The sequence below is a fragment of the Bacteroides sp. FSHCM14E1 genome (assembly GCF_019633785.1).
Lineage (GTDB): Bacteria > Bacteroidota > Bacteroidia > Bacteroidales > Bacteroidaceae > Bacteroides > Bacteroides hominis.
Genome location: NZ_JADKYL010000001.1, coordinates 576,714 through 634,384, shown reverse-complemented (window position 1 = coordinate 634,384; position 57,671 = coordinate 576,714). Strand labels below are relative to the sequence as shown.

Sequence of the window (57,671 nt, the reverse complement as noted above, 5' to 3'; positions counted from 1 at the left end):
CACCGACCCGTGTGGGCATCAGCTTGATTTATATGCTAAAATGAAAAGTTTTATGAAAGAGAAGATACGATCGACCCGTTTAAGAATATGCTTTCGGAAGGCTTTGGCGTCAGCCTGTTGCCTGGCGGCCTTTGCCCTGTGTTCCGGCATGCCGTCTGCCCGTGCGGCGGGGCCGTCCGGAGGAGTGGCCCTTACTGCTGTCCGAATGCAGCGTGCGGGTGGACAGGTATATGTCTCGTTTGCCATAAAGATAGCCCCCCGCGCAGTGCGTGCCCGTCACCGCTGGGTGATTACCCCTTGTCTGGGCAACGCCTCGGATAGTGTGTTGCTCAGCCCGTTTGTGGTGACGGGGCGCATCATGGCACGCAGGGCGAGGCAACAACGTCTCTTGAAAGGCAGTGCCGGTGAGGCGGGTCATCGGCTGACCGCCCGTAATGGAGATACCTTCTTGTATACCGATACGCTGCGCTATGCTCCGTGGATGGAGAGTGGTTTGAACCTGCGGCTCGACATCGACCGGGAAGGTTGCTGCCGGGTACAGACGGTGGGGAGCGTCGTTTCCTCCGGTGCTTTTCCGGTGGCTTTGCCCTATCGTCCCTCGGTTTGTGAGGTTGCTTCGCAGGTGAGCCGGTCGGTAGCGGAACATGCGGCTGACTATCCGTTCTTGTGTGAGGCGGGCAGCCGTCCCCTGCGTGAAAGCGGCATCGGTATTCGTTTCCGTGCGGCGTCGGCAGTGGTGGATACACTATACTCGGCCAATGCCGGAAACCTGCGCCGGATAACGGAAGCCATCGGATTGCTGCGTGCGGACAGTTGCGCATTCCTGCAAGGTATCTCGATCACCGGATATGCTTCGCCCGAAGGAGCGACGGAGCTGAACCGGAAGTTGTCGGCGAAACGTGCCGAGGCTTTGCGACATGCTCTCTCGGGCCGTATGAACCTGCCTGTATCGTTGTTTGAACTGAATGCCGGGGGAGTAGACTGGGGCAGGCTGGCCGAACTGGTAAATGAAAGCGACATGACGTATAAAGAGGAGGTGCTTGCCATTCTCCGCAGCCATCCGGAGGAAGAACGGAACGACAGGCTGAAAGCTCTGGCGGGAGGGCGTCCGTACCGTTCGGTGCTGGATGTGCTCTATCCGCAGTTGCGCGATGCCTGCTACATCCGTGTGGAGTATGCCAACCGTCCTGACAGTGTGGCGGATACGGTGAACCGTGCGATAGCTGCCATTCGGGTGCGGGATTATGAAGAAGCATTCCGGCTGCTGAAAACAGTAGAGGCGGACGAACGTTCGTGGAACGCACGGGGAGTATGCCATCTGTTGTGCGGAGACGACAAAGAGGCCGGGATATGGCTGCACAGAGCGGCGAAAGCCGGAAACCGGGAGGCGGAAGAGAACCTTAAAAAGATGAATGCGGAACAACGGGCCGCGACAACCGGTATAACGCAATAAGTGTATCACATAATATAAAAAGAAATGAAAAGACTAAAGTACATGAGTATGATGGGGTTGGCTGCTTTGCTGCTGACAACCTGGTCCGCCTGTTCCGACGATACGGACATCCCGGGCGGAGAGAATCCGGAAGAAGCGAGAGCTTATACCACAGTGACCATTGCCGTGCCGAACGGCGTGGCGGAAACAAGAGCCGGTACGACGGCAGATACTGACGATAACACTACTGAAGCCGGTTCGGAGGATGAATACAAAGTGAAGACCGCCAACCTGTATTTGTTTCCAGGAGGAGCGAGTAGTAGCTTTGGTAGCGCTAAGTTGAAAGAGATTATTTCCATCAACCAGTTTACACAAATGACAGCCAGCACTGCCGACGCTAAAACGATTGTATGGACCAGTAAGAAAACAGCCTTGACACCGGGAGACTATCGTATTTACATTGTGGTGAACGGTACGGTCAATGGAGTGACTGACGGCAGCAAGAATAGCTTGACCGAAGCCGATTTCCTTGCAAAGACAACGGCTGACGCTACGGGCGTGATAGCTGCTGTGCCGGAGGCCGGACTGGTGATGGCGAGCCGTTCTCCCAACAATGATAAAACGAATACTCTTCCTTATATTGCCCAGACGATCACCAAAGATCCGGAACAAACCATTGCGGCAACGGTAGAGCGTATGATGGGAAAGATTACGGTGATGGCGGGAGGAGCCAATGTGGCTTCTGCCGCTAATGTGTATACCAGCTTTTCTACCACAGTGACTGCTATCGGCAATATTACGAATATCACCCTGACAGGCTATTATGTAGTCAACGCACGGAAAGAGGGGTATTATTTCCGTCATGTGGATAAAGAAAGCACTGCAACGAATCCTTTGGGCGAGGCAAATTATGGTAACTCAACCACTTCATTGCCGTATGTGGTAGATCCGAAAACGTATAGTAAAACTTATTCCGGCACACCTGCTGCTTTAGCCGGTAGCTATGCCGACTGGTATCTGCAAGGATCAGGCGCATTCGGCTTGTTGTCTTTCGGTTCTTTTGGGGGAACTTATACGGCTATGCCGGGTTATTCTTCCGCTGCGGCAGAAACCAAAGTCGCCGCTTACTGCCATGAAAACACGATGCTGAAGGATAAACAGAAGAACGGATATACAACCGGTATCGTATTTAAAGCGGAAATAGCTCCGAGTAAAATGATGCAAAAAAAGGCTGGTAGTGGTGGTGTGGAAGAGAACTCCACATTTACCAGCATGTCTGAAATCTTCTATCATTCCGGCATCTTTTACAAGGATATTGCAGCGCTGAAGGAAGCCGGCGTATTGCTGGCGGACGGAACTACTTCCAGTTCTGCCGGTGGTGCCCCTGCTGACCTGAAGAAGAACGACGTCCAGTGCTTCAAAAAAGGGAGTGCCGATGGCAAGTTCGTTTGTTATTATCCGTATTGGATCAAGCACATCCCTTCGGAAAATACGGCAGAAGACGTGATGGAGTTCGGCATTGTCCGCAACAATGTCTATAAAGTAACCGTCACCGGTATTCAAGGTGTGGGCAAAGACGGTGTAACCGAAGATATCATCACCGATACCGAAACCGATGATCCGACCACCGTATTGCTGAATGTGAAGTTAAGTATCAAACCCTGGATAGTACGCACGAATAATGCCGTATTGGGACGTTAACCCACTCACCACAGAGGGCACAGAGAACATATTTTTCTCTTCAATACCCTATAAACAAGAGCTTAAAACTCTGTGTCCTCTGTGTCCTCTGTGGTGAACCCCCTGTTCAATCATAAAATTTTCCCAACCATGTCCGATAACTTTCAGACCTCCTGTTTCTCCCATTCCGGCAGTCGGCTTCTGCCGTTCTTATGGTTTTGCCTGTTGGCGGGCTTATCCGCCTGCTCGTGGACCAAGGACGATCGCGGCGACTGTCCCAGTGGTTTTCGTATTCGTCTTCAGCCTGCATTGCATGCACAGATACAGCCCGGTAGCGGGATAGGCATCATCACCGACGAGATTGACACATTGTCCCTCTACGTGTTCGACGCACAGGGACAGTTTGTCTGCCTGCACACTGAAAACAGGCAATCGCTGACTGAAAACGGATCTATCATTACCCTGCCACTGGAGTATAAAGACGGAGATGTTTACGAACTGGTGTTCTGGGCGGGAGGGGACAACCGGCATTACCGGATACCGCAGCTCACACCGGGCAGTTCGACCCGTGACGAGTTGGTACTCTGGCTGGAACGTGACGGGGACGGACGTCAGGATGACGAACTGGGACACCTGTGGTATGGGCATGTTCGGCTGAGCCGGATACAGCCTTCGGAACTGACATCGGTCAGTGTGCCGATGCTGAAGGACAGCAACCGGTTCATCATCACCCTGCACGACACTTCGGGCGAGGGGCTGGATGCCGATGATTATGACTTTACCCTATTGGCGGATAACGGTCACCTGAATGCCGACAACGAGATAATAACGGGCAACCGGGTGACTTATGCCGCCTACCATACGGAGTCCGCGTCCGAAACGGAACCGGCGGCCACCCGTACGGGAGAAGTCAGCCTGGCACGTGCCCGCTTGAATACATTGCGCCTACTGGCAGGGCAGGAGGCCCGTCTGGTGGTGACGGACCGCACCTCGGGACAGAAAGTAGTGGACGTCGACCTGACGCATTATCTGCTGATGACGCGTCCCCTGTTTGAAGAGAGCAGCGGTGTGGAGCTCAGCGACCAGGATTACCTTGATTACGAAGATCAGTTCAACGTGATTTTCTACCTTACCCCGATGGGAAGGCTGGAGGCGCTGAACATTAACGGATGGATTATCAGACTGAATGATGCACAACTGTAAAGGCAGCATATTTACCTTGTTTTTTCGGTTTCTGCTCTGCCTGCTGGCATGTGGATGCTCCGACGATACCGATATGCCGGGCACTCCGGCAGGGACGGACCGGGTGACGGCGTGTGTCCGTTTCTCGGTGCGGGTGGCGGGAGCAAGTACCCGGGCGGCCGTATCGGCGGGCGAAGCGGTTGAGGAGAAGATCTCTTCTGTCGCCGTTTTTCTGGTATCGGTCGACGGGAGCGGAAACGAAGATTGGAATGATGTGCAGTACGAAGTGGTTTACGGCGCGACAAGTGGTGCGACGGACGTGTATCAGGCCCGCATACCGACTGCTCCCGGACGGAAGAAGGTCTATGTGGGTGCCAATCTGTTGCCCGGCCAGGTGCATGCCATTTGCGGGCAGGCGGGAGGCCTGGGATTGTATACCGCTGCCGGAGACGGATATGACGAAGTGATCGGACAGTTTGCCCGTCAGGCGGAGGGCATTGCCATGACCGGAAAAGCCGCCGATGCCGTAACGGTCAGTGCGGGTACCGATGTGAATATAGATCTTACGGCCTCGCCTGTCGCGCTCGAAAGGTTGGTGGCTAAAGTACTGCTGGTGTGCGATACCTATACGGACGACGGAGGGGCGTATGTACGGATGTCCGATTATGCGGCTCGTCCGGCGGATGATCCGGGCTGGATTCGTTTGTCGGAAGTGCGGTATGCCCTCAATACGGTGAACCGGAAGGTGTATCTGAATGCGCCTTCGGATGGGAAAGATCCTAATTATGAAGTAGACCCGTATGTGGTAAAAGATGGTGGCGGCAATTATGTGTCGGCACCCGATGTGCCTGAACAGCAATTCGCTTACCGTACCTTGGGCAGTGTCTGGGCAGAAGGTAGCGCTCCGGAAGCGTATGACGCCCCCCGGTACAATGCTACGGCCACTGTCCCCTCGACAAGCGGCGCTTATACCGGTGGACTGTATTGTCCGGAGAACACGACTGCCACTTCTACCGCCTCTCTTGAAGGCGGGCTGGATCTGACAGGAACGCTCAGTTCAACCCAAGCGGAGATTCCCCGCCTGGTGGCTACCCATCTGCTGGTAGCGGCGAAGTTTGTCCCCAAACAGATTATTACCGGGGCCGGAATCACGCAAACCCTGACATCTCCTGCCGATGCCGCTACTTACTTGCCCGCAACGACGACACCTGCCGAGGCGGAAACACATGCGGCAGGCACTTACTTTACCAACGGGAGTGACTATTACAGCTATGCGGGCATGAAGGCCGCCATCGGTGCGGGTACCCTGAAACGTACTGATTTTACCGCTTACGAAGGCGGGATCGGTTATTATTACACTTATATAGACGGCACAATTGCTACCGACGGCACAATCGCTTTCAGTACGGATTCCGGCATTTTGCGCAACCGTTATTATCTGCTGCGTATTACCCGGTTTAGTCTGCCTTCGGCCGCTTTGCCGCAACCGATGCGTGCCACGATGAAAGTAACGGACTGGGTGACGAGTTCGGGTAATACAATCATAGTCAGGCCGACGTAGAAAGGAAAATAAATATGATTCACCACAGAGCGACACGAAGTTTTAATCTCTTGTTTATAGGGTATTGAAGAGAAAAATATGTTCTCTGTGCCCTCTGTGTACTCTGTGGTGAAAGCTGAAAAAGAAAGCATACAACTATGAATAAAGAAGAAAAAAAGAGTAGATTCTGCCGGGCATGCCTGCTGCTTTGCCTGTGTCAGCTGTCTGCCTCGTGTGCATCCGGAGAAGGAGAGTACGAACAGGAGATACCCATGGAGGTAGCTCTCACCCGTACGGATGGGGTGGCAGGCAGCGAAAGCACTCCGTTACTGCTGTTCTGGAAAGAGACGGATTTCAGTGCGGGGACATTGGGCTCTCCTTATAAAATCTCCACTCCGGCAGGGGCGATCGGTGATTACGCCGATGCACCCTATAATACGGAAGCGGATTATCCGGCTGATAACTCCCGGGTGGTGGTGATGGGACTTTGCCCTTCGGTTATGACTACGGCAGACAATCACGGCACCTATTCGTTACCGTCTTCGGGAGCAGGGCTGACCGATGTGTTGGTTACTCCGAATGGAGTTACGGGCAGCAGGAAGCAACCTTTCGGACGGGCGTTGGAGTTCGCGCATGCCACTGTACGCATCGTGCTCAAGGCAAGGCGTACGGACAACACGGTCGGTAAGCTGTATGTCAAGAACCTCAAGTTGACAGTACCCTCACGGTTAGTGTGCGGAGGGGTGAAATGGGATACGGGGGTGAAACACTATGTAGGGGCTCCGGCTTCCGCCGATTTGGTTATCGATCATCCCGGCCAGATATTGAGTACGGAGGATACGCAGATTGCGGTATTCTATCTGATACCCTGTGCGACGAACGACTTGCTGACCGATATTTCCTCTTTGGGTACACCGGGGCTTACGTTGACAGCGGATGTGGCCAAGGATGTAAATTTTACGACCGGAGCGCGAAAGGCAAGCTTTCCTGTTTTGGATGGCAATCTGAATTTCATGGATCAATCTGGAACCCCGGTAACTCAGTTGCAGGCCGGAGAGTCGTATGGAACCACTCTCAATTTTGATATCGACTCTTTTACGCTGGAAGGCGAAGAAAAAGAGTGGGGGGATGGAGGAAAAATGACCATTCCCGTGGTGGTTCCTGAACCGGTTCCAAGTACATAGATGAACGGTGAACAGGGAACGATGAACAGGGGAGGGGCTGTAAACTTAAATACTCTAACTCTGTGCCCTCTGTGTCCTCTGTGGTGAATCTAAATAAAAAGAGCTGAATATATGAAAACAATAATACGATTCTTTCTTTCAACCGTAGCCGTGACTGCTGCACTGGTTACCGGCTGCACTCCCGAAGAGGAACACATACCTGCGCAGGGTGGTGACAGCTTTACACTCTCCTCGAGTGAAGAGCAGGCCATCACCCGTGCGGGAGATGTGTCGGTGAATCATTTCACAGCCGGCACTAAATACCGGCTATACGGACTTATAGGGAGTTCGTGGAGCGGCAGACTCTCTACGATGAATGGGCAGGAGGGCACGGAGGTCGTGGATGCGGACGGCACACATCAGATAGAATATCTGAGTGCAGGTACTGACGAAGACCGTTTTGAAGGCCGAATCCTCGACTTTTATGCACTGACATACGGTAATACGACTCTGCCGGTATGCGGTTCCGAAGCAGATGGCGTACCTGTTTGCAACGTCACTTCCTCTGCCGGAGGAGCACTGCCCGACTTGCGCCGTGCTGTGCTGACAGGACAATCGGGTATCAACTCGGGAGTGATTACCTTACCCTTCAAGCATACTTTGTCTAAGTTGAAGTTTGAGGTGGTGAAGCAAAAGCCGGAAAGCGGTTCAACGGATACGGATGTATTGCAAGATATCCGGTTGCAGGGTATTTCTGTCAGTGATTATAGCGAAGGAGCGCTCTTGCTTTCGACCGGAGAATACAGCCATACGGGAGGGAAAAGTGACCGTGCGGTTCTGGGCAGCGGATTCTCTCAAGCTGTGACGGAAAGTGTGCAGTCTGTAACTATAGACGGGCAATCGGGCAGTGCGGCTGCCGAATGCCTGATATTCCCGACTCTAACCACGGCTACGGAGGGACTTAAAATAAATGTAGCTACGACGGGAACGAACAGTGGAGATCGAACGGATACGTATGAAATTCGTGTTCCGGTTATGGGAGATGACGGGATCGTTCAGAAAGATGAAAGTGGTCAAACCGTGACGGAGCCTTTCCGCTTCCTGCCCAATTACGAGTATACACTCACCATTACGATCACTAACAGTGATGTACAGATTATTACAATTATTCCCCGCCGGTACGATTGGATCGAACATGATGATGATTCGCAATATCTGGGGCAACCCCTGACTTTTAACGGCTTGATGTGGATGGACCGGAATCTCGGAGCTACCAGTGCGGATATGACAACCGCCGAGGGATGGGAAGGAGCCAGAGGATATGTGTATCAGATGGGAAGAAGTATTCCATATTATCTGCCTAAAACAGTAAACTATAAAGGAAGTGACGGAGTGACGCGTCAAAGACCTAAAAGTATGGTTGATAGAGACGGGGGTGCAAGACCTTACCCACAGATAGTGGGACATGAGAGCGATGCTCCTATCGGGCGGCCTACGGCGGTGGAGACCTTAGCGCTTAATCCGGGAGATGTCGGTAAGACATTTAGTTACGTTAGGGTCGGCGGTGATTGGGATTATACTGCCGCTACCAGTTCTACTTATTGGAAGAACACAAAGAATGACCCTTGTCCGACGGGCTGGCGCGTGCCTACTAAGGCGGATTTTGATGGAATTATGCCTACGGCAGAGAGATATGGCGACTTGACATTTGCAAACCATAGCGGGACGTCCTGGAGGGAAGTTGCTTCGAATGACCCGGAGGCAGGTGCCCGAACAGTTTATGTATGCCAACGGGCAAGTGGTGCATCGTATGGAGTCATTTATGCAATTAAGTATCAGGGAACTCCACAAGCTTACCGCCTGATGTGGACAGTGGGGATGGTTGGAGACGGGCAGTCTGTAACGGATTATGGAACACGCTATCGCGCCTATGTTACAATCTCGAGGTTTCCATGTGATAAAGATGCCGACCTGAATATAAGTACCTGTAATACGGATTATGACTGGAAGCATCCCAGTGATTTTATCAATCTGCCTGTTTCCGGTTATATTTATCCTGATCAAGCGGCACTGTATAATGCCGGTGCTGAGGTAGTGTATGCAACATCGACCCCTAACGGTGCTTATATGTATGCTGCTTCTTTTAAATATATAGGCAATACCAGCCGTCGTTACTTTGCGGTATACTCTACGAACAGGGCTGCCGGCGTTTCTATCCGTTGTGTGAGGGATGTCACTTCAAAATGAAATGGAGAGTAAGTATGAAAAGAATGATTGTCTTCAAAAGTTGGTTGTATGTAATCATGGTTCTGCTCTGTACGGCATGTGTCCCTGCCTCTCCCGAAGAGGAGAATACGGAGGAACTGGTACAGGTGAATCCCATTGCCGGCGGATATTACGCTTCTATGCTTCCTTCGGTCCGTACCCGTGCAACGGCACAGGATAGTGAAACATTGCAGGATAAACCGATTTATCTGCTGGAAGACGGGAGTACGATACGACTGGTGGTATATGATAATACCAAGAACTTAATGGAAGAGTATTCCAAAGCCTATCTGGTACGTAACGCCGGTACGTCAGGCAGCAGTTTGCTTTATCCCTGCGAAGTAGACGACGACGGGACGGTAATATCTTCAAGCAGTACTCCTCTTTATATGAAGGCGGGTACTTATTACTTCAGAATCCTGTCACCTGCCAAGGCCTTAAACTCAAAGGGTTTTGTCAATATCGGTAATGGAGAATATCTGCTTGCGACCGACGACCGGTATACGCAAACAGCCATGACGGCGGTGACCATTACGAAAATTGATGAAGGGGGTACATTGAACAATGTTCAGACCCTGTATCTGCCCCCCATCATCAACCAGACGGCACGGATGCAGTTTACTGTCAAAGCGGGTGAGGGCGTACACTCCTTGGAGATGCTTGCCGAAGGAATTGAAATCAGTGGCATACAGCAACCACTGGACAATACAACCAGTTTTGACTGGGTGAATGGAGAGGTGCTGCCCGTGAAAGTGGGCGACCAAAGTGCATCGGTACGTATCACACAGGCCACCCAAAATGCCGATAACAGCCTGATGGCACATACCGGCATATTGCCCACAGATGCACGTTCGCACTCTATCAGCGTGTTGCTGAATCTGAAAGTGAATGGTAACCCCACTCAGTATCAGATGTTACTGACCGGTTTGTATCTGACAGCAGGGCATTCGTATAACTATACCGCTACGGTGAAGATCAGTAACGGCGTGACTGTGCTGACCTGGCAAAACCGTTCGTGGACGGAAAATGTGGAAATGGATACATAAGAGCTCACCACAGATTACACAGATTAACACAGATTTATAATTTATCTCGTTGATATCTACGATTAAAAGTTCTGTGTTAATCTGTGTAATCTGTGGTGAAATGAACAAATTAGAGTAATACTTAATAATAGTCCCATGAAAAGATTCGGATATATCGTTTTTAGTGTTTGTCTGCTTACGTTGGGTGCCTGCATACCCCATGAACCGATGGATCAGGAAGAGGACGTGGTAAAAGTGTCGGTTGGGCTCACTGCCGCTTCTTTTACCAATGATGCGGTTACCCGTGCGGAGCAGCCGATGGCACCCGATTATGAAAACCTGATTGGTAATTTGTGGATTCTGCAGTTTGACCGTGAAGGTATCCTGATCGGCAGTGAACGGATAGTGCTGACCACACCGGTGCTCAATACAACGCTTGAAGGAGTCACACTGAGGACCGGGCGCAGTACCCTTTGCATAGTAGGCAATTTGACGGATGCGGAGACTCCTGCGTGGCCAGATAACCTGAATGGTTTCAAAAGTCTGGTGGTAGATATGGGCTGGATGAAAGAACGGAGTGCTGACCGGAATGTATGTCTTTTCGGCTATTATGAAGGAGAGATTACTACCGGAACCACCGCTGTGAATGTGGTATTGGGACGTCTGGTATGCAGGCTCAACATAGCTGTTTCGGCCAAGACGGCAGGAGTATTCAGCAACGTGAAAATTCAATTGAAGCGGGCGCAGACCAAAGGTTATCTATTCCCTTCGGATACGTATCTGGCACCGGAAAGCGGTGATTATACGGAAGAGGTGATCACTGCCGGAACATTGGGAACAACTTCTTCTTATCGTTATTATTATATGGCGGAGAATGTAACCACAGGAACAAACCGGAATGAACGCACGCAACTCCAAATAAAAGCAACGAAAGGGGGGACTGAGTATACAAAAAACATTGATCTGGGCAGGAGTGATATCAATGACTATTCTCTCCGCCGAAACAATAACTATACATTCAATATCATTTTAGAGTAATCATATATCTTAATCGTGTGGAAGCTATCTGCGACAGACGCTTCCCCTTGCTTGTTTTGTTTGTTGCAGGTCCATGCTTTCCCGGTGGGGAAAGGTGGACTTGCTCGGTTTATATAGATTCTTATATTCCTATAAAGTAATATTCCCATATTCCCATATTATATTAATCTATATTTGTATATTTGCATGAACCTTTAAAATAGAGGAAAAATGATCGACTTAGACCGTAAATTTCCGATAGGGATACAGACATTTGAGAAACTCCGTGAGGGAGGATATTTGTATGTAGATAAAACAGCACTATTGTGGAAAATAGCTTCCACCAGTATTCCGTATTTTCTGAGTCGTCCTCGTCGATTTGGTAAGAGTCTGTTGCTTTCTACTTTCGAAGCATATTTCAAAGGAAAGAAAGAACTGTTTGGAGGACTTGCCATAGAGAAGCTGGAGACGGAGTGGAAAGAGTATCCAGTGTTGCATCTGGATCTAAATGCCGAAAAATATGATTCGCTTCAGGCGTTACATGCGATATTGAGTAGCCAGTTGACGCAGTGGGAGTTAAAGTACGGACATGGGGTGGATGAAGAGACCTTATCACAACGTTTTATCGGTGTGATCCGTCGTGCATCCGAACTTACCGGTCGTGGAGTAGTCGTGCTGATTGACGAATATGACAAGCCTCTCTTGCAGGCATTGGACAATGGGGAATTGCTGGATGAATATCGTAATACTTTAAAAGCGTTTTATGGAGTATTGAAGAGCGCTGACCGCTATCTGCGTTTTGTTTTCCTGACCGGAGTAACAAAGTTCGCACAAGTCAGTGTATTTAGTGATTTAAACCAGCTGAACGATATCAGCCTTGATTTTGCGTACTCTACTGTATGTGGAATTACGCGAGAAGAGCTTACGACAACTTTTGTACCCGAACTTAAACAACTGGCAGAAGCAAATGATATGACTCCGGAAGAGGCTATTGAAATGATGGCCCGGAAGTATGACGGTTATCATTTTCATCCTAAAGGAGAAGGAGTATTCAATCCATTTAGTGTACTTAGTTCATTCAGTAGACTTGAATTTGGCAATTATTGGTTTCAGACGGGTACGCCCACTTTCCTGGTCAAACTTTTGCAGAAAAGTGATTACGATCTGCGTACATTGATAGATGGGGTGGAAGTAGCCGCTTCATCATTTATGGAATATCGGATCGAAGTTAATAATCCGATAGCATTGATTTATCAAAGCGGTTATCTGACGATTAAGGGATATGATAAAGAGTTTGAGCTTTACCGGTTAGTTTTCCCTAATGAGGAGGTTAAGTACGGTTTTCTGAATTTTCTTGTATCTTATTATACTCCTGTAGCTGAGGAAGAACAGAATTTTTATATCGGAAGATTTGTACAAGAGTTACGGAAAGGTGAAGTGGATGCTTTTCTTACACGCTTGCGAGCTTTTTTTGCCGATTTTCCTTATGAACTCAATGCCGCCACCGAACGTCATTATCAGGTTGTTTTTTATTTGGTTTTTAAATTGATGGGGCAGTTTACCCAAGTAGAAGTCAGAAGTGCCAAAGGGCGTGCGGATGCTGTGGTTAAAACAGCTGATTATATTTATGTCTTTGAATTTAAACTAAACGGAACGGCCGAGCGGGCTTTGCAACAAATAGATGATAAAGGATATCTGATTCCTTATCTGATGGATGGAAGAAAACTCGTGAAAGTTGGGGTGGAGTTCAGTGCCGAAAAAAGGAATTTGGATCGGTGGCTGGTAGAATAAGGGATGTTAAAAGTCTCTTTCACCACAGATTACACAGATTATTAATAATGACTTAATATTCACTCTGTGTTACTCTGTGTCCCTCTGTGGTGAGTTTCGGACTTATCTAAATAGTATGTGGGTTATTCTTTTCTTTAACGAATCACTTTCCCTTCTTCCGTTATCAGCAGAATAGTCAGTTCTCCGTTGGGCAACAGTGGGTCGCAATGGCGATGGCATTGTTCGATCAGTAATGAACAAAATGCCTGAAGTTCCGCTTCGGGCAGGAGTTCCCAAAGTTCCCGTGCCAACGTGATGCCTTCGATGGCTGTTACAGTGGCAGTGTTGCACCCGGACTGACGGGCTATCTCTTTCAGGAATTCTTTATTCATCGTTACTTTTTTACTATGCGTGTCGAGGTGTCCTTCTGCCAGCTTTACGGCTTTACCGATCATAACCCCCAACGTGAGTTGCAGGATGCCGAGTTCGGCAGCGATCCGGATGGTTTCACCAATGAAGTTACCATAATGGACGAAAGCCTGTGAGGGTAATTCAGGGTAGAGGCTGCGGATGTATTTTTCGCTCTTGGCACCCGAATTGATGACGATGCGGGGAGAACCTGTAGCCTGGGCTACCGACATTTCTTTACGAATGGAATTGACAAATGCTTCGGAAGAAAATGGCTTCACAATACCGCTGGTGCCGATAATGGAAATGCCACCTACAACACCGAGGCGGGGATTGAAGGTGCGAGCGGCAACCTCTTCGCCTCCGGGGACAGAGATGGTGACATGTATGGGGGCAGTGGGCACGGGGGTGTGTCTGTCAAGGATGTGCAGCAGATTTTCTGTAATCATTTGCCGGGGAGTGGTGTTGATGGCCGGTCCGCCTACTTCCAGTCCCAATCCGGGTAGGGTGACGGTACCGACACCCTGTCCGCCGTGGATTTGTATAACCTGTTGCCGCTCACCTCCGGTGTGCAGCTTTTTTTCAGAAATATCGATGGATACGGTAGCTACAATGGGTAGCCCGTTCGTGACATCGGGATCATCGCCTCCGTCTTTGATCACAGTGCAGGAGACTTCCATGCGCCGGTCAGTGAACGAGCCGGTAACGGAATGGACAGGGACGGCAATCTTTTCTCCGTTGGGGAGCAAAACGGAAACATCTTTTATTCTATTTCCGGGTATGGGCGACAGGAGTTTCCGCAGAGCTGCGCTGGCGGCTGCGGTTGCGCATGTCCCGGTGGTAAGTCCGCTGCGCAGGGGCAGGAAGTCGGGCAGAAAGTGCTCGATGGCACGGCGCATTCCATTCACTCCATTCACTGTCTGGTCATACGGGGGCAGAGAAGGGCGAAGAAGGATATAAAGACGGATTCCCTGTTCGGTAATGATGTTCACTTTCTCGGAGAATCCTCCGGACACGCCGCTTTCTTTCAGAAGAACGACTTCCGGAGAGAGTTGCCGGAGGAGTTCGGGCAGGTTCTCTTTGCCGGGAGTATAATAGACCAAGCGGTCTTCGGGAAAGCCTGCCTTCCGGACTATCTCGCGGGAGCTTTCGCGGTCGAGAATGCGGAAGTAACACTCACTTTCCTTTTTCTTCCAGAAGGGTTTTAGTTTGGGGATGGACTGGACCCCGGTCAGGGCAAGTACCCGATGTATACCTTCTTCGTTGAGTAACTCTGACAGTTCTTCATACTTTTCCCTCAGTTTGAGCGGATATTCATCGTACATCTCTTCATTAAACAGCTTGAACAGGTCATCATACATGCGTTCGTACCGAATGCAAGGGATGCCGAGCGCCTGTGAAACGGCGGTGACCGTTGCGTGCAGTTGTTCTGCAAAGGGATGGGCGGCATCCACCAGCAGGCGGATACCGTTCTCTCGGCAGAAGGCTTTCATAGTGGTCTGGGTCAGCGCACCTGTGAGCCGTATTCCGTGTTGCAGGCTGATTTCCTGTTCGTCTCCTTTGGTTGAATAGTAATAAGGTTTTCCGGCTTCTTCGGCAATGCCGACGACCTTCCTTCCTTCGGTTGTTCCTCCTAATATCAGTATCATTTTACTTACGGAATAGATGTTTGAATTGGTGTGAGTACAGGCGTGATAATCCTTCACGGTTGTCGATGGCGTCGCCTACGACAATCATGGTGGTCAGTGTCAGGTTGTTCTCCTTTACGATTTGTGCCAGATCCTTCAGCTCGCCACGATAGATGCGTTCGTCTTTCCACGTCAGATGATAACAAGCGGCAACGGGGGTAGTGGGAGGATAATGTTCAAGTAATTCCTGTTGAACCTGATCGATCACACCCGCACTGAGGAAGATGCACATGGTGCTTTGCGAACGTGCCAGCAGGCTGAGTTTCTCTTTCTCGGGCATGGGCGTGCGTCCTTCGCCTCGGGTGAGGATGATGGTTTGTACTTTTTCGGGGATGGTGAACTGTGATTGCAAGGCAGCGGCCGCGGCCTGGAATGACGAGATGCCCGGAGTGATGTGATAACGCATGCCGTATCGGTCGAAGAAGTTCATCTGTTCCTGGATAGCACCATAGATGCAGGGATCGCCCGTATGCAGGCGGACTACCAGCTGTCCGCGGTCGTAAAACTCTTTCATCAGGGCAAACTGTTCTTCAAGAGTCATGGACGCCGAACTGCGTATGGTGGCTCCGGCTTTGGCACATTCGGTCAGTTCGCGCGGGACGAGGCTGCCGGCATAGAGAATCAGGTCGGCTTCTTCAAGGAAACGGCGTCCGCGTACTGAAATCAGTTCGGGATCGCCGGGACCGGCTCCCACAATTTCGATGTGCCCTTGGCGTACGGCTGCGCTGTCCAGGGCGATGGCAACGGTAAAGTTCTCACATTTCTGCTTCGGCAGAATCAGCGGGCCGCCTCCGGCTGTCAGCAAGGCTGAGGCTTCGGATACGCTGGGCGTACCCATGTATTTATCGACTACCTCGCTTGGGGTAGGTACATCTACCTGGCTGAGTTGGCTGGCTGTGTACAAGTGCAGTTCATAAGCATCGGCAAGCAGTTTCAGTACTTCTTCATGCTTTTTCTCTTCAATGGAGGAGATGGTCCGAATGGCGGCAGGTATGATGTTTGCCTCCAGTAATGTGTTCATCAGGCGGGTGATGACGGCATTCTTCGGGCCGGCGTTGCGTGCCAGTCCCATACCCATGTGCAGCACTTTGGGTACATAGTAGAGTGCTTGCATGCCGGAAGTTTCATACAAATAAGGAGTGATGAGCAGCAACAGGCGGTATTTGCCGGTATCTATGTCCTTGAAGTTATAGAACACATCTACGTGTGACGGCAAGGTGTGTTCCAGTTGGGCAGTGCCTTCGTCACGAATATCGAGTAACAGGGCAGTCGGTGCACAGTCGACGAAAAGGGAGATCAGGTGGTTCATGTCGCTGTTTTCGCTGGGGATTGCCTGCCAGTCGTATTTCTTTCCGAGGGTGTCGAGTGCCCAGAGTCCGGTGCGGTCGCTACGGGTGGTGATGACAGGTTCGGCACCCAGAATGCCTGCCACATATTGGGTGAGTCCGTTGGCACCGCCGACGTGTCCGGAGAGTACGGAAATGACGTAGCGTCCCGTACTGTCTACGCATAGCACGGCGGGATCTGTCTTCTTATCTTCAATGCAGGGAGCGATGGCACGCACACAAATGCCCATCGCCCCGATAAAGATAAGTGCGTCGGAGTCGCGGAACAGTTGTGGAACTGCCTCCTGAAGGGCCGGGATATGCCGGCAGTCGGCATTTGCGATGGTAGAGAAAATTTCAGATTCAGGTAGTTCCTGCTTGAGGGTTTTCGCCATGGATATGCTGGCTTCTGATATTACGATAATAGCTGTTTTCATTGTTGTTCGGCTTTGAGTATTTCAATGGGGTTGTATTCATTGACGGCAATTCTTGTTCCGCTGAGGAGCCGGAGTCCGGCTTCTCTTATCCCTTCGATAAAGAGCGACTTGCTTTCTTCGGATACGGAGTTGAAGACAATGCATCCTCCCGGAAGGAGGTAATGGGAGATGCGTGCAATCATCTCCTTCAGATGTCCGCCATGCCCGCCGATAAAGACGGCATCGGGGTGGGAAATGGTGTCGAGGTCGGCTTCAAGGAAATCACCAATGAGGATGGTGATGCCCGGAGTGCCGAAACGCCGGCTGTTGACCTCCATCAGTCTTTGTCCTTCGGGACGGATCTCAAAGGAGGTAACGTGCAGGTGCGGGAATTGCAGTTTGGCTTCGATGGATACGGAGCCGGTACAGAAACCGACATCCCAGAAAGAGACGCGGCGATTCAGTTCCAGCGTACTGAGTGTAAGCAGACGGATGGGAGCTTTGGTGATCATCCTGGTGCGCCCGTCCAGCAGTTCGAACTCTTCATCGGGGATTCCGAGTGGAGGGAGATTTATACGCGCTCCGGGGTGGGAGAGTATATCTCCTCTCTGGTGCTGGGAAGTATAGGTGTCGGGGTACTGATGGACAATCAGGCAGTTGGGATATTCAAAGGTCAGTTCTGCCGCCTCTTGAAGTTCCAGCCGGCGGATACGTTCCCGTTCCGGGTTGCCCAGATGTTCGCCGACGTACATCGTATAATGAGTGTAGCCATAGTCCAACATACGTCGGGCTATAGCGGCAGGGGTGTGTTCCCTGTCGGTGAGAATGCCCATTTTCGGTGTGCGTTCTATCAGTGCCCGGTCAAATTCATGCCAGGGACGCCCTGTGAGGGATACGGTGCGCATGTCGTCATAAGGCATGACTAATCGGTGAGCCAGTGTTTGCAGGGAGTTGAAGGTAGGATAAAGTTGTATCCTCGCCTCGGGCAAACGCCGGCGGATGGTATTGGCGAATCCGAAAAAGAGCGGGTCGCCCGAAGCGAAGACAACAATGTGGTCGTAGGCCTCGTAACGGGCAAATACCGCGTCGAGAGGGACAGTGATATCGATCCATTCCGCCCCTTCGGGAAGGAAGGCGGAGATGATGTCATGGTGACGCAAGCCCCCTGAAAAGACCTTACCCTCGCGTATCAGTACCTGTATCGAGGGTGGGAGATAAGGAGCAGGGCTGTCGTCCAGACCGATGACAATGAATTGGGTGGGATGATGGTGATCTGTCATGTCTTTAAGTTTCTAATGGGTTTTCTCTCCTTTTAAACGTCTCTTCCTGGTCTTAATTGTTTGGCATCCGGATAACAGAGGATGGCGTTGACCAGTGTGGCTGCCAGGTTACTGCCTCCTTTACGGCCTTCTACAATCAGTTTGGGGATGTGAACGAAGGGTTTGGTCATGTGCTTGGACTCCTGTACGTGGACAAAACCTACGGGAGCGGCAACGATGCCGGACGGCTGCGCTTTTTCTTTGCGGATCAGGTCGCACAGTTCCATGAGTGCCGTGGGAGCATTGCCAAATACGAATAGAGCGTCCGGGTGTTCTTCTACGGCCAGGCGGATACCGGCTTGTGTGCGGGTGATGCCTTTAGAGGCAGCCATTTCTGCTACCCTTTCATCATTCAGGTAACATTTTACCTCGACACCCAGACGTTGCAAGGCACCTTTGCGAATGCCGGATGCAGCCATGGTCACATCTGTGACAATCGTTTTCAATTTTCCCTCACCGATGGCATGATAAAGTGAAGCCACTGCACCGGGGTCGGTGTAGAGTAGTTTTTCCATATCAAAGTCCGCCGTTGTGTGGATGGCATGGAGCAAAGCCCATTTATGGTCGAGCGGGATGTTTTTGTTTTTCAATTCTCCATCGATGGTACGGAAACTGCGTATCATAATATCCTGTCCGATGCCGGTTGCGTCTTCTTTTGTCTCACGATAATACCCGCGGGGAGTAATCATCGTTTCACCGAAAGAGTAGGTTTGCGAATTACCAATGATGATGACCGTGAACATGTCTACTTCTTCCGGATCGAATGCGGAAAGAGTCGTTACGTGTATTTCCTGTTCATCTCTGCCTGCCTGGCGGACATATCCCACCGGAGTCTCCGGCGAGCGCCCTTCCTGCAGAAACAATTCCCGGAGGCGGTATAGCTGCCAGTAGCGTCCTTCGCTTTTGGGGTTGTAGACGGCAGTTACAAAATCGGCTTGTGCGGCGGCGATGATACGGCGTTCGATGCGTTCCCACGGAGTCATCAGGTCGGAGAGGGAGATGACGCAGAAATCGTGTCCTACCGGAGCACCCAGCAGGGAGGCAGCTTTTTGGAAAGCACTGATTCCGGGCAAGGCGATGATTTCCACATCGCTCTGTCGTTCGCGTTTCATTTCATATATCAAGGGAGTCATGCCATAGATACCTGCATCGCCCGAACTGATGACGCAGACTGTTTTGCCTTGTTCGGCGTATTCGAAAGCTTGTTCGGCACGAACCCGTTCGCGCTTCATTCCGGTGTCGATACATTCGGCATCCGGACGGACAAAGTCACGGATAAAACGAAAATAATACTTGTATCCCACCACTACATCTGCTTCACTCACGGCAGCGAGCACCGCAGGGGTAATATCTTGTTCACTTCCCGGCCCGATGCCGGCTACGATTATCTTGGGTTGTTTCATAATTGCAATGGTTTTGAGTATTATTCACCACAGAGGACACAGAGGGCACAGAGTTTTAATCTCTTGTTTATATGGATGTTTAAGAGAAAGATATTCTCTGCGTCCTCTGTGTCCTCTGTGGTGAACCTGATTCATTTCCTATTCCTGATTTAGAAAAACTATGTAGCAAAGATACGGATTAATCCGTTTTTAGCCTTTTATTCGGGAACATAAATGATTTCTCCGTTATCCAGTTCGTAGGCTACACCTACTTTCCTGCCCCGCTTGCCGGACGATTCTTTTTGTTCGGAAGGAGTGTATCGTTTAATCTCTTTGCCTTCTTTGGTAATGATTTCCATGTTTTCCTTTCCGGGATTCTTTACCATGGTATAATCTTCCTTTGAGAAGATCTCGGTCATATTGAATCGGCTGACGAGTGCTACCATCAGTGCCACGGCAAATACCATTGCTACATCAAATAAGTTAGCTACCGTTCCCATCGGGTCGGTATCATTCTGGCTGTGCAGGAGTCTGTTTCGCATTATAAAGGGTTTTACTTATAAACTCGAGATCGTTCATTTCGTGGGCATACCAACGTTGACGGATTTGTAGGGTAATCACGCCAATGGCGGCTATTACCATGCCTACAACTGTGGTTGCAAAGGCTACCTGCATGTTGTAGGCCATCGAGGCAATGTCTCCTGTAGCCAGGCCGACAAGTGCAGGCCCCATGGGAATCAAGGTTCCCATTAATCCAAGCATCGGGCCTAATTTGACAAAGGTACGTGACCGGCCTAATTCCTGTTCTGCATCTACCTCAAAATTGGCAAGTAGACGTTCGCAATAGGCTGTATTCTCCCGGTGGGAGTATAGCTTGACGAGGCATTGTTGCAGAAGAGTGTTGTTATCTCCCACAAGAAGTCCTATCTTTTCTCCGGCGTTTTCGGGAGTTAACTCTTCCAATTGCCGGGCAAAGTTCTTCTGGGTATTTATTCTACGGTAGAATTCTCCAAAAAAGCCCCCTGCCAGCAGGATTGCTCTTGCAAAAAACAGCAATAGCAAAACTACCACCGGAACGAGTAATCCGTTGGATATCCAGAATAGTGCATTTGATATTGTTTCCATTAATTATATTTGTTATTTAGTTATTTCCTGTGACAATGATACTCAACAATACAACAAACAAACTGGTGATGAAGAGCATCTCAAGCCGGAGTCTTGTCTCTCCCAATATACTTTTCAGTAGTAAACTGATGATGGGTATCAGTATGAAAACCGATACTGAACATACGACAGTGATAAGCCTGAAACTGATTCCCGGAAAGGTAAAAAACAGTTGGGGCAACAGATAGGCGAGAACAACTGCCATAAGTAGACCGGGATATAGATTCAATATCCGGCTGACTGTCTCCCGGAAGAGAGTCGGGTGTGGTAAAACTTTAGCGAAACAGTTGAAGCAGAAGGCAATCATTACGGAGGACTCAAGTGTGATGTACACAGAAAAGGTCAGCATCCGGGAGCGGGAAGCAAACAGGGAGGCTATCTCCGTAGCTGATTGCTCCGTCGCCCACTCACCTATGGCAAGTAGGAAAACTGCACAGCCAATACCTGCCAGCCAGACTCCCCATCGTGGATAGAATCCTATCTTCAGGATGAAATTCAGGACAATGAAGCCCATCAGCAGATGAATGACAGATTCCATGATTACTTCTTCCTTTTTAATAGAAATATCATTCCGGCAAAGATAATAAGAACAATTCCCCCTGTCAGTATACCATTGACGACATTCTTTTCCCGGCTTTCGGCTTGGGTCAGTTTCTCCTCTTTCAGTACGATGTTCTTTCCGTCTGTACCGGTTCCCTGAAGAATGTCCTGCATAACTTCCCGATAGCTTCCGGCTTCGGATGGCGTCAACTTATTCTCTATAAATTGTTGGAGTTTCCGGTTGTCACAAACAAATTCCGTACAGGCTGCTCCTGCTTCACGGGTGATTTCCGCATGGAACTGTGCGGTTGTTCTCAGTTGTTCGTCATCTGCTTTCCAGTAACCTTTGCGGGCACTTTCGAGCATGACCGCAGTCATTGCCTGATAGGAAGCGGGGTTTACCTGTTGGAAATAATTTCGGATTCCCAGATGGTTCTCGTCAAGGATATACATCTTGTACAGGTCATTGAAAATCTCCTTGTCTATAGCCGAAGGGCGGGTAGCGTGCCACCCGAAGATGTTACGGAATATCTCACCGAACATTTGGGCCGTGGTGGCACCGCCTTTCATTCGCTCTTCTATGAAAGTAGGATTTAAGATGGTAGCCCTTGCTTCTACGGCAATGGCTTCGTTGACGTTCTGTATCCGTTTGTTATTCCTGTTCCGATAGTCTGCCATCAGTGCATCGGGCTCTTTGCCGGTCAGTGTTTTTACTGTTAGCGAAAGACCTCCCATAAATTCATATACATGGTCTAAGGAGAGTGGCCCCCAAGTATTGCTTTGCCGGGGTTGTATCACTACGTCTGTTTCGGAGAGTGCCGAGGCAAAGAGGTCTTTTTGCATCTCTCCCCAGCTTTCTTCATCTCCGTAGGCTGCCCCCATATTGTTGAGATAGCCGTCTGCCAGTTCCGATTCATTATCCCATCGGTCACTCTTTTCCGTATAGGCCATCATGCCGGTGTTATATCCGCTATTGACAGGACCAAACACACGCATGACTGACATTTCACGTGCCTTCTTGGGGGAAACGCCTTTTTCAACCAGTAGCTTTTCTTGTAGGCGTGTGCCCGACGACACGTAGTTTGGGAATGATTCGCTATCGGCAGATGAAGCCAGTCGGATGGCATCGGTAAGCATGGTCAGCCGCGATCCCGCTATATCACGCAATTGACCTGATACTTGTACGACAACGTTGATCCTTGGACGTCCTAATTCTGCCGAAGGTACCAAGCGTAGGTCGACTACACGCCCCATTTTATCACGGATGGGTTCTACGCCGAGCATCCAGAATACTTGTGCCAGTGTAGCTCCTTCGGTAGTGATAAATTCACCTGCCCAAAAAGAATAACTTACTTTACGCGGATATTCTCCGTCGTGGTTCTCACGATATGCCTTCAAGGTGGCTTCCGCCAATCGTTTCCCGTCTTCCCACGAAGCTATGCCGGGAGTAGTTTCCACATTGATGCTATACATATTTCTTCCGGTAGGTAGCACGTTAGGATTGAGAACAGGGTCTCCTCCCGGTGCAGGGAATACGGTTCCTCCACTGAGACCGCGCAGCATGGCAGACAGCTCGTTATCGGTGGAGGCTATCAGTTGCGAGCGGTAACGAAGTGCGTCCCGAAGTTCAGGGGCAATGCTTGCGGTATCTTTGGGCGGATTCTGTAAAAGGGGAATCAGCCGTTGTTTGGCAACAGGTAGATAATGATGGGCTATGTAGCCGAAGTCTTGCAACTGTTCAGTAGTGATTTTCCCTTTATCACGGTCTTGCTTTGCCATTGAATAGGCCAGAGGGTCGGCACTGACGGCAAGAGTGGTAGTCAGTAAGTCTTTGGCCGAATAAGTTTCTCCCAATGTGTAGTAGGCTCCGATTGTCTTTTCATTGGCTATTTCTTCGGCAAAGAGATCGATCTGCTCCAGCTCTTCGTCTGTATAAGGTCGGCTGAGTGTGGAGTCGAGTTTGAGATCACGGTGCAGTCCAAGTTTAACCACTTCTTTTTTGATGCGTAATCCAGATATCCGGTTCTTTTCTGTTCCTTCGGCAAGTATCTTGTGAATGTCTTCCAGCAAAGACGCATATCGTTGGCGCATTCCGCTTTCTACATAAGGGGGAGTCAGATGGGTAACAAGTACGGCATGAGTACGGCGTTTGGCGATGATACCTTCGCCGACATTTCCGGTTGTATAATAGTAAAAGTGGGGTAAATCTCCCACTAATGCGTCTGCCCAGTCGCTATGCGAAAGAGCTACATTTTTTCCGGGGGTATACTCCAGATTTCCGTGAGTGCCGAAATGAATCAAGGCATCCGCCCGGAACTCCTTTTGTACATATAAATAAGGTGCCAGGTAACTGTGCGGTGGTGCTACAGGCATACCATGTACCAGTTTGAAATCGTCATCGCCCAGTGCCGGACGGGGTTGGGGGAAGAGAATTACATTGCCGAAACGAAGACAAGCGATGGCAAGTTGCTCTTCGCCCTGTTCGTTCTTTCCGGTCAGCAAGTGGCCGGGGGCTTCGCCGTAACGTTCGGTTACTTCTTTGTATTTTTCTGCATCAATCACTTCGTGAGCCCATTTTTCATACTGCGTTTTGGTCAGCCAGACAGGATGTGCTGTCGACAGAAACTTTTCCTGGGCTCCTGCCGCATATGAACCCATAACGGCTCCGTCCCGGTAAATCTGTTTGCCGAACTCTTCGACAGTGGGAGGGAGATTGCTTACATCATATCCTTCGGAGCGCAGCTTTTTCAGGAAGTTATAGAGAGAGGGGATTACTTCCATGCCACTGGCAAGCAGTGCGTCTTTGCCCGGTGTCTTGAAATAGCAGATAGCAATTCGTTTATCGCGGTTGGGCTTCGTACGCAGATCCAGATACTTGCGCAGGTGACTGATAAAGTTGTCAACCCTTTCCATTTCGGGTTCGTGAAGATAATAACCGCTTTCGTGAAGGTTTTGTGTAGCAATCAGTAGGGGAGTCATTCCTCCGTCTATTTCGGGAACAAGCACACGGGCTGTCAAGGTTCCTCCGCTGACGGGCTTCATCGGATCGAGCCACTCTTCCCGTGACTGGATCAGGGGGAAAGGGTTGAAAATCGGGATGTTTTCCGTATGTAACCAGTTTATCAGCGAATCGTTGCCTAATCTACCCATGGGTAGGTATACCATTGCATCCGGATGGAGGTTACGCAGCATTTCGGTACGTTTATCTTTGCCTGCGATGGGGTAAACATTAAATCCGGCTTGTGTCATTCGTGATATTAAGGTATCCACATGGGCACGGTTTCCTTCCATCGGGAAACTGATACCTGAGATAAATGCGATTTTGCGTCCCCCTTCGTGGTAGATTCCCTTTTGTCGCAAATATTGTTCCAAGTCTTCGGGAGTGTTGAAGTATTTGCCATATTCCTGATGGTAGAAAAGATTGTTCGGTAAACGCAGAGGGGCGTCAAACGCTTCTGTACTCCAACGTGAAGGAGTGGCAATCCGGCGAAGGTAACGTAATCCGTTCCGGTAATTCTGACGACAGGCATCGCCAAAATAACGGAGCAACATCGCTTCTTCGTCGGAGGTGATGTTACGGTTAATGACAGTGTTGAAGTTGCGTAGCGAGACTGTGAAAACAGGAACACCGGCAGAAGCAGTACGTTCTATCTCCTTTGTTTGGCTGTCGGTCAGGTTGAGGCTCCGCCCATAGAGCACAACAGCGTCATAACCTTTGAGTGATTTCAGATCTTCGGTTTGTATGCAAGTGACCTGAATGTGACGGCTGTCATTGTTCAGTACAATGTCGGCTGCCTGTGCGGGCAACGGATTTACGATCAGAATCTGTGTCGGAGCCATCCAGTGCAGATAACCGATAGTAAAGGCAATAGCCAGAAGCAGTATGCTTCCGGCTATATACAGTGTTTTCTTATGGTGAAAGAAGGTCAGTACTTTCATTTTATCTTTTTATTTTCTTTCTGCATTTACGTTCGATGTACCTCACTCCGAGCACTACACCACTCAGCGAACAGACAGTACCGCCCAGCAATAGTACCCAAAGAACGGTTTTACGGAGTGTAGGCGAAGAGTTCAGCCCCTGTATGCGTAAGCGGTGCAGGGCAGTGTACATCCAGTATTTCCAACGGGCCGTATCGTTCACATATCGTACGGTGGCCGTTTCCGGATGGATGTAGTAACAACTCTTGTCTGCGTCGCCGACAGTGACTTTCCAGACGGGCAACAGACTGCGGTCACGGTACATCCGGCTCATATCCCTGTAGTAGGTTTCAAATTCGTTGATCAGTGCTACATGTAGCCGGGCACTGTCACCATGTATGGCTCTCACGGCATCCGTTATCTGCTTTTCGTCCAGTTTCAGCGGGCGCGACAGGGAGTCCGATGCATCGATATATAGATCTCCTTCACTTCGTTTTACTATATAGTAAGGTTGCGAGCGGAAATTATTCCATTCTATCTGGCGTACGTCGGGATATTCGGTTAATATCCGGCGGTAATCCAGCACATACTGCTCTAACCTCGGTGCTCCTTTCTTTATTTCGCGTGTGGGATTTTTATCCAATACCGGTTTGCTGATCCAGGACGGAACTTCTGCCAGCGACATCATTCCGCTGAAACAGAATGTCAGCACGAAGAGACCGAAAACGATTCCCGTCACATAATGCCAGTGATACCACTTTTTGCGATAGGGAGAGAAACCTTTTCCCTGTTTGCGTGAGCGGCGCCAGATGTCGATACCTACCCACAGTCCTGCAATCGTCATCAGGCAGCCAATGCCCGACAGCCAGATCACCGTGACGCTCCATAAAGCGGCATCTTGCCGGAGCCAGGTGAAGTAAACCCAATGTGGAATAGCCCCCAGCCATGCCCAGAAACGTTCGTTACGGGTGGTGAACTGCAATACTTCTCCACTTTGTGAGCCGATGTATAACTGGTGTCTCTCCGCATCGGCAAAATGGAACTTATAAATGGGAAACTCCTTCTTCAGGCTACCGAACGGAATCCATTGGTCGAGCCGGTTCAGCGTATCTATCCGCTCCACCGGCGCACTGCACCATAGGGACGCTGTCCGGCGGATACGGGATCCGTCTACAGATGGTAGTACCTGAGCAGAGTCAGCGGGCAGATTATGTTCACCTTTGTCCGTGCGGATGTGGAAGACGGTCTGTCCGAGGTATCGGTCTATCTGGATTCCTTTCACTTTTTCACCTTCGGGCAGTCGGGAAGTGATTTCGCCGACAGAAGGCAGTGAAGGAGACAGGGGTTCCAGTTTCTCTAATTTTTCAGCTTGAGATGCACGTGGAAATCCGTGGTACATCATGACAAAAGCTGACAGGAACCAAACTAAAAACAGGATACTGAGCAGTGTGCCCAGTACCCTGTGAATGGTATACATCAATTTCGTGATCATCATTATAAAGTATAAGACGCAGAAAGCATGAAATTACGTGGCATGCTTGGTATCAATTGATTGCCAAGTGCCTGGTTGCAGTATTCCTTGTTGAACAGATTGTTGACATTGACTCCCAGACGCACATTGCTCTTTAATGTATAAGAGAGACCGAGGTCGGTCAGCCAGTAAGCATCGAACGAACTTGTATTGTCCGAGTTGCGGTACACTTTGTCCTGGAAACTGGTAGAGAGATTCACTCCCAAACCTTTCAGCATACCTTTTGAAACCGTATAGGCACCGAAAGCGTAGAAAGTATTTTTAGGGATATAAGCATACTGCTTGCCTTCGCTTGCGTTTGTCTGCATATAAGGGTTGTTGGCCAGGTCACGCACTTTGGCGTCGGTGTATCCGTATCCGGCACTCATAGACAGGTTGTAAATAGGACTCCAGGTAATATCAATATCGAATCCTTTGGAATCCATTCTACCCACTTGCCCTACAACTTTTTTGTCCAGTTCTACACCATTGGCAATGTCTCCTTTGTTTGCAAGAGTCTGGCGGATATTATCTTTATTAATATAGAACAAGCTTACGTTAGCCTGCAACGTACGTGTGATCTCGTATCGTGCTCCCACTTCTACCTGGAAACCTTTCTCCGGCTTGAATACCTCTTTACCATTTATCGGAATAAACTCTTTACCATCTTTATCAATGTAAATGGTATTAGCGTCATAAAATGCGCGGATAGGTTTGAAGTAAGTACCGTATGAACCATAAATGGACATTTTGTCAATAGGCAGATACACCAATCCGGCACGAAACGTGAAGGCACCGTTGGTGATTTTGTTATATGCATCGTCATCCGGTTTGTCATAATGGCGTCCTCCGTCGCTGGTGTTCAGGTTGGCGGTCTTGTACATGAACAGGTCATAACGTCCTGCCAGCATCATTTTCAGTTTATCACTGAACTCCACCAGGTCTTGCAGGTAAAATCCGTGGGTGAATGTTTTCTGTGCGGTGACAAATCTGAAAGGCGCTTCCATCCAGCCAATGCTGTGTGGATTATATACCGAACCGTGTCCTGTGGTTCCGGGGCCGGTAGCTCCGGTACTTCCGCCACCATAAGCCATGTAAGAGTCACGCATCAGGGATACAAAAGAGTAACCGCCCAGATAGTTGTGCACAACGTCTCCGGTATAGAACTTACCGCTTGCTTCCAGTTGGTTGTTCACAGTTTTAGCGATATGTGAGAAGCGTAGCGGATAGCTGTAATAGATGGAATCCAGACAGATATACTTTTTGGTGTCGTTACCTTGCTTGTCTTTGGTTATGTAATAATGATCATAGATAGGGCTGTCACTTGTCAGATAGTCCAATGACTCAGTACCGAAGTAATCAATATCGTCATAAGTATAAGAGAGTTTGTCCATCAGCTTGAACGCTTCGCTGAAGGTGTGTTTATACATGGCGAATACGTTGAAACCACGGTTGTACATAAAGTCCGATTCACTGTTGTAGCGGGCTTTTTTGTTCAGTCCGGGCAGGGCATCTCCTTTGCTCAGGTATGTGCTGCCGTCTGTGGCTGAGAGTATATCATAAGACATTGTGGGAGGTAAACCGATCTCGGTCGGATAGAAATCGCGGTTGGCGCCGATACGGATGTCCAGTTCGTCGCTTTCAGTCAGATGTCCGCCAAGGGACAGGTATCCGGAAAGACGTTTGGTAGCATTACTTCTCCATCCTTCCTGATCTTGCCAGTTGACGCTTGCACGATAGTTTAGGGGACCTACCAGTTTGCCGCCTAACGCCATTGTAGCCTGTTTGTTATAGTAACTGCCATAAGCGAGACGTGCGTATACGCTTTGTTTGCTTACGGGAGCTTTACGGACAATGTTGAGAACACCACCTACGGCGGACTGTCCGTAAAGTACCGAAGCCGGACCTTTCAGCAATTCGATACTTTCAACGGAAGACAGGTCCATAAACGGATAGGAATTGTCGATGGATGAACGTTCGTCACGCACTCCGTCCACCATAATCACGGAATTATCGAACCCGCGGATGGAGAACTGCGTAAAGGCTCCGTAGGAGGTGCGGAAGCGTACACCTGGGAGGAAACGGGCAGCTTCCTGTATGTCCCGGATGTTTCGTTTCTCAAGCATTCCGGAAGTGATTGAATTGGTTGAAATAGGAATGAACTTGGCGGGAACATCCAGTTTCAGGGCATCGGTCTTTCGTCTGTAGTTGGTTGCCACTACTACTTCGTTGATTGAGAATATAGAATCATTGAAGTTGGTATATTTTTTGTTTTGCAGCTGTGCCTGCGAGGGGAGCAATAGTGCACTGCCTATTGCCATTAATATCACTCTTTTCATTCGTCTTTTTCTTTTGCATATTTGGCTTTTTTCTTCATAATGTCCACCATTTTGTGCTTCAGCATAAACCGGGCATGGTCGATAAATAGTTGTTGGATAGCGGGTATTTCACCCAATCCCTGCATACGTACATCTACTTTCAAGCCTTCCTTTTCAAGAGCTTCTTTCCAGTCGACAGCAATGTCGTTGTTGGCATGGTCACCTGCTACAAACATAAAGGGAATCAACGTCACTTGCTTGGTTTTGTTATCCTTCAGTTGCTGAAGCATGGTGTCGAATGTAGGGTAACCTTCGATGGTACCTACATGAAAGTTTTTCAATCCTTTGGCTTTCAGCATATAGTCGATCATGGCATAAGTAGCTGTACTTGGGGTATAAGTGCCATGTCCGACGAGGACCACACTGCCTTTTTCCGGCTTGCTGTTGCCCAGGATATCCACCACAGCCTCAGCGTCTTCTACCGAATAAAGAAGCGGGTTACCTACCCGGATCTCTTTAAAGAATGGCGCTACTGAGGCTACGTCACGTCTCAACGACTCCATCTCAACACCTTCTATAATGTTAGTACTCTGCACAATGACATGTGTATAGCCATCTCCGAGAAGTTTCAACAGTGCTTCCAGTGGACTGGGTTTCTCAATGCCGCGAGCTTTGAGGCGGCGCATGACAATACGTGAAGTATAAGCCTCGCGCATTTCCAGTTGCGGGAATGCTTCTTTGGCTTTGGCATTGATGGCATCGATGGTTTTGGTACGGGTGTCATCGTATGTAGTACCGAAGTGTACCATAAGAAGGGCGGCTTTATCGCCCGGTTGCATGGTGGCCAGCATATCGGAGGCCACGAAGTTTCCCCCTTCGTGCGCGGAGCAGAAGAGGGAAACTAACAAGAGTAAAGAGAGAATAGATGTTTTCATTGGTTATTTCTTGAATCGGAGAGTTAAACTTACATATGCCATACGTCCCGGAGAAAGAAGTGCGTAGTTAACGCCATTGGGACGGGTATCACGTTTGTTGAAAATGTTGTCGAGACCCATGCCGAAGTCCAGTCCCAGGTGTTCGAATCCTGTCAGTGAATGTTTTACGTTCAGGTTCCACACCCCATAACCCGGAGCGTCACCATAGCTGTGTCCCGGATGGAAGCGTTTGCTCTGGAAACGTCCGTTGATGTTGATGTTCAGCAGATAGTCATCCCAGGAATGGCTGTAATTCCCCGCTACGGTTCCTGTGTGGCGTACCGAGCGTTCAATGTTACCCCATACACCGTCCACACTCTTGCCACGTGCATAAGCGAAAGCATAGTTTCCATTCAGGCTGAAGCCTGCGCCAAGGTTGGTGGCTGCGTTTACTTCAAAGCCACGGACAACACCTTTGTCAAGGTTGCCGTAGAGTTTGTAATTGGAGAGCTTTTTGGCTTCGGCATCTGTTAGGTTGAACTCTTTTTGAGCCTCTGCACGAAGTTCTTCACCATTGGGTAGGTCTTTCAATTTATAAGTAGTAGAGTTGATCATATCGTTGATATAATTCAAATAGCCCGTTACTGATATGTTTAGCCGATTTGTGTTATATTCCAGATTAAGTGAATAGTAGTTACTATGTTCTGCTTTCAAGTCCTTATTTCCTTGGGTAATTGTAGTACCTTTATTCATATAATAATAAAGTTCATCCAGACCAGGGGCACGGTAACCGGTGGAGTAAGTACCACGAATATTGAAAGCACCTACTGAATACATCACAGCCACTTTCGGAGTAAAGCGTCCTCCTGCCAGTTCGTGATAATCGTAGCGTACACCGGCAATACCGGTCAGACAATTCCATAATTTAATTTCGTGTTGCGCATAAGCAGATGCTGTATACACAGACTTATCTACCTTTGCACTGGGACGGTCCAGGCTTTCTGAACGGTAATCTACTCCGACTACAGTCATATTGTTTCTGGCAAAATTGAAGATACCTTTTAACTCTGCGTCATAGAAATGTTGTTCTTTAGTTTTGGCATAGTCTCCGATGGCAATCTTGCTTTTGTCATCAGCCACAGTATATTTATAATTTTGCATGTAGTTGTCATTCATCAAATCCAACTGAATAGAAGAACGCTTATTGATTTTATAGCGTCCGCCTACACCGAAGTTATATGATTCGTAATGCAAGTCATATTTAGAACCTCCGTCGATACTTTTATCGTATACAGGGCGATCTGTTAATTTCCAGTAGTAACCTCCATTAGCATAGAAAGAGAGCTTCTCAGTCGGTTGGAAAGTGAACTTTTGATTTACTAAATTTGAGTGGAAGCCATTGGATGTAGGCGATACGGTGGGAATAGTTGATACTGCTCCTGTTTTACTATCTGTCACGTATGCTAAGTCACTGTTTCTCCATCCTGCGCTTTGTTCATGTTTGTAGGAGGTATACGAACCAAACTTTTCAGTAGCGATGTCCGCATTTACCATTTGTGTCAGTTGGCGGTGATCTTCATATCGGGTGGTAGAAGTCACCTGCATCAGTTCTTTCGGTTCATTGGTGATGATGTTGATTACACCTGCAATGGCATCAGAACCATAAAGCGATGAACCTGCGCCGTCAAGCACCTCGATACGTTTCACGCGGCTCATGTCGATGCGCGAAAGGTCGATGTTATTGGATATGTCCCCTATCAGTTTTCGGCCATTAATCAAGATGAGTACATATTTGTTGGAGAGGCCGTTCATCATCAGGTAAGAACCCATTGAGTTGGTAGAGAATGAAAGGGAAGGAACGAGCATGGTCATTGCCTGCTGAAAGTCTGTGATACCGGCTTTCTTTATTTCGTTGGCAGTTACTACTTCCACCGGAGCCGGTGTGTTTTTCAGTCTTTGGTGTGTACCGGTACCTGTCACAACTACAGGGTTCAGGTCCACAGTCATCTCTTTGCCTGTTGCGTGTTGCTGTGCAAACGCACCCACCGCTGCACATCCTCCCAAGAGAATGGTCAGTAAGCATCTTTTGTCCATTGATGTTTTTGAATAATGTGTTAATAAACGGCCTTCCTGACCCCGGGACGGCACTGTTATCTATGTCTGCTCGGCAGGTTTCCTGACTATCCCTTTTTTAGAAAGCAACCTTCCCGCCTTGCCTTCCGGCATCGACAGTGGTATGTGTAGAAATGCTTTCCTTTCCTCCTTTGAACAGAATGCGGAGTATATGGGCATCACAGTAGCGGGCACTGTTCCGGATTCTCACCGGATTCCCTTTTATGCATCGAACGGAATGCTTCGACTGCATCACCTAAGCGGGGGCAAAGATATACATTTATTAGTTTATATAGAAATAAATTAAAGAATATACTTATTTATAGGTATATCGGAGAAGTGAAGTCTTTTATATTGGGAAAGGCGGATGTCTTTCAGTCAAAAGGACGCGGTTTACTGCTTATTTGTAGCAGAAAGAAGGGATTTGCTCTGTTTTTAAAACAAGGGAAGAATTCTATATGTGTGAAATAGAAAAGTAGTCCGCATAAATATGGCATTAGTATACGATATCCGGACTGTTTTGTGATTAAATATACTTTGGATGATCAGAGATGATCGATTTCTTGCCTTTAGGAAGTTAATATTGTCTTTATATGAAGTTAACATCGTATTCGGAGGAAGTTAACATTGCGTTCAGAGGAAGTTAACATTGTATCCGGGTGAGGTTAACACTCTAAAAAAAGGCACTAAAAGCTCTGTTTCTTATGCTGGTTGACTCCGTCTCGATGCTCGGCCGGATTAATCGTTTGGATTGTAATATCAGTTATTTATATTCTTTATGCTACAAAATGCAGTGGATATATTTTAATTTGCTTAGAAGATATGTTCACGAATGTTCTTTTGTTTTTGGAGAATTGTAAATACGGCGCTTTTTCCGGAGAAGCCTGGGACAGACTCCGAAAAATGTGCTACAAGCCACATAGAAAATACAAGATGACAGAATGTCAAAATGTCAATGATGGAAGATGCTGAATGGGATTGTATTTTACATTTCTTATTGATTATTCTTCCCCGCTCTGTTTTTTTCTTTATCTTTGTCCCGAATTGGTTTCGGATGAAGATTCTCGTCATTCGGATTAAAAGGGAATTGGGTGTAAGTCCCAAACAGTCCCGCTGCTGTGAAGCTCCGTTTATATATCTTGGAAACATCTTTTGCCACTGGTGTCGGATTTGAAACATCGGGAAGGCTTCAGGATAAGGAGTAAGTCAGAAGACCTGCCATTCATCAAAGGCTGTTTTTACTCGTGGGATTAGGAAAGCAGTACGAAAAAAGATTAACTTCAAAAAAGATGGAAAGGTGGTATGCCGATGAAAAAGGTATGTCCTCGTTGTGGTGTTGCTTTTGAGTGCCGGCATGACAATATAATGTTGTGTCATTGTGCAAGTGTGAAACTGGACGCATTCCAATACGCTTATATTAAAGAAAATTACACAGACTGTTTGTGTCATTCATGCTTGGAGGACATTGCACATAGCGTGAAGGACGACACATCTTCCGGAAAGCTAAGTATTGAACGAATCTAACTATATTATACTATGGAACTTTTAAGAAATCTTTTTGAAGGTTACCCCAACCTATGGGGTGGAGGAGTGGCACACTCCGTACTTATTTTGTCGCTTGTCATTGCATTTGGTATCATGTTGGCTAAAATAAAAGTGGCAGGTATTTCTTTGGGAGTCACCTGGATTTTATTTGTCGGCATTGTATTCGGGCATTTTAATTTGAACCTGGACGAGCACTTACTTCATTTTCTGAAGGAATTCGGACTGATTCTGTTTGTTTATTCCATTGGCTTACAAGTGGGACCGGGGTTCTTTTCCGCTTTCAAGAAAGGAGGTTTTACACTGAATGTATTGGCTATGACGGTTGTTTTCGCGGGAGTCATTATTACGGTTTCCATACATCTTATAACAGGTATACCTATAACGACCATGGTGGGCATCCTTTCAGGGGCGGTAACCAATACTCCCGGACTGGGTGCGGCTCAACAGGCAAATAGTGATTTGAATGGAATTGATGCCCCGGAGATCGCTTTGGGATATGCCGTGGCGTATCCGTTGGGAGTGGTAGGGTGTATTTTGTCTTTGCTGGGACTAAAATATCTTCTTCATATTAATACAAAACAAGAGGAAGCCCACGCAGAGCAGGGGTTGGGACATCTACAGGAACTAACTGTCCGGCCTGTTTCTCTGGAAGTCAGAAATGAAGCCTTGGAAGGGAAAAGAATCAAAGAAATACATCCGTTGGTAAACCGCAATTTCGTTGTATCACGTATCCGTCACCATGACGGAAAGAAAGAGACGGAGCTGGTCAACTCTGATACGGTATTGCACCTGCAGGATAAAATATTGGTGATTGCCACTCCAATAGATATGGAGGCTATCACAGCTTTTTTTGGTAAACCGATTGATATGGAATGGGAGCAGTTGAATAAGGAGTTAGTGTCCCGCCGTATTTTGATAACTAAACCAGAATTGAACGGCAAAACACTTTCACAGCTAAAGATCCGCAATAATTTTGGTGCCAGTGTCACTCGTGTCAATCGTTCGGGAGTTGATTTAGTAGCCGCCCCGCAACTACAGTTACAAATGGGAGATCGTGTTACCATTGTGGGGAGTGAGTTGGCAGTAAGCCACGCTGAGAAAGTATTGGGTAATTCGATGAAACGGCTGAACCATCCCAATCTGATTCCTATTTTTCTGGGTATTGCTTTAGGATGTATTTTAGGTAGTCTTCCTTTTATGTTTCCCGGCATTCCTCAGCCTGTCAAGCTGGGATTAGCAGGAGGACCATTGATTGTATCCATCCTTATCAGCCGTTTTGGACCGCAGTATAAACTGATTACCTACACTACAATGAGTGCTAATCTGATGATTCGCGAAATCGGCATATCACTTTTTCTGGCTTGTGTGGGACTGGGAGCCGGCAGAGGGTTTGTAGAAACAATTATTTATGAGGGAGGCTATGTGTGGATTGGTTATGGCATCATTATCACTGTGCTTCCTCTGTTATTGGCAGGAATCATCGGACGTTGTGTCTTTAAGTTAAATTATTACACGTTGATCGGTGTGCTGGCCGGATCGACCACCAATCCGCCGGCATTGGCTTATTGCAATGACCTGACTTCGTGCGATGCGCCTGCGGTTGGTTATGCTACGGTTTATCCATTGACCATGTTCCTGCGGGTACTTACTGCACAGATCCTTATTTTGGCATTAGGTTAACTTTAGAAATAACAACATTACGCGGCGCGAAACAAGATTTGGATAAAATGAAAGGTTGCATCATGTCTCTCTTTCCTATCTTTTTTGTACTTTTGCGCCCGATTTTAAAAAGTGAGCATTATGACTACAAATGAATCTTTGATTTCCATATCCAAGTTCATTGCCGGATATTCGGCCCATCTGATGGGAGCAGGTGTGCACACCTCACGTGTCATCCGTAACTCGAAGCGTATCGGAGAAGCCTATGGGGTGGATGTGAAGTTGAGTGTTTTTCATAAAAACATTATCCTGACCATTATTGATAACGAAACGCGTGAGGCTTGTAACGAAGTAATTGATATTCCTGCCCATCCGATCAGTTTTGAACACAACTCTGAATTGAGTGCTTTGAGTTGGGAGGTTTATGACAAGCATCTGCCTTTACACGAGTTGGCGGACAAGTTCAATAAAATTATATCGGCACCGAAAATAGATCCGTTGTTTGTGCTTCTGCTGGTTGGATTCGCCAATGCTTCATTCTGTAAGTTGTTTGGTGGTGATATCATTTCTATGAGCATTGTCTTTTCGGCTACTATCACGGGACTTTTCCTGAAGCAACAGATGCAGAAGAAGAAAATAAATCATTATATCATTTTTATTGTTTCCGCTTTTGTTGCGTCATTATGTGCGTCGACAGCACTTATTTTTGACACTACCTCTGAGATAGCCCTTGCAACCAGCGTGCTTTATCTGGTACCTGGCGTGCCGCTGATCAACGGTGTGATCGATATTGTAGAAGGATATATCCTCACGGGATTTGCCCGGTTGACGGAGGCTGCCCTGCTGATTGTCAGCATTGCGATAGGTCTTTCGTTTACATTGTTAATGGTTAAAAACAGTTTGATATGATAGCTTTAGATATTCTTTCCGATGGATTTTTTGCCGCAATTGCGGGTATTGGTTTTGGGGCTATATCCGATCCGCCGTTGCGGGCTTTCAAGATGATTGCGTTACTTGCGGCTGCCGGACATGCCTGCCGTTATTGCCTGATGACTTTTCTGGGGGTGGATATTGCTACGGCTTCTTTGTTCGGAGCATTGATTATCGGTTTCGGCAGCTTGTGGCTCGGGCAGAAAGTATATTGCCCGATGACCGTACTCTATATACCGGCATTGCTTCCGATGATTCCGGGTAAGTTTGCTTATAACATGGTGTTTTCACTGATTATGAGTCTGCAAACAATGAACGAGCCGGAGCGGCTGGGTAAATACATGGAGACATTCTTTGCCAACGGACTGGTGACCTGTACCGTTATCTTTATGTTGGCGGTGGGAGCCACTTTCCCCATGTTCCTGTTTCCTCACAAAGCATTTTCCCTGACGCGGCATTAATAAATTAATCTGTTTAATAAGAATCTATATTTTATGGAGATATTCTGGAAAACTATTGCGTATTATAATTCTGCTACCTGGATCTATCAGTTGTTGATCATTGTTGCCGGCTTGCTGCTGACAGTGATGCTAATAAAGAATCCCCGTCCATGGGTAAAGATGGGCATGAAACTGTATATGGTTTTTCTGTATTTGTGGATTGCCATCGCATACTATGCCATCTGTTGTGACGAGCGCAGCTATAACGGGGCATTGGCTATGTTTTGGATTGTTATGGCTACGATATGGGTGTGGGATGCCATCACCGGATATACCACTTTTGAGCGTACGCATAAATACGATATGCTTTCGTATGTGCTGTTGGCTTTGCCATTCGTATATCCTTTGGTGTCTGTCGCAAGGGGACTTGCTTTTCCCGGCATTACATCGCCGGTGATGCCTTGCTCGGTAACCGTTTTTACCATCGGTCTGCTTCTGTTATTCTCGCGCAAAGTGAATATGTTTCTGGTATTGTTCCTGTGCCATTGGTCTCTTATCGGTTTGTCGAAAACTTACTTCTTTAATATTCCGGAAGATTTTCTGCTGGCCAGTGCAACGATTCCCGCATTATACCTCTTTTTCCGGGAGTATTTCCTCAACAATCTGCATGCCGATACCAAGCCTAAAGCAAAATATATTAATTGGTTACTTATTCTTGTCTGCGTATCTATCGGGATTTTACTGACCACGACCATGTTTCTGGAACTGGTGCCGACCCAGCAGCCATAGCGCATTTTTACAGACAAAGGTATACCCTTAGAGAGAAATATCCGTATCTTTGCAGGATAAAAACTGACAATATGGAGTGTAGGATGATTTCTCAGTTTCTGATAGCAGCCCCTTCTTCGGGCAGCGGAAAGACAACGGTCAGTCGCGGATTAATGGCACTATTGATAAAGAAAGGGTTGAAAGTACAACCTTTCAAGTGCGGGCCCGACTATATCGATACCAAATATCATACGGCAGTTTGCGGGCGTCCTTCCATTAACCTGGATACCTTTATGGCTTCGGCAGAGCATGTGGGGGAACTTTATGCCCGCTATGCCACAGGGGCCGATGCCTGTATTGTGGAGGGGATGATGGGCATGTATGACGGATATGACCGTGACCGGGGTTCTTCGGCCGAAATAGCCCGCTTGCTGAATTTACCCGTCGTATTGGTAGTCGATGCCAAGTCGGCGGCCTACTCGATGGCGCCTCTGCTTTCGGGCTTCCTTCATTTCCGTCCTGAGATAAGAATAGCGGGAGTTATCTTTAACCGTGTAGGGTCTCCCCGTCATTACGAAATGCTACAGGAAGTATGTAGCGAACTGGGTATTTCCTGTTTAGGATATTTGCCTAAGCGGGAGAATCTGGTGCAGGAATCCCGTTACTTGGGGCTGGACTTCAGCCGTTCGGGAGGGACGGATGCACTTGAAGAGTTGACCGCCTTAATGGAAACACACATCGACTATACCCGCCTGCTTGAAGAGACAATGCTTCCTGCCCCCATACCTTCTACTCCGGATACTTTCCGGCAAGGAGATTTAAAAATATCCGTGGCATGCAGTGCAGAGTCTTTTTCTTTCATCTATCAGGAACATCTGGATATACTTCGCCGTTTGGGAACCGTTACCTTTTTCAATCCTGAACACAATCGTCCGTTGCCGAAAGGAACCGATCTGCTCTATCTTCCCGGAGGCTATCCGGAGAAATGTCATACCCGGCTGAGTCGGGCTTGGCGAAGAATGCAGTCTGTCCGTAACTATGCAGAGGCGGGCGGGCGCGTGCTTGCCGAATGCGGAGGGATGATTTACCTTTCTAAAGGTATCCTCTTCGACCGGCCGGAACATCCGGGGATTGCGACCGGACCGCAAACAGGGGTATTTCCTTTCTATATTTCAAGCCGTAAAGCCGACAGGCGTTTGACGTTGGGGTATCGGTCTTTCGATTATAACGGACAGCATCTTCGCGGCCACGAGTTCCACTATACGCAATTCGAACCGAAGACGGAAGAACTGCCGGAGTCTGTCACTCAGGTATACAATGCCAAGGGAATACCTGTCGGTACACCTGTGTTCCGATACAAAAACGTGATAGCCAGTTACACGCATCTATACTGGGGAGAGATTGATTTACTTAAATTATTTGAATAATGAAACGAATCTATACACGGACCGGTGACCGGGGAACAACCGGTATTCATGGTGGAGAACGGGTAGAAAAAGACGATATCCGGATTGAAGCAAACGGAACCATCGATGAATTGAATGCGGTGATCGGCATCATCCGTTCATTGCTTCCGCAAACACATGACTGGCAAAGGTTGCTGCATACCCTCCAGCGGGAGTTGATGGTGGTTATGAGTCATGTAGCGACTCCGTCGGCCATTCGCGACAAGAACCCGAACAGTCTATCACCTCATCTGGCAACCTTCTGTGAGCAGGAAATGGATGCGATGACGGCCGAGCTGAAAGAGAATGGTTACTTCCTGCTGCCCGGAGGCACACCGGTTTCTGCCCAATTGCAGTTTGCCCGCACAGTTGCCCGAAGAGCAGAACGCCGTCTTTGGACTTTGAACCGGCAAGATGCCGTCCCGGAAGAAATCCTGAACTTTATCAACCGCTTGTCCGACCTGTTTTTTGTTATGGCACGCTACGACATGCAACAACAGGACTGGCCGGAAGAGCGCTGGCAGTCGTTCGCATATAAGACAAAGAAAAAATAAGGAGCCTATCCCAAATTCTGTCAAAACAAAGCAAACATAATGATTAGCAAAACTCCTTTGGACAATGTAGCCAAACTGAATAAGATTTGTGCCGATGCACAAATCGGATGGTGGGAAGTGAACTTTAACACAGGACAATGCCTTATTGCGGAAACCCTGCTTAAGGCACTGGAAATCAGCAGTGAATTGTTGAGCATAGACGAATTAATGTCCACTGTACGCCGGGACTATCGTAAACGCATCACGGACGAATTCATGTCCATTCCCCAAAAAGGAGTATTCGAACAGACCTTTCCCGTATCTTCCAGCCACGGTAACATCTTCTGGATGCACTGCGCACTGAGCATGGAAGAGGAAAATGAAGAAGGACAGCTGATTGCTACCGGATATAGCCAACGGATAGAAAACCCGGAGACAGAAGGCTATCAGTGCGTATGGAGCCAACGTAGCGATAAGTTGTTTCACGATATATTCAACAACATTCCGGTCGGTCTCGAGCTATATAATAAGGAGGGCGTGTTGCTGGACTGCAATAACCGGAACCTCGAGATATTCGGAGTAACAGACAAGAACCGGATCATCGGCCTGAGCCTGTTTGAGAGCCCCAATGTGACTCAGGATATGCTTGAAAGCCTTCAAGCCGGCTGTCCCGGCAGTTTTCATTTGCATTATAACTTCGACGAAGAACGCAGGCTCTTCCGGTCGGAACGGAAGGGGATGGTCGATCTTGATGTGCGGAGCCTGATGCTCTATGATGCGGAAGGGAATCTGTCGAACTATCTGCTGATGAATATAGATAATACCGAACGCAATAATGCACTGAGCAAAGTGCATGACTTTGAGAACTTCTTCTCTATTATTTCCGACTATTCCAAGGTGGGATATGCGAAAATCAACCTGCTGAATCACACCGGATACGCTATCCGCCAGTGGTACAGGAATCTGGGTGAAAGCCATGACACGCCGCTGACGGATATTATCGGTGTGTTTTCGTACATGCACCCCGATGACCGGAAGTTGGTACTCGATTTCTATGAAAAGGCCAAAGCGGGTACGGAACGTTTCTTTGACGGTGATCTGCGTATCCGCCGGGCAGAGGGTTCGGACGAATGGAACTGGATACATAAATCTTCCATGGTGACTTCCTACCAGTCGCCCGATCCGAGACTGGAATTAGTAGAGGTGAACTATGACATAACGGTCCAGAAAGAAACAGAGGCAGAGCTCAGGGCGGCCCGCGATAAAGCGGAAGAGTCCAACCGGTTGAAGTCCGCTTTTCTGGCAAATATCAGCCATGAAATACGTACGCCGCTTAATGCCATTGTCGGCTTTTCCGACCTTCTGATGACAGTGGACGATCCGGCGGAGCAGGAAGAGTTCCGTCAGACCATACAGAAAAACAACGTATTGCTCCTGCAACTGTTTTCCGATATCATCGACCTTTCTAAGATCGATGCAGGTTCGTTTGAGTATATGCCGAAGCCTGTCTATCTTTATCAGTTCTGTGCCATGATGCTACAGAAGATGAAGGATAGAGTACCCGAAGGAGTAGAGTTACGGATCGATGAAGACTCACCGCTCGATGCCTGGTTCAACGCCGACAGCGGATACTTGAACCAGGTGATTACCAATTTCGTGAGCAATGCGATTAAGTTTACGCACCGGGGCACTATCACCATCGGTTATCAGATCGATGCCGCCCGGCAGCTTGAAATGTTTGTAGAAGATACCGGCATCGGTATCTCTGCTGAGAATCAGACGGCAGTTTTCGACCGCTTTATGAAAGTAGACAGTTTCGTACAGGGTACGGGCCTCGGCCTTCCTTTGTGCAAGAGCATTATCGAAAAGATGGGCGGACGTATCGGCGTCACTTCCGAATTTGGGAAGGGCTCACGCTTCTGGTTTACGCTTCCAGTTTCTTCTTGTATACCCACACGCTAAGTCCGAAATAAACAACGGCCTGTATCCATAAGGTAATGTATTCCGGTTGTATGTCTGCCATATCGGCCCCCATCGAGTTCAGCTTGACGAAGGCGAGAGTGGCGGGTGCGGCCGGGATGATGTAGTGCATCATACGCCAATACCAGGGCATCAGTTCCAACGGATAGGAGACTCCCGACAGGAAAATCAGTCCCACCGAGAAGAAAGCGATCATCAGCAGTGGGGCTTCCGAATCGGTGAAGAAACGCGAGGCGGCCAACCCGAAGAAAGAGGTTGCCATCAGGTAAGGCACCATCATGGCGGTGATGTACAGTCCGTTCCCAATGTTGGGGATACTGAAGAAGTGGGGTAACAGCCCGAGCAGGAACATGGAAAAGATCGCATAAAGCCCGCAATATACAAATGTTTTTCCCGCCACAAGGCGTGTTGCCGCTCCCCAAAGCCCGTTTTTACCGGTCGTCCTGAATGCCGGAAGTAACGGCTCTGTGGCACGGTGCTGATATTCGTCGCCCGTCAGCATACCGATGACCATCAGCAATGTCTGAAAGATAATGACCATCATGACAGCCGGAATCAGATAGGAGCCATACCCTTCGGTGTGGTTATAGAGTGCCGTGCCTGCTATGTTGACAGGTTTAGCCATCATTACGGCAAGCAGTCCCTGCGGAGGAAGGAATACGGCACCATCCATGCGGTGGGCATCATTGAGGGCAAGGTATACGCGTGAAGTGGCTTCCTGCAACGCCTCAAAATAGAGAAAGGCATCTGTGGTGGCGTATAGCGAGAATACTGCTTCCCGTCCTTGAAAGACGCGGGTTTCGAAATCATGCGGAATATACAGAATTCCTTGCACTTTGCCTTCTTTCATCCATTCGCGGGCTTCCCGGTAGTCCATTGCCTGTGCATAGACGGCTACTTGCGGCGTGGCGTCCAGCCAACGGATGTATTGGCGGCTAAGGCTGCTGTGCGAGTTGTCGACAACTGCTACGGGAGCGTCGGTCACGATGTTGGGAGCATACATATAATTATAGAGCAGCCCATAAACAAAGATACCTCCCATCAGCACCAACAGTACGGCATAACTGGTGCTGATGGCACGGAATTCACGTGTGATGATGAAGGAAATCTGCGATAGTTTACCGGATATTTTCATATTTACGACTGATTATGGCTCGTCTGAGGTGGGGGAGCATCGCCAATGCCAATAGCGGGAAGATACAAAGTATCACTGCCGAAGGCCATAGGTGGATGAATCCGCCACCATAGTAGAGCATGGTTTGTGTAATCTCGGTGTAATGGCGCACGGGGAACAGATAAGAGGCGTCTCGCACCAACGGATACATGTTGAGTACCGGGAAGGTGACGCCGGACAAGGTAGCCCCCAGTGATCCGACCATGGATACGATACTGATGATGATTGCCACGGCAGGAAACAGGGAGAAGATGAACAGAGCCAGTGCCTGGGTGGCGATAATGAAAAGTACCGTCATTCCATTGAGTAGCAACCAGCTCCCTTGAAAAGGTATGTGCAGGATGCCGAACATGACAAAGTTGCCCAGTATGCCGATCAGGCTGAAAATAAGTGTATAAGGCAGCAACTTGCCGATAACGGCTATCGTGATGTCACCCCCGGCCGCCTGTAACCATTCGCCGGCCGTACGGAACTTGATCTCGCTCCCCACCGCATATACCGTGATAAGCAGTACCAGCACCTGGAAGAGTACGAAAAAGAAGGGCTGGCTCAAGTAGACCGAGTAGTCCAGCGATGGATTGTAAATCGGGTGATTGTTGGCTTGTACGGGGAGCAGGAAGGTTTCTATCTGCTGTTCGTTTACGCCCAGTGCCACGGCCTTCATCACGATAGGTGAGAGGGCTACGGGAGCAAGCGAGCTTTCGAAGGCGGCCATCAGCTCGCCTCCCACCGAGAGCAGTGCATAGTGATAATAATAATTCAACGTAGCGTCCTGTCCCGATATCATATCTTGCTCAAAGCGTGGAGGAATGGAAAGGTAACCATATATTTCTTTCTGCTGTACCGCTTTGCGTGCTTCGGCTTCGTCGACGAAGTGACGAACCACCCGGAAGGTGGGTACGGCAGACATCCGCCGGGTAATATCCCTCGAGGTGGCCGTATTGTCCTGGTCGACAATGCCGATGGGGATGTTCTCCATCTGTCCGTTGCCGAATATGGTAGCCATGAAGAAAAGCGTGAATAGCGGAAGCACCAGGCAGACGCCGAAGTAAAGGCGCCGTGAGGTCATCCGTCGCCACTCACGTTGTACGACACGGGTGATAGGGGATTGTTGCATAATGATTGGTTTTTGAGTTTGATTCACCACAGAGGACACAGAGGGCACAGAGTTTAAATTTTCTGTTTATAGAATATTAAAGAGAAAAATATATTTTCTCTGTGCCCTCTGTGTCCTCTGTGGTGAATCGTATTCATTTCTATTCTCTATTTGATCTCCACCAATACCGACATCCCCGGACGCAACCCTTCCACTTTCCGGGTAGGGCGGGCGTGGATCTCGAAAGTCCGTAAGTCGTAGCTTCCTGTTTGTTTGGTCGACTTCCAGGTGGCAAAACTCCCCAGCGGACTGATATAGTAGATTTTAAACTCGATTCCCTTTTCGGCGAGGGCCGGCACGTCTCCAATGAATGTACCTCCCATGCGGAAGTTTGGCATCAGGTCCTCCCTTACATTGAGAACGACATGCACGTCGTCCATCACTACCAGATTCATGATTGGAGTGCCCGGTGCCACAAGTTCGCCCCGTTTGGGGAAGATAGTTGCTATCTGCCCGTCTTCCGGCGCAATCAGGCGGGCATCCACCAGCAGTGATGAAATTTCATCGACCGTGCTGTTGGCCGCGTTTACCATGGAGCGGGCCGAAGCTTTATCTTCACTCTGCGCCCCGTCCACTGCCATATGGTATTGTTCGTAGGCCGCACGCTCGGCTGCCTGAGCCGCTTTATACATGGCTTCTACCTCGTCCTTGCGTTGAGAAGTGACCACGCTGTCCTTGTATAAGGTGAGGATGCGGTTATACGTTGTCCGTGCCAGTGCCAGGTCACTCTGGGTTTTGTTCCACAGTTGCTGCGCCGTAGCTATGATTTGCCGGCGGGTTCCGGCATCTATCTTCTTGTTTTGCTCTACAGCCACTTGCTTTAATGCGTCCACCTGGCGGTATTTCGCCTCTACGGTGGGACTGTTGATGACCACCAGCGTATCACCCTGTTTCACCCACTCGCCTTCGTCCACCAGGAAGGTGTCGATGCGTCCCGGCAGTTTGCCGCTGATACGGATTTCGGTTGCTTCGGCCTGACCTTGCAGGATCAGGGGCTGGCGGCGCATGGCAATCATTCCGATGGCAGTGAACAAGGCTACTGCCACAAGTACGGCGATGAAGGCGATGCTTAAGGTTCTGCCTTTTTTAGATTCTGACTTCTCCATCTCTTTATTATTGTTTTATTGATTATTTTGCAGGTTCGAGTATTGTTCCGGTATGCCGCACAGTGCCAGCAGATTCATCAGGGTTACGTCATACTCGTAGTAGGCTGCCAGTCTGGCCACCTTTGTTTTCGATAGCAGAGTTTCTGCGTCTACTACTTCTGTTGAAGTTGCCATTCCCTCGGCGAAGGCTTTTTTCCGCATCCGCACCAATTCTTCACTCAACTCGATGGTAGTGTTCAGTGCCCGCACGTTGTCGAGCGCCTTTTGCAGACCGGTGTACAGTTTGTCCACTCCGACGGAAAGATCGTCACGTGCTTTCTCCTGCCCCAATGCGAGAGTCTGTTGGGTCAGGCGCGATTGCCGGATCCGCTTCTCCCGTTCCAGTCCGTCGAAAAGGTTCCAGGTGAAACCTATGCCGACCATGGTGCGAGGCAGCAGATTGCTTTGTATGCCATGAGAGTAAAGCGTCTGCTTACCGAAGAGGGCGATATTGGGCAGATAGCCGCTCTGGTCTATCCGGACCTGTTGCTTGGCCATGTGTTCCTGAAGGTTCAGTTGGTTGAGCAGGTAGTTGCTGATGCCTACCACCTGCAAAAACTCCATCTTGGGAGGTAGGGTATCATTGATAAACAGGGGAGAGGAAGGTGTGATGTCTCCGCTTGTTTCCAGATTGAGCAGGGTTTTCAACGTACGTTGCACCACGGCCTCTTCCTTGCGGGCGGCTTCCAGCTCGCGCAGTGCCTCGTCCATGTTGACTTGGGCAAAGAGGCGTGCCGCTTTGTCTATCATGCCGGTGGCCTCCAGCTTTAACGCATTCTCGTAATGGAGCTTCAGTGCCTGGTACGATTCCCGGCGGACACTGACGACTTCCTGCGCCAGGCGCAGGCCGTAATAGCTTTCGGCAAGCAGCGTGCGCTGCGTGGCGTCTACCTGTGCCCAGTTTTCACGGGCGAGGTCTATCATTGTGTTGCCTATCTTGGTGGCATGAATACGTTTGCCTCCGGCAAAGAGCACCCATTCGGCGGTGAGGTCTACAGTGGTCAGGTTACGCGGCGCCAACGGGAAAATAAGTGTGTTCGTACCAATCTGGTCGAGTATGGACGATATGATCTTATCATCTGGCAGGATGGTATGTACAAAGTCTTTGGCCGGATCGGTGAACTGGGAAAGAGGTTGTTTCACTTCGATCTTTTCGGAAAGGTGCACAAATGCGCCCGTCGATTGCAGGCTGGGCATCCAGAAGGCATTGAGCTTTCCCCGTTCGGCACGGGCTATGTCGATACCTTTGTCGGCTATCTTGAGGCTTTGGTTGCCCTTGTGCAGCAGTTGCAACGCTTCATCAAAGCTGAGTTGCTGCTGCGAAGTTTCCCGCGTGGGAGGGAGGCTTTGCGCCAGAACGGTGTTGCTGTATAAGAGTATTCCTGCCGCTATCATCAGCGCGACCGGTATTTTCTTTTTTTCCATACGTCTGTTACGGTTTAGGTTTATGAGTCCTTGTAACAGACGAGGGGGGAGGTTTGTTCAGAAAATGTAAGGGAATGCCGTCTTTATAATTCGACTTCTTTGTCCAACTTTGAAGGATGTTGGTGAGTATGGAACAAAGTTACGATGTATATGCTTTCTTCCTTTTCATCTACATAATATATAATTTTATAAGGATTTACGAGTAAGTATCGGCAGCTAATCTTTTTCTCTTTGGCAAGTATCAGTTCTACAGGTCCTCGGAATGGGTTATTGATTAGTTGCAATGTTTTTTGTTCAATGGTTCTTGCCAGGCGATCGGTTGCTTTGTTACCAAACTCTTGTTGGCTGTATTCTAAAATTTCAATAACCCTTCTTTGTGTTTGAATTGTCCATGCTATCTTCATCATAATAGATAGTGTTTAAAAGTAGTGTGCATTTCTTGGCTGCTGATGATTTGTCCTTGTTGTATTTCATCTATTGCTTGTTCTATTTCTTCTTTAATTTCATCTTCTGTGAGCTGGCAGGGAGCTGCTTTCTTAACAGCAGTTTTCTCTCTCAAACCGAGCACATCGTGAAGTTTCTGTTTCACTTTGTCGATGATCTCTTTACTGTCTATATTGGCAATAGTCCGGATCAATTCTGCTTTCTCTGCTTCCAATTCAAGATAAGCCATACTATTGTAAGCTACTACCGGTTCGGATACTTTGGTTGTTTCCTCTTCTTGTTGCTTGTATTTTTTAGACTCCTTCATAATGCGTCTTGTTTTTTTAGTATGAATACAAAGATAATAAATTAATTGATAGCGAATAAGGTTCCGTTCAGAATTAATTTCATTTGCCTAATTGATGTCTATAAAACGTTTTCGGAATCAAAAAGACGGCTAATGGCCTTTTCCGCTAACTATCCCTTTTCATCTTCTTGCCCATATAGGAGAGAATGTCCCGGAACTTTCCGCTTCTTCGCCCGGAAAGCCGGGCTTGGGAGGAGGAAGAGCCGGCGTTTTCACCTTGAAGAGCCGGCATTTCGACTAAAAGAAGTAAGCATTTGCTCCGAAAGACGGTTGCGTTTTTCAAAAATGAATAAGAGTTTTGCCCAATATCTCTATATGTTTTCTTCCATTACATATATTGTTCTTGTTTGGGAGTGAAAACAGTGGTCCTATTTCTCTGGTTGCTTTCGTAGAGTGATAGGTTGATGATTGATAAAAATATGATATTTTATTGGTTTTTGTTTCTGTTGTTAAACGATAATGCAAAATAGGTATCCTTTTGTTCTCGTAATTGATGTATTTGTTTCTAACGGTATTCTCTTGATTCGAAAATACGGCGATTTTTGCCCATCCTTGGTACTTTGTACGGGAAAAAGCGAATCTGAAGCGTTTGGATTATCATTTTGATAAAAGGGTACTTTGTGTCTGGCTCAATTCCCTTCGGGATACTCGGTTCTATCTTTTTTATATTACCAGCGCAGCGATCTCTGGTGACAGCTCGATGTTTCCGTCTTTGCGGACAATGATGAAGTTGGCATCCCTTAGTGCGTTCATCACACTCTTATACGTAACCAGTCCCATGCCCTTGAAGCGTCTCAGGCTTTGCCATCCGTTCTGGGTGGTGTATTGCAGAAGGTCGCGTACTGTCCTGAATCCCATCTCTCCATATAAAACATTATAGGCATGCGCGCCGACAAGGTTTGATAGGGGAGTATTTACGGGTGTGACCGTATTGCATTTATCGAACATCAGTTCCATCGTCCGACTGCGAAATGTGGCGATTCGCCCCTTATGTTCGCCCAGAGTCCGGAGGATGGAACTATAGTTAGTCGCCACTCGTGCATACGTCATTTTGTTACGTTTCGCCACCCGTGCGATGGGTTCGCCACTGGAGACGGAAAGGAATATTTCCCGTTCGTGATCGTCCGTAATCAACTGACCGAGTTCCTGAATGAGGATATGGAAAAGTGGTTGGTGTAGTTTCTGGGTTTTCAATAGAAATAGTTCGTCGTCACATTGTGAGAGGAGTACTTCACGTTCCAGTTCCTTTTCTTTGATGATCTTTTCCAGATAATTCTCACCTAAATCTTTGGTCTGGTGAACATCAAGATATTGGGTCAGGCTTTCGTCATCAATCATTAGGACGTTCTCTATCCTCGATGAAGCGATATATCCCAAGTTTGCCCATGTGCGGAGGTCGGATTCGGCAATACCGCGTTTCTCCGACAGTTGTTTAAGGGTTATCCAGTTAGCCATGCCTGCCCCTCCTTGTTACTTCTTTGATTGGTCTGTTCATACCTTTCTGATTATTATGAACGTCCACATCCTTATGTATACCTTATATATATAAGAAGTCGGGCGCTGAGTTCATATTTATCCAGACGAAAGGTAGTACCAATACCCCTGTATATAATAAATATGTTCACACGCCCGACCCTACGTCGTACGCATGAAACAGATTTATTGATATACAGTTTTTGCATTAAATTAATTTGGTACTTTCTTCGTCTGCAAAATTGTTTCAATATGCCGCATTTCTCTTCGGCTTTCAAGTGACAAAGATAAAGAATCTTGTGGGAATAGCAAAGAATGTGACAAGAAAGTTGAGACTGTTATGACTTCCGCATGGAAGCACTCTGCATGGATTGGGGATGTGTCATTATTCACCCCAGAGTAACACAGAGTTCCATAGAGCAAACTTAATCTGTTGATAACTAATGATACTTATCTGTATAAATCTGTTGTGAATACGAGTTTCGACACACACCCCCTCTCTGTGTTATTCTGTGTTCTCTGTGGTGAGTTTTTGATACCCCCACTTGTCCCCCCCGAATATTTTCACTAAGTTTGTCGCCCATTAACGTGACAAACACGATATGAATAAGAATTTACACCCTTTAATGTTGGCCGGAACCGGTAGTGATGTGGGTAAAAGCATCATTGCCGTAGCTTTTTGCCGCATATTCCTGCAAGACGGTTATCATCCGGCGCCATTCAAGGCACAGAACATGGCATTAAATTCATATGCCACTCCCGAGGGACTTGAAATAGGAAGGGCACAAGCTGTGCAGGCCGAGGCCGCAGGCGTGCCTTGCCATACGGATATGAACCCGTTGCTACTGAAACCATCGTCCGATCATACTTCACAGGTGGTGCTCAACGGGCGCCCCATCGGTAACCGGAATGCTTACGAATATTTCCGCCGTGAAGGGCGGGAGGAATTGCGAAAAGAGGTTCATGCCGCATTCGACCGTTTGGCTGCCCGATATAATCCGGTAGTGATGGAGGGGGCGGGGAGCATCTCCGAGATCAATCTTCGTGACAGCGATCTGGTGAACCTGCCTATGGCTATGCATGCCGGAGCAGATGTGATTCTCGTGGCGGATATAGACCGTGGGGGAGTGTTTGCCAGTGTTTACGGTTCGGTGATGCTGCTTCGGCCGGAAGAGCGGAAGCATATCAAGGGGATATTGATTAATAAATTCCGTGGAGATATCCGTCTTTTCGAATCGGGAGTGAAGATGCTGGAGGACCTTTGCGGAGTTCCGGTGGTGGGAGTCGTGCCTTATTACAAAGACATTTATATCGAAGAAGAAGATTCGGTGATGCTGCAAACCAAGAATATCCGTGCCGGACAGGGGAAGGTAAACATAGCCGTAGTGCTGCTCCGGCATTTAAGTAACTTTACCGACTTCAATGTCTTGGAGCGCGATCCGCGTGTACACCTGTTCTATACCAACAATACGGACGAACTGATGAAAGCTGATATCATCCTGTTGCCCGGTTCGAAAAGCACTTTGTCCGATCTGTATGAGTTGCGCCGTAACGGAGTGGCGCAGGCCATCGTCCGTGCCCACCGGGAGGGTGCCACGGTGATGGGCATTTGTGGAGGTTACCAGTTGATGGGGCAGGAGGTTTGCGATCCCGATCATGTGGAAGGTGAGATAGAACGCTTGCCGGGATTGGGATTATTGCCCGTCAGCACCCGTATGCAGGGAGAAAAGATTACGCGGCAGGTACGTTTCCACTTTCTTGAAGGCAGCGAGACCTGTGAAGGATACGAGATACACATGGGCACAACGACGCCCCTTGCCGATGTTCCCGCTTCGCCACTCAACCATCTGGCAGACGGAAGGGAGGACGGATATTTTGCCGACCGTACCTGTATGGGGACATACGTACATGGCATTCTCGACAATCCTTCGGTCATCGACTATCTGCTGGAACCTTTCGCCAATAAGCTGAAGGAGACCACTTTCGACTATAAAGCGTTTAAAGAAGAACAATACGATAAACTGGCAGCTCACGTCCGCAAGCATGTCGACCTGCCGCTTATCTATCAAATATTGACAGACAATGATTGAAGGACACGGAGACGATTCTTATAAATACCTCCGCCCGATACGGAGTAATTTCAGTTCGAACGTATATAATAAGGTAAACCTTGACGGGCTGCGGACGCATTTGTGCGGGCGTATCTCCGCCATTTCCGCTTATCCCGAACCGGAACCTTATACATTAGAGGCCCGTCTGGCCGACCGTCACGCTTTGCCTGCCGCTTCGGTTTGCGTGACGAATGGTGCCACAGAAGCCATTTATCTGATAGCGCAAACCTTCCGGGGGACGAATACGGCCATCCTGATGCCTACGTTCAGCGAATATGCCGATGCCTGCCGCATGCACGGGCATAGGGTCACATCCCTGTATACGCTGGAGGCAGTGCCGGAGGACGTGCGTATGGTATGGCTCTGCAACCCGAATAATCCGACAGGAGAGGTGCATGGTAAAGAGCTCCTGACCGAACTGATCAGGAAACATCCGCAGGTTTGCTTCGTGATCGATCAGTCGTATGAATACTTTACGTTGGAGGAACTCTTCACCGCACGTGAAGCTGCCGGATTTCCCAATGTGATCCTCTTGCATTCCATGACCAAGCGATATGCCATACCGGGGCTCCGTCTGGGATACGTAACTGCGCAGCCGGGGCTGATGGCTCGTCTGCGTACGAACCGCATGCCTTGGTCGGTCAATCAGCTTGCCATCGAGGCAGGTCTCTACCTGCTTTCCGAGGGCATTCCGGAAGCTCTCTCCATGAAGGACTATCTGGCAGAGTGTGCCCGTCTGAAAAGTTCGCTTGAAGCGATAGGCGGACTGGAAGTATGGCCTACCGATACGCACTTTATGCTGGTTTGTTTGCGATTCGGTAAAGCTGCCGCCTTGAAAGAGTATCTGGCCCGTGAAGAAGGAATTCTGATTCGTGATGCTTCCAACTTCGAAGGGCTGGACGAACGTTTCTTCCGCATTGCCACCCAGACACCGGAAGAGAATGATGAACTGGTGAGGGCCATTGCGAAGTGGATGGCGGAATAATGACAGATTAAGGATGTATCAGAGTATGGACGAGATGTTTTTTTGGTTTGTTTGCCTTGTATATTTCTGCCGGCTGTCCCCCTTGCCTTTGGCTTGGCTGCTGGATCGCTGGTTGGGAGACCCTGCCTGGTTGCCGCATCCTGTGGTGGGATTCGGCAAACTGATAGCCTGGGGAGAAAAGTCGATGAATGTGGGGAGTGCCCGCGTTTGGAAAGGTGGGCTGGTATCGGCAGTGCTGATTGCGGGAGTCTATCTTTTTACTTTCTTCTTTCTCAGGGTGACCGAAGAGTATTCCATCGTATTGACGGCTCTGATAAAGACCTTGCTGATATTCTGCTGCCTGGCCGGAACGACGTTGATACGTGAGGTTCGGATGGTTTTCGAGGCGGTGGACCGTTCGTTGGACGAGGGACGCCGACAGGTGGGGCGTATCGTGGGGCGGGATACTTCTGCTTTATCTGCGCAGGAAGTGCGCACGGCAGCTTTGGAAACCTTGGCGGAAAATCTGAGTGACGGAGTGATTGCACCCCTTTTCTGGTATGCTGTGCTGGGAGTACCCGGCATGATGGCGTATAAGATGGTGAACACGCTCGACTCGATGATTGGTTACCGAAACGAGCGCTATCGTCAGTTCGGCTGTATAGCGGCCCGGATAGATGATGTCGCCAATTACATTCCTGCCCGCCTGACGGCTCTGTTGATGATAATCGTCAGCGGACGGCTTTCTTTATTCAGGTTTGTGGGTAAATACGGCAGTCGCCATGCCAGTCCCAACTCCGGTTATCCGGAGGCGGCATTGGCAGGTATCCTGAATTGCCGGTTCGGCGGTCCGCATTATTACTTCGGGGAGGAGGTATGGAAACCGTTCATCGGTGATAACGAACGGGTATTGACAACAGCGGATATGAGGAAAGCGGTATCCGTCAATCAGAAGGCAGAGACGTTGATGGTCGCGTTGGTGTGGCTGACTGTTCTGCTGTCTTTGGGTTAAGTTGCAGCCGGACTATTCCACCGTAAGGTGTCAGTGCGCCGAAAGCATCTTCCATCTTTAATGTTCCTGCATAGATCTGTGCACAAATCAGTACTCCGCCATGTGCGAAGACAGCCACGCGCCCGTACTTTTGCCTGCTCACTTCATCCAGAAATTCGGAGACCCGTTGAAGTTGCATCATAAACGATTCTCCGCCTGTGGCTGCTACATGGAAATAGTCGTCATACCACTCTTGCAGTCGCGGATCATCTATTTTGTCGAACTCCTTCATTTCCCATTCACCGAAGTCCAGTTCTTTCAGACGGGCATCACGAATGGCATCCGGATAGCCACAGTGCTCTGCCAGACGGGTGCAGCGACTCAAAGGACTTGTGAATACGGCATCAAACACATCATCCTGCAACTGTTGAGCCGTGATTGTGGCTTCTTCTTTAAAACTATCCCGTAAGGGAACATCGGTCTGGCCATAACAGACGCCTTTGGGAACATCGACAGAGGTATGTCGGATCAATATGATTTCCATGATCTTATTGGTTTAAGTATGAGTTTGATTCACCACAGAGTAACACAGAGTTTCACCGGTTTTTAAATTCTTGTCTATAAGATGTTTAAGAGATAAATCATCTCAGTGGAACTCTGTGGTGAATCAAACTATATGAATATAAGAATAACTACCCCCAGGTAGAAGGACAGTTCGCTTAAAAGGAACAGTGCACCGCAGCAATCGCCTGTATACCCTTGTAACTTTCGTTTCATCAGCCTGTATAGTAGATACAACACTGCCAGCGGGAATATAATGGCAATCCAATACCTGTACGGAAGCAGGAGCGTCAAAGGAAGTATTCCGCATAAAAGTCCGAAAGCAAATTCTCCTTGCGACATTCTATTATAAACCACCTTCGCCTTGCTCTCTTCTTCTTTCCGTGCGTAAGGCAGGAAGTTAATGATCTGTGATGAAGTCAACTTGCTCACAGTGTCGCCTGCAATCAGTACAGAGCAGGCGAAGGAGAGAGGAAGACTTGTCAGGAGATTCCATAGCAGGAAGAAGTATACGATCAATCCGATGACCCCATAACTGCCGATGTGCGAATCCTTCATAATAGAGAGGATACGTTCCCGGCTGGTGCCTCCGCCGAATCCGTCAAAGAAATCCGCCAGCCCGTCTTCGTGCAATGCGCCTGTAATCAACAATCGGCTGGTAAGTGCCAGCAATACGGCAACGGTGAAGGGGAGGACCTGTGCGGCCGACCAGAGTACCCCCGCCATGACGCCGCCCGTAAGCCATCCTGAAAGGGGCCAGTAAGGCACCACGTGCTTAAAACATTCTGCCGGAACTTCCCGGATGCGCCAGAAGGGGAGACGGGTGAAAAAGATAAATGCTGCTAATATATTCATGTGGGGCTTCTTTAAAAATATTTGGTGATGGACGCATGCGCAAAGTTGTCCATTTCGTTGATCATCCGCACCGCAGAGTCTACGATAGGATAGGAGCAGATGGCTCCGGTCCCTTCTCCAAGGCGCAAACCCAGATTCAATAACGGCTTGGCTCCCATGGCATCAAGCAGAAGCTTGTGTCCAATCTCGTCTCCCTGATGGCCGAAGATGGCGTAGTGCATTACTTCAGGGTAAAGCCGGGATGCCGCGAGGATGCAGTTTGTCATGATGAATCCGTCCACCAGGATAATCATTTTCAGTTCGGCTGCCTGAAGCATGGCACCTACCGCCATTACCATTTCCAGGCCGCCGAAGTAACGAATCAGGTCGCGTACGCTTCCGTCTCCCTGATAATTGTCCAGTGCCCGCTGCAATACGCTGTATTTATGACGGATTCCGGCATTGTCGAGTCCGCTTCCGGCGCCGACGCATTGTTCGAGGGGAATACGGGTGAAGCAGGTCATCCACATAGAGGAGGATGAAGTGTTGCCGATTCCCATTTCACCCAAGGAGAGCACATTGCATCCTTCGGCGTGGCACCGGCGGACTATCTCTGCCCCGCGGTCTATACACAAGTCCATCTCTTCTTCCGTCATGGCCGCTTCATGCAGGTAGTTGCGTGAACTTTTGCGTACTTTCATATTGATAATTCCCTTGTCGTAAGGCAGATCGTAATCCACTCCGGCATCCACGATCTTTAATTCGAATCCGTGTTGGCGGCAGAGGAAGTTGACACCTGCCCCTCCATGAAGGAAGTTGCTGATTTGCTGCCAGGTGATCTCTTTGGGAGAGAGGCTGACACCTTCGTCGACAATGCCATGATCGGCTGCAAATATAATGTTCTGCGGACATTTCAGCGTGGGAGTCAGTGTCTGCTGGATAAGCCCGATTTGCAAAGCCAGTTCTTCAAGTGTTCCCAGAGAACCTTTGGGCTTGGTCAGATTGTTTATTTTGTCGGTCAATGCTTCCCGGATTGTTTCGTCCGGTCTGGTGATTTGAAATGTTTTCATTTTATATAGGGTTAGTCTATCGTTTGTTTTTCATCTTTTACTTTCACGGGAATGCCCGATACCATTAATAAGACCTGATTGGCCCGGGTGGCAATATACTGGTTCATCCACCCCTGCATATCGGTGAACTTTCGTTGTATAAGGTTTTCTGAGGTGCCTCCCATGCCGATCTCGTTGGTGACGAAGATAAAGGTGGCTTCCTGTTCTGTCAGCCGGTCAAACTCGGTTTTTATGGCGGCGAGTGCCTTGTCTGTATCCGCTTCAAGGTCGAAGAAGTAATTGGTACACCAGAGTGTTACGCAATCGATCAGCACTACACGCCCTTGCAAAGAATGGCGGCTCAGTTCCTTTTCTTCTTCTATGTTGGTCCATTCCGGTCCCCGGTTGGCCTGATGACGTAACACCCGTTGACGGAACTCTTCGTCCCAGATGCGTGAGGTGGCCAGGTAGACCGGATTGGGGGAGAGAGATAATGCTAACCGTTCGGCATAGCTGCTTTTGCCCGAACGGGCCCCTCCGGTGATAAGTATGATCTGTTTCATGAATCTATCTGTGTATTTTCGGTTAGCAAATGTACGGTAATATTTTATATTTTCGTTCCCGGATGCAAAATATTGTGCCATTGCCATGGGTATTTCAGAAACAATATTTATCTTTGCACTGCTTTACAAAACGGAAGCAATTATATTGCGGTAGTAGCTCAGTTGGCAGAGCGGCGGCTTCCCAAGCCGCAGGTCACGAGTTCGACCCTCGCCTACCGCTCAATTCATGTTTTCAAGTCAAAAGTAAATATCGCAGGTTCCCTTGATCTTTTTGTGAGAAAAGAATGATGGAATCTGCGGTTTTTTTGTGTATTTCCTCTTTCACTCTTTGTTCTTTTCTTACCTTTGTGAATCAATTTTAATAGATAATCACATGAATAAGAAACTAATCTTATCTATCTTCGTTCTGGCAGGGGCTCCTGTACTGTTATCGGCTGCGGGAGAAGCACGATTACTGCGTTTCCCTGCTACGAACGGAAAGGAGATCGTATTTTCGTATGCGGGCGATTTGTATAAAGTGCCTGCTGCGGGAGGTGAGGCACAGCGTCTGACTTCCCATGTGGGATACGAAATGTTTCCCCGGTTTTCTCCGGACGGCAAAACGATTGCATTCACCGGACAGTATGATGGAAATACAGAAGTGTATACCATGCCTGCGACAGGGGGTGAACCGTTACGAGTTACCTATACGGCTACCAATAGCCGCGATGACCTGGGTGACCGTATGGGACCCAATAACATTGTCATGACCTGGACACCGGACGGACAGCGCATCGTATACCGTAACCGTATCAGTGATGGATTTTCCGGCAAACTGTTTACAGTGGACAAGGAAGGTGGATTGTCAGAAGCAATTCCTCTTCCGGAGGGCGGATTTTGCAGTTACTCACCGGACGGAAAACAATTGGCATACAACCGGGTGATGCGCGAATTTCGTACCTGGAAGTATTATAAAGGCGGTATGGCGGATGATATCTGGGTGTATAATCCGAACAGCAAAACAGTGGAAAACATTACCAATAATGTAGCTCAGGACATTTTTCCGATGTGGATTGGCGATGAAATCTTTTTCCTTTCCGATCGTGACCGCATCATGAATATCTTTGTATACAATACGAAGACTAAACAGACTGCCAAGGTAACTGATTTTACTGAGTATGATGTGAAGTTCCCAAGTGCCAGTGGAAATACCATTGTCTTTGAGAACGGTGGATATATTTATAAGATGGATGCCGCTACCCGGAAGGCTGAAAAGGTAAACATTACACTGGCTTCGGATAACATCTATGCCCGTACCGATTTGAAAGACGGAGCGAATTATGTGACTGCGGCCAGTCTGTCGCCGGATGGAGCACGAATGGTAGTGACAAGCCGGGGTGAAGTATTCAATCTGCCGGTAGAGAAAGGGGTTACAAAAAATATAACTCGTTCGCCGGGAGCTCACGACCGTGACGCACAGTGGTCACCGGACGGAACACAGATTGCCTATATCTCTGATGCTACAGGCGAAACCGAACTTTATCTGCAGAATGTGGCAGGTGGCGAACCGATGCAGTTAACCCATAAGAACGATACATATATCCGTGGCTTTAAATGGAGTCCGGATTCTAAGAAGATAGTGTATATGGATCGTAAGAACCGAGTTAATCTGCTGGATGTGGCTTCCGGGAAAGTTTCATTATTATTGCAAGATCCGATGGGAGTGCCGGGTGGAGTTACTTTCTCTCCGGACAGTGAGTGGTTGACTTATACACGGATGGGTAAAAATGAAATCAATGTCGTATATGTCTACAATATTGCGGAAAAGAAAGAATATCCGGTGACCGACAAATGGTATAACTCTTCTTCTCCGGTGTTCAGTGCCGACGGAAAGTATCTGATATTCTCTTCTGCCCGTGATTTTAATCCGACTTACGGATCATTGGAATGGAACCATGTATATAATAATATGTATGGTGTGTACATCGCTTTGCTGTCTAAAGATACATCGTCTCCTTTCATGCAGAAAGATGCGGAAGTGGCTGCATCTAATGCTGCACCCAAAAGC

45 protein-coding genes, 1 tRNA gene and 2 riboswitches (2 of these 48 cut by a window edge) are annotated in these 57,671 nt (G+C 48.5%); of the genes, 23 read left to right on the top strand and 23 right to left on the bottom strand.

Annotated elements, in window-relative coordinates:
• From ISX59_RS02695 to ISX59_RS02650, 10 genes are all read left to right on the top strand, one after another.
• A protein-coding gene (locus ISX59_RS02695; protein WP_032539246.1) for a DUF3575 domain-containing protein crosses the window boundary here: on the top strand, window positions 1-44 show its end. 514 nt of this gene lie to the left of the window's left edge; the window shows 44 of its 558 coding nt (coding positions 515-558); the start codon falls outside the window, past its left edge; the stop codon is at window positions 42-44.
• Between the two features lie 8 nt (window positions 45-52).
• The gene (locus tag ISX59_RS02690; protein WP_220575644.1) at window positions 53-1,453 is read left to right on the top strand and encodes a hypothetical protein; all 1,401 of its coding nucleotides are present in this window, start codon (window positions 53-55) and stop codon (window positions 1,451-1,453) included.
• A gap of 24 nt (window positions 1,454-1,477) precedes the next feature.
• Entirely contained in the window at window positions 1,478-3,133 is a 1,656-nt protein-coding gene (locus ISX59_RS02685) for an Mfa1 family fimbria major subunit (RefSeq protein WP_220575643.1), read from the top strand.
• Window positions 3,134-3,262: 129 nt separating this feature from the next.
• The gene (locus ISX59_RS02680; RefSeq protein WP_005806380.1) at window positions 3,263-4,315 is read left to right on the top strand and encodes a FimB/Mfa2 family fimbrial subunit; all 1,053 of its coding nucleotides are present in this window, start codon (window positions 3,263-3,265) and stop codon (window positions 4,313-4,315) included.
• Window positions 4,302-5,855, top strand: a complete 1,554-nt coding sequence (locus ISX59_RS02675) for an Mfa1 family fimbria major subunit (RefSeq protein WP_220575658.1) — start codon at window positions 4,302-4,304, stop codon at window positions 5,853-5,855. Before ISX59_RS02680 ends, ISX59_RS02675 begins: the two co-directional genes overlap by 14 nt.
• Before the next feature lie 137 nt (window positions 5,856-5,992).
• Window positions 5,993-7,018: a hypothetical protein gene (locus ISX59_RS02670; protein WP_220575642.1), complete on the top strand. Its 1,026-nt coding sequence runs from the start codon at window positions 5,993-5,995 to the stop codon at window positions 7,016-7,018.
• 111 nt (window positions 7,019-7,129) lie between these two features.
• Window positions 7,130-9,244, top strand: coding sequence for a fimbrillin family protein (locus ISX59_RS02665; RefSeq protein ID WP_220575641.1), 2,115 nt, complete (start codon window positions 7,130-7,132; stop codon window positions 9,242-9,244).
• A gap of 14 nt (window positions 9,245-9,258) precedes the next feature.
• Window positions 9,259-10,308 (top strand): BF2992 family fimbrillin-A clan protein, encoded by a 1,050-nt coding sequence (locus ISX59_RS02660; protein WP_032531028.1) that lies wholly within the window; start codon window positions 9,259-9,261, stop codon window positions 10,306-10,308.
• A 117-nt stretch (window positions 10,309-10,425) separates the two neighbouring features.
• Window positions 10,426-11,325: a DUF4906 domain-containing protein gene (locus tag ISX59_RS02655; RefSeq protein WP_220575657.1), complete on the top strand. Its 900-nt coding sequence runs from the start codon at window positions 10,426-10,428 to the stop codon at window positions 11,323-11,325.
• Window positions 11,326-11,535: 210 nt separating this feature from the next.
• The gene (locus ISX59_RS02650; protein ID WP_220575640.1) at window positions 11,536-13,095 is read left to right on the top strand and encodes an ATP-binding protein; all 1,560 of its coding nucleotides are present in this window, start codon (window positions 11,536-11,538) and stop codon (window positions 13,093-13,095) included.
• A 134-nt stretch (window positions 13,096-13,229) separates the two neighbouring features.
• Here the strand turns inward: ISX59_RS02650 and cbiD are convergent, their stop codons facing one another.
• From cbiD to ISX59_RS02590, 12 genes are all read right to left on the bottom strand, one after another.
• Window positions 13,230-15,131 (bottom strand): cobalt-precorrin-5B (C(1))-methyltransferase CbiD, encoded by a 1,902-nt coding sequence (cbiD, locus tag ISX59_RS02645; protein ID WP_220575639.1) that lies wholly within the window; start codon window positions 15,129-15,131, stop codon window positions 13,230-13,232.
• A 1-nt stretch (window position 15,132) separates the two neighbouring features.
• On the bottom strand, window positions 15,133-16,932 hold the full coding sequence (gene cobM, locus ISX59_RS02640) for a precorrin-4 C(11)-methyltransferase (protein ID WP_220575638.1): 1,800 nt from the start codon (window positions 16,930-16,932) through the stop codon (window positions 15,133-15,135).
• Window positions 16,929-18,191: a precorrin-6y C5,15-methyltransferase (decarboxylating) subunit CbiE gene (cbiE, locus tag ISX59_RS02635; RefSeq protein ID WP_220575637.1), complete on the bottom strand. Its 1,263-nt coding sequence runs from the start codon at window positions 18,189-18,191 to the stop codon at window positions 16,929-16,931. The genes cobM and cbiE overlap by 4 nt, the downstream gene beginning before the upstream one ends.
• Window positions 18,192-18,223: 32 nt before the next feature.
• Complete coding sequence (cobJ, locus tag ISX59_RS02630; protein ID WP_220575636.1) at window positions 18,224-19,633, bottom strand: precorrin-3B C(17)-methyltransferase; 1,410 nt, start codon at window positions 19,631-19,633, stop codon at window positions 18,224-18,226.
• A gap of 197 nt (window positions 19,634-19,830) precedes the next feature.
• Entirely contained in the window at window positions 19,831-20,154 is a 324-nt protein-coding gene (locus ISX59_RS02625; protein WP_122142161.1) for a DUF2149 domain-containing protein, read from the bottom strand.
• The gene (locus ISX59_RS02620) at window positions 20,123-20,737 is read right to left on the bottom strand and encodes a MotA/TolQ/ExbB proton channel family protein (protein WP_220575635.1); all 615 of its coding nucleotides are present in this window, start codon (window positions 20,735-20,737) and stop codon (window positions 20,123-20,125) included. The genes ISX59_RS02625 and ISX59_RS02620 overlap by 32 nt, the downstream gene beginning before the upstream one ends.
• Window positions 20,738-20,753: 16 nt before the next feature.
• Complete coding sequence (locus tag ISX59_RS02615) at window positions 20,754-21,314, bottom strand: hypothetical protein (RefSeq protein ID WP_220575634.1); 561 nt, start codon at window positions 21,312-21,314, stop codon at window positions 20,754-20,756.
• Between the two features lie 2 nt (window positions 21,315-21,316).
• On the bottom strand, window positions 21,317-25,255 hold the full coding sequence (locus tag ISX59_RS02610; protein ID WP_220575633.1) for a cobaltochelatase subunit CobN: 3,939 nt from the start codon (window positions 25,253-25,255) through the stop codon (window positions 21,317-21,319).
• 1 nt (window position 25,256) lies between these two features.
• Window positions 25,257-26,729, bottom strand: a complete 1,473-nt coding sequence (locus tag ISX59_RS02605; protein WP_220575632.1) for a PepSY-associated TM helix domain-containing protein — start codon at window positions 26,727-26,729, stop codon at window positions 25,257-25,259.
• Window positions 26,729-29,083 (bottom strand): TonB-dependent siderophore receptor, encoded by a 2,355-nt coding sequence (locus ISX59_RS02600; RefSeq protein ID WP_220575631.1) that lies wholly within the window; start codon window positions 29,081-29,083, stop codon window positions 26,729-26,731. The genes ISX59_RS02605 and ISX59_RS02600 overlap by 1 nt, the downstream gene beginning before the upstream one ends.
• Entirely contained in the window at window positions 29,080-29,997 is a 918-nt protein-coding gene (locus ISX59_RS02595) for a sirohydrochlorin cobaltochelatase (protein ID WP_005777983.1), read from the bottom strand. The genes ISX59_RS02600 and ISX59_RS02595 overlap by 4 nt, the downstream gene beginning before the upstream one ends.
• 3 nt (window positions 29,998-30,000) lie before the next feature.
• Window positions 30,001-32,070: a TonB-dependent siderophore receptor gene (locus ISX59_RS02590; protein WP_032541456.1), complete on the bottom strand. Its 2,070-nt coding sequence runs from the start codon at window positions 32,068-32,070 to the stop codon at window positions 30,001-30,003.
• 54 nt (window positions 32,071-32,124) lie between these two features.
• Window positions 32,125-32,363, bottom strand: a riboswitch (cobalamin riboswitch).
• A gap of 753 nt (window positions 32,364-33,116) precedes the next feature.
• Window positions 33,117-33,326: riboswitch (cobalamin riboswitch) on the top strand.
• A gap of 64 nt (window positions 33,327-33,390) precedes the next feature.
• Here ISX59_RS02590 and ISX59_RS02585 point away from each other — a divergent pair.
• The 8 genes from ISX59_RS02585 (at window position 33,391) to ISX59_RS02550 (ending at window position 41,370) form a co-directional block, all read left to right on the top strand.
• Window positions 33,391-33,612 (top strand): cysteine-rich CWC family protein, encoded by a 222-nt coding sequence (locus ISX59_RS02585; protein WP_005777977.1) that lies wholly within the window; start codon window positions 33,391-33,393, stop codon window positions 33,610-33,612.
• Between the two features lie 12 nt (window positions 33,613-33,624).
• Window positions 33,625-35,313 (top strand): putative transporter, encoded by a 1,689-nt coding sequence (locus ISX59_RS02580; protein WP_220575630.1) that lies wholly within the window; start codon window positions 33,625-33,627, stop codon window positions 35,311-35,313.
• A gap of 120 nt (window positions 35,314-35,433) precedes the next feature.
• Window positions 35,434-36,201: a threonine/serine exporter ThrE family protein gene (locus tag ISX59_RS02575; protein WP_005777974.1), complete on the top strand. Its 768-nt coding sequence runs from the start codon at window positions 35,434-35,436 to the stop codon at window positions 36,199-36,201.
• Window positions 36,198-36,683: a threonine/serine exporter family protein gene (locus ISX59_RS02570; RefSeq protein WP_005777972.1), complete on the top strand. Its 486-nt coding sequence runs from the start codon at window positions 36,198-36,200 to the stop codon at window positions 36,681-36,683. The genes ISX59_RS02575 and ISX59_RS02570 overlap by 4 nt, the downstream gene beginning before the upstream one ends.
• A gap of 33 nt (window positions 36,684-36,716) precedes the next feature.
• Complete coding sequence (locus ISX59_RS02565) at window positions 36,717-37,451, top strand: DUF6064 family protein (protein WP_032531008.1); 735 nt, start codon at window positions 36,717-36,719, stop codon at window positions 37,449-37,451.
• Between the two features lie 71 nt (window positions 37,452-37,522).
• Window positions 37,523-38,857, top strand: coding sequence for a cobyrinate a,c-diamide synthase (locus tag ISX59_RS02560; RefSeq protein WP_044300202.1), 1,335 nt, complete (start codon window positions 37,523-37,525; stop codon window positions 38,855-38,857).
• A complete protein-coding gene (locus ISX59_RS02555; protein ID WP_220575629.1) occupies window positions 38,857-39,429 on the top strand; it encodes a cob(I)yrinic acid a,c-diamide adenosyltransferase in 573 nt (190 codons plus the stop codon). The genes ISX59_RS02560 and ISX59_RS02555 overlap by 1 nt, the downstream gene beginning before the upstream one ends.
• Window positions 39,430-39,465: 36 nt before the next feature.
• The gene (locus tag ISX59_RS02550) at window positions 39,466-41,370 is read left to right on the top strand and encodes an ATP-binding protein (protein ID WP_220575656.1); all 1,905 of its coding nucleotides are present in this window, start codon (window positions 39,466-39,468) and stop codon (window positions 41,368-41,370) included.
• Here ISX59_RS02550 and ISX59_RS02545 read toward each other — a convergent pair.
• From ISX59_RS02545 to ISX59_RS02515, 7 genes are all read right to left on the bottom strand, one after another.
• Window positions 41,333-42,523 carry an ABC transporter permease gene (locus tag ISX59_RS02545; protein WP_032537086.1) on the bottom strand — a complete coding sequence of 397 codons (1,191 nt, stop codon included), beginning with the start codon at window positions 42,521-42,523 and terminating at the stop codon, window positions 41,333-41,335. The genes ISX59_RS02550 and ISX59_RS02545 overlap by 38 nt on opposite strands.
• A complete protein-coding gene (locus ISX59_RS02540) occupies window positions 42,507-43,679 on the bottom strand; it encodes an ABC transporter permease (RefSeq protein ID WP_005806333.1) in 1,173 nt (390 codons plus the stop codon). The genes ISX59_RS02545 and ISX59_RS02540 overlap by 17 nt, the downstream gene beginning before the upstream one ends.
• Before the next feature lie 146 nt (window positions 43,680-43,825).
• The gene (locus ISX59_RS02535) at window positions 43,826-44,824 is read right to left on the bottom strand and encodes an HlyD family secretion protein (RefSeq protein ID WP_220575628.1); all 999 of its coding nucleotides are present in this window, start codon (window positions 44,822-44,824) and stop codon (window positions 43,826-43,828) included.
• Window positions 44,825-44,839: 15 nt separating this feature from the next.
• Entirely contained in the window at window positions 44,840-46,288 is a 1,449-nt protein-coding gene (locus ISX59_RS02530) for a TolC family protein (protein WP_044300205.1), read from the bottom strand.
• Window positions 46,289-46,371: 83 nt separating this feature from the next.
• Window positions 46,372-46,695 (bottom strand): type II toxin-antitoxin system RelE/ParE family toxin, encoded by a 324-nt coding sequence (locus ISX59_RS02525; protein WP_220575627.1) that lies wholly within the window; start codon window positions 46,693-46,695, stop codon window positions 46,372-46,374.
• Window positions 46,692-47,039 carry a hypothetical protein gene (locus ISX59_RS02520; protein ID WP_005777955.1) on the bottom strand — a complete coding sequence of 116 codons (348 nt, stop codon included), beginning with the start codon at window positions 47,037-47,039 and terminating at the stop codon, window positions 46,692-46,694. Before ISX59_RS02520 ends, ISX59_RS02525 begins: the two co-directional genes overlap by 4 nt.
• Window positions 47,040-47,741: 702 nt before the next feature.
• Window positions 47,742-48,533: a hypothetical protein gene (locus ISX59_RS02515; protein WP_005806323.1), complete on the bottom strand. Its 792-nt coding sequence runs from the start codon at window positions 48,531-48,533 to the stop codon at window positions 47,742-47,744.
• 620 nt (window positions 48,534-49,153) lie between these two features.
• On the opposite strand from ISX59_RS02515, the gene ISX59_RS02510 reads away from it, so the two are divergent.
• From ISX59_RS02510 to cbiB, 3 genes are read left to right on the top strand one after another with little or no spacing between them, the layout of a single operon-like run.
• A complete protein-coding gene (locus ISX59_RS02510) occupies window positions 49,154-50,641 on the top strand; it encodes a cobyric acid synthase (protein WP_220575626.1) in 1,488 nt (495 codons plus the stop codon).
• A complete protein-coding gene (gene cobD / locus ISX59_RS02505) occupies window positions 50,634-51,647 on the top strand; it encodes a threonine-phosphate decarboxylase CobD (RefSeq protein WP_220575625.1) in 1,014 nt (337 codons plus the stop codon). Before ISX59_RS02510 ends, cobD begins: the two co-directional genes overlap by 8 nt.
• A 34-nt stretch (window positions 51,648-51,681) precedes the next feature.
• Window positions 51,682-52,638, top strand: coding sequence for an adenosylcobinamide-phosphate synthase CbiB (gene cbiB, locus ISX59_RS02500; protein WP_171810367.1), 957 nt, complete (start codon window positions 51,682-51,684; stop codon window positions 52,636-52,638).
• Here the strand turns inward: cbiB and cobC are convergent.
• The 4 genes from cobC to cobU all read right to left on the bottom strand — a co-directional run bounded on the left by cobC (window position 52,571) and on the right by cobU (window position 55,705).
• Window positions 52,571-53,161, bottom strand: coding sequence for an alpha-ribazole phosphatase (gene cobC, locus ISX59_RS02495; protein WP_005806314.1), 591 nt, complete (start codon window positions 53,159-53,161; stop codon window positions 52,571-52,573). The two genes, cbiB and cobC, sit on opposite strands and share 68 nt — an antisense overlap.
• Window positions 53,162-53,289: 128 nt before the next feature.
• Window positions 53,290-54,033 carry an adenosylcobinamide-GDP ribazoletransferase gene (gene cobS / locus ISX59_RS02490; RefSeq protein WP_005806312.1) on the bottom strand — a complete coding sequence of 248 codons (744 nt, stop codon included), beginning with the start codon at window positions 54,031-54,033 and terminating at the stop codon, window positions 53,290-53,292.
• 11 nt (window positions 54,034-54,044) lie between these two features.
• Window positions 54,045-55,082, bottom strand: a complete 1,038-nt coding sequence (gene cobT / locus ISX59_RS02485; RefSeq protein WP_220575624.1) for a nicotinate-nucleotide--dimethylbenzimidazole phosphoribosyltransferase — start codon at window positions 55,080-55,082, stop codon at window positions 54,045-54,047.
• An 11-nt stretch (window positions 55,083-55,093) separates the two neighbouring features.
• Window positions 55,094-55,705 (bottom strand): bifunctional adenosylcobinamide kinase/adenosylcobinamide-phosphate guanylyltransferase, encoded by a 612-nt coding sequence (cobU, locus tag ISX59_RS02480; protein WP_220575623.1) that lies wholly within the window; start codon window positions 55,703-55,705, stop codon window positions 55,094-55,096.
• Between the two features lie 66 nt (window positions 55,706-55,771).
• On the opposite strand from cobU, the gene ISX59_RS02475 reads away from it, so the two are divergent.
• Together ISX59_RS02475 and ISX59_RS02470 are read left to right on the top strand one after the other, a co-directional pair.
• A tRNA-Gly gene (locus ISX59_RS02475) sits at window positions 55,772-55,844 on the top strand.
• A gap of 153 nt (window positions 55,845-55,997) precedes the next feature.
• Window positions 55,998-57,671: the 5' portion of a S41 family peptidase gene (locus ISX59_RS02470; protein WP_220575622.1), read on the top strand. 1,560 nt of this gene lie beyond the right edge of the window; the window shows 1,674 of its 3,234 coding nt (coding positions 1-1,674); it begins with the start codon at window positions 55,998-56,000; its stop codon lies off the right edge, out of view.

What these genes read in the sequence shown, in the direction of transcription:
- ISX59_RS02510 (WP_220575626.1), top strand. Translation starts at nt 49,154, where the DNA reads ATGAATAAGAATTTACACCCTTTAATGTTGGCCGGAACCGGTAGTGAT.
- ISX59_RS02595 (WP_005777983.1), bottom strand. Translation starts at nt 29,997, where the DNA reads ATGAAAACATCTATTCTCTCTTTACTCTTGTTAGTTTCCCTCTTCTGC.
- ISX59_RS02575 (WP_005777974.1), top strand. Translation starts at nt 35,434, where the DNA reads ATGACTACAAATGAATCTTTGATTTCCATATCCAAGTTCATTGCCGGA.
- cobC (WP_005806314.1), bottom strand. Translation starts at nt 53,161, where the DNA reads ATGGAAATCATATTGATCCGACATACCTCTGTCGATGTTCCCAAAGGC.
- ISX59_RS02555 (WP_220575629.1), top strand. Translation starts at nt 38,857, where the DNA reads ATGAAACGAATCTATACACGGACCGGTGACCGGGGAACAACCGGTATT.
- ISX59_RS02570 (WP_005777972.1), top strand. Translation starts at nt 36,198, where the DNA reads ATGATAGCTTTAGATATTCTTTCCGATGGATTTTTTGCCGCAATTGCG.
- ISX59_RS02525 (WP_220575627.1), bottom strand. Translation starts at nt 46,695, where the DNA reads ATGATGAAGATAGCATGGACAATTCAAACACAAAGAAGGGTTATTGAA.
- cobD (WP_220575625.1), top strand. Translation starts at nt 50,634, where the DNA reads ATGATTGAAGGACACGGAGACGATTCTTATAAATACCTCCGCCCGATA.
- ISX59_RS02535 (WP_220575628.1), bottom strand. Translation starts at nt 44,824, where the DNA reads ATGGAGAAGTCAGAATCTAAAAAAGGCAGAACCTTAAGCATCGCCTTC.
- cobM (WP_220575638.1), bottom strand. Translation starts at nt 16,932, where the DNA reads ATGAAAACAGCTATTATCGTAATATCAGAAGCCAGCATATCCATGGCG.
- ISX59_RS02625 (WP_122142161.1), bottom strand. Translation starts at nt 20,154, where the DNA reads ATGCGAAACAGACTCCTGCACAGCCAGAATGATACCGACCCGATGGGA.
- ISX59_RS02520 (WP_005777955.1), bottom strand. Translation starts at nt 47,039, where the DNA reads ATGAAGGAGTCTAAAAAATACAAGCAACAAGAAGAGGAAACAACCAAA.
- ISX59_RS02600 (WP_220575631.1), bottom strand. Translation starts at nt 29,083, where the DNA reads ATGAAAAGAGTGATATTAATGGCAATAGGCAGTGCACTATTGCTCCCC.
- ISX59_RS02515 (WP_005806323.1), bottom strand. Translation starts at nt 48,533, where the DNA reads ATGGCTAACTGGATAACCCTTAAACAACTGTCGGAGAAACGCGGTATT.
- ISX59_RS02650 (WP_220575640.1), top strand. Translation starts at nt 11,536, where the DNA reads ATGATCGACTTAGACCGTAAATTTCCGATAGGGATACAGACATTTGAG.
- ISX59_RS02670 (WP_220575642.1), top strand. Translation starts at nt 5,993, where the DNA reads ATGAATAAAGAAGAAAAAAAGAGTAGATTCTGCCGGGCATGCCTGCTG.
- ISX59_RS02690 (WP_220575644.1), top strand. Translation starts at nt 53, where the DNA reads ATGAAAGAGAAGATACGATCGACCCGTTTAAGAATATGCTTTCGGAAG.
- ISX59_RS02615 (WP_220575634.1), bottom strand. Translation starts at nt 21,314, where the DNA reads ATGGAATCTGTCATTCATCTGCTGATGGGCTTCATTGTCCTGAATTTC.
- ISX59_RS02565 (WP_032531008.1), top strand. Translation starts at nt 36,717, where the DNA reads ATGGAGATATTCTGGAAAACTATTGCGTATTATAATTCTGCTACCTGG.
- ISX59_RS02585 (WP_005777977.1), top strand. Translation starts at nt 33,391, where the DNA reads ATGCCGATGAAAAAGGTATGTCCTCGTTGTGGTGTTGCTTTTGAGTGC.
- ISX59_RS02665 (WP_220575641.1), top strand. Translation starts at nt 7,130, where the DNA reads ATGAAAACAATAATACGATTCTTTCTTTCAACCGTAGCCGTGACTGCT.
- cbiD (WP_220575639.1), bottom strand. Translation starts at nt 15,131, where the DNA reads ATGATACTGATATTAGGAGGAACAACCGAAGGAAGGAAGGTCGTCGGC.
- cobT (WP_220575624.1), bottom strand. Translation starts at nt 55,082, where the DNA reads ATGAAAACATTTCAAATCACCAGACCGGACGAAACAATCCGGGAAGCA.
- ISX59_RS02610 (WP_220575633.1), bottom strand. Translation starts at nt 25,255, where the DNA reads ATGAAAGTACTGACCTTCTTTCACCATAAGAAAACACTGTATATAGCC.
- cobS (WP_005806312.1), bottom strand. Translation starts at nt 54,033, where the DNA reads ATGAATATATTAGCAGCATTTATCTTTTTCACCCGTCTCCCCTTCTGG.
- ISX59_RS02620 (WP_220575635.1), bottom strand. Translation starts at nt 20,737, where the DNA reads ATGGAAACAATATCAAATGCACTATTCTGGATATCCAACGGATTACTC.
- ISX59_RS02545 (WP_032537086.1), bottom strand. Translation starts at nt 42,523, where the DNA reads ATGAAAATATCCGGTAAACTATCGCAGATTTCCTTCATCATCACACGT.
- ISX59_RS02580 (WP_220575630.1), top strand. Translation starts at nt 33,625, where the DNA reads ATGGAACTTTTAAGAAATCTTTTTGAAGGTTACCCCAACCTATGGGGT.
- cbiE (WP_220575637.1), bottom strand. Translation starts at nt 18,191, where the DNA reads ATGACAGATCACCATCATCCCACCCAATTCATTGTCATCGGTCTGGAC.
- ISX59_RS02685 (WP_220575643.1), top strand. Translation starts at nt 1,478, where the DNA reads ATGAAAAGACTAAAGTACATGAGTATGATGGGGTTGGCTGCTTTGCTG.
- ISX59_RS02675 (WP_220575658.1), top strand. Translation starts at nt 4,302, where the DNA reads ATGCACAACTGTAAAGGCAGCATATTTACCTTGTTTTTTCGGTTTCTG.
- ISX59_RS02605 (WP_220575632.1), bottom strand. Translation starts at nt 26,729, where the DNA reads ATGATGATCACGAAATTGATGTATACCATTCACAGGGTACTGGGCACA.
- ISX59_RS02530 (WP_044300205.1), bottom strand. Translation starts at nt 46,288, where the DNA reads ATGGAAAAAAAGAAAATACCGGTCGCGCTGATGATAGCGGCAGGAATA.
- cbiB (WP_171810367.1), top strand. Translation starts at nt 51,682, where the DNA reads ATGTTTTTTTGGTTTGTTTGCCTTGTATATTTCTGCCGGCTGTCCCCC.
- ISX59_RS02660 (WP_032531028.1), top strand. Translation starts at nt 9,259, where the DNA reads ATGAAAAGAATGATTGTCTTCAAAAGTTGGTTGTATGTAATCATGGTT.
- ISX59_RS02590 (WP_032541456.1), bottom strand. Translation starts at nt 32,070, where the DNA reads ATGGACAAAAGATGCTTACTGACCATTCTCTTGGGAGGATGTGCAGCG.
- ISX59_RS02560 (WP_044300202.1), top strand. Translation starts at nt 37,523, where the DNA reads ATGGAGTGTAGGATGATTTCTCAGTTTCTGATAGCAGCCCCTTCTTCG.
- cobU (WP_220575623.1), bottom strand. Translation starts at nt 55,705, where the DNA reads ATGGCACAATATTTTGCATCCGGGAACGAAAATATAAAATATTACCGT.
- cobJ (WP_220575636.1), bottom strand. Translation starts at nt 19,633, where the DNA reads ATGAAACAACCCAAGATAATCGTAGCCGGCATCGGGCCGGGAAGTGAA.
- ISX59_RS02680 (WP_005806380.1), top strand. Translation starts at nt 3,263, where the DNA reads ATGTCCGATAACTTTCAGACCTCCTGTTTCTCCCATTCCGGCAGTCGG.
- ISX59_RS02540 (WP_005806333.1), bottom strand. Translation starts at nt 43,679, where the DNA reads ATGCAACAATCCCCTATCACCCGTGTCGTACAACGTGAGTGGCGACGG.